Origin of the sequence: Terrabacter lapilli, assembly GCF_039531305.1 — a bacterium.
Lineage (GTDB): Bacteria > Actinomycetota > Actinomycetes > Actinomycetales > Dermatophilaceae > Terrabacter > Terrabacter lapilli.
This window is the reverse complement of sequence record NZ_BAAAPU010000001.1, coordinates 1-57,671: the sequence shown is the minus strand read 5'-3', so window position 1 is coordinate 57,671 and position 57,671 is coordinate 1. Positions and strand designations below refer to the sequence as shown.

At 71.5% G+C, this 57,671-nt stretch carries 47 protein-coding genes and 2 tRNA genes (1 of these 49 running past the window's edge); 18 read left to right on the top strand and 31 right to left on the bottom strand.

Translation table 11 applies throughout. From position 1 onward, the window contains the following. Positions 1–124, top strand: the 3' portion of a protein-coding gene (locus tag ABD241_RS00245; RefSeq protein ID WP_344057260.1) for an NHL repeat-containing protein. Its footprint begins 899 nt before the window's first position; the window shows 124 of its 1,023 coding nt (coding positions 900–1,023); its start codon lies beyond the left edge, outside the window; the stop codon is at positions 122–124. Positions 125–214: 90 nt separating this feature from the next. On the opposite strand, the gene ABD241_RS00240 is transcribed toward ABD241_RS00245, so the two are convergent. From ABD241_RS00240 to ABD241_RS00225, 4 genes are all read right to left on the bottom strand, one after another. Next, entirely contained in the window at positions 215–628 is a 414-nt protein-coding gene (locus tag ABD241_RS00240; RefSeq protein ID WP_344057259.1) for an Ig-like domain-containing protein, read from the bottom strand. 162 nt (positions 629–790) lie between these two features. Continuing rightward, positions 791–2,044, bottom strand: a complete 1,254-nt coding sequence (locus tag ABD241_RS00235) for a phytase (RefSeq protein WP_344057258.1) — start codon at positions 2,042–2,044, stop codon at positions 791–793. A 280-nt stretch (positions 2,045–2,324) separates the two neighbouring features. Then, positions 2,325–3,851, bottom strand: coding sequence for an O-antigen ligase family protein (locus ABD241_RS00230; RefSeq protein ID WP_344057256.1), 1,527 nt, complete (start codon positions 3,849–3,851; stop codon positions 2,325–2,327). A gap of 301 nt (positions 3,852–4,152) precedes the next feature. After that, entirely contained in the window at positions 4,153–4,908 is a 756-nt protein-coding gene (locus ABD241_RS00225) for a hypothetical protein (protein WP_344057255.1), read from the bottom strand. 236 nt (positions 4,909–5,144) lie between these two features. Here ABD241_RS00225 and ABD241_RS00220 point away from each other — a divergent pair, with 236 nt between their 5' ends. The 3 genes from ABD241_RS00220 (at position 5,145) to ABD241_RS00210 (ending at position 7,970) form a co-directional block, all read left to right on the top strand. Continuing rightward, positions 5,145–5,972 carry a sulfotransferase family protein gene (locus ABD241_RS00220; RefSeq protein ID WP_344057254.1) on the top strand — a complete coding sequence of 276 codons (828 nt, stop codon included), beginning with the start codon at positions 5,145–5,147 and terminating at the stop codon, positions 5,970–5,972. Between the two features lie 71 nt (positions 5,973–6,043). After that, on the top strand, positions 6,044–7,207 hold the full coding sequence (locus tag ABD241_RS00215; RefSeq protein ID WP_344057253.1) for a Wzz/FepE/Etk N-terminal domain-containing protein: 1,164 nt from the start codon (positions 6,044–6,046) through the stop codon (positions 7,205–7,207). Further along, complete coding sequence (locus ABD241_RS00210; RefSeq protein WP_344057252.1) at positions 7,200–7,970, top strand: sulfotransferase family protein; 771 nt, start codon at positions 7,200–7,202, stop codon at positions 7,968–7,970. Before ABD241_RS00215 ends, ABD241_RS00210 begins: the two co-directional genes overlap by 8 nt. 121 nt (positions 7,971–8,091) lie before the next feature. On the opposite strand, the gene ABD241_RS00205 is transcribed toward ABD241_RS00210, so the two are convergent. From ABD241_RS00205 to ABD241_RS00160, 10 genes are all read right to left on the bottom strand, one after another. Further along, on the bottom strand, positions 8,092–9,615 hold the full coding sequence (locus ABD241_RS00205; protein WP_344057251.1) for a flippase: 1,524 nt from the start codon (positions 9,613–9,615) through the stop codon (positions 8,092–8,094). A 20-nt stretch (positions 9,616–9,635) separates the two neighbouring features. Then, a complete protein-coding gene (locus ABD241_RS00200) occupies positions 9,636–10,604 on the bottom strand; it encodes a sulfite exporter TauE/SafE family protein (RefSeq protein WP_344057250.1) in 969 nt (322 codons plus the stop codon). Next, positions 10,601–11,998, bottom strand: a complete 1,398-nt coding sequence (cysC, locus tag ABD241_RS00195) for an adenylyl-sulfate kinase (RefSeq protein WP_344057249.1) — start codon at positions 11,996–11,998, stop codon at positions 10,601–10,603. The genes ABD241_RS00200 and cysC overlap by 4 nt, the downstream gene beginning before the upstream one ends. Then, entirely contained in the window at positions 11,995–13,221 is a 1,227-nt protein-coding gene (locus ABD241_RS00190) for a glycosyltransferase family 4 protein (RefSeq protein WP_344057248.1), read from the bottom strand. The genes cysC and ABD241_RS00190 overlap by 4 nt, the downstream gene beginning before the upstream one ends. Then, the gene (locus tag ABD241_RS00185) at positions 13,218–14,474 is read right to left on the bottom strand and encodes a sulfate adenylyltransferase subunit 1 (protein ID WP_344057247.1); all 1,257 of its coding nucleotides are present in this window, start codon (positions 14,472–14,474) and stop codon (positions 13,218–13,220) included. The genes ABD241_RS00190 and ABD241_RS00185 overlap by 4 nt, the downstream gene beginning before the upstream one ends. Continuing rightward, positions 14,474–15,319 carry a sulfate adenylyltransferase subunit CysD gene (gene cysD / locus ABD241_RS00180; RefSeq protein ID WP_344057646.1) on the bottom strand — a complete coding sequence of 282 codons (846 nt, stop codon included), beginning with the start codon at positions 15,317–15,319 and terminating at the stop codon, positions 14,474–14,476. The genes ABD241_RS00185 and cysD overlap by 1 nt, the downstream gene beginning before the upstream one ends. A gap of 65 nt (positions 15,320–15,384) precedes the next feature. After that, positions 15,385–16,212: a 3'(2'),5'-bisphosphate nucleotidase CysQ gene (locus ABD241_RS00175; RefSeq protein ID WP_425580632.1), complete on the bottom strand. Its 828-nt coding sequence runs from the start codon at positions 16,210–16,212 to the stop codon at positions 15,385–15,387. 341 nt (positions 16,213–16,553) lie between these two features. Continuing rightward, positions 16,554–17,147, bottom strand: a complete 594-nt coding sequence (gene pth / locus ABD241_RS00170; protein WP_344057246.1) for an aminoacyl-tRNA hydrolase — start codon at positions 17,145–17,147, stop codon at positions 16,554–16,556. A gap of 125 nt (positions 17,148–17,272) precedes the next feature. Beyond that, entirely contained in the window at positions 17,273–17,953 is a 681-nt protein-coding gene (locus ABD241_RS00165; RefSeq protein WP_344057245.1) for a 50S ribosomal protein L25/general stress protein Ctc, read from the bottom strand. Between the two features lie 319 nt (positions 17,954–18,272). Beyond that, on the bottom strand, positions 18,273–19,253 hold the full coding sequence (locus tag ABD241_RS00160; RefSeq protein ID WP_344057244.1) for an EamA family transporter: 981 nt from the start codon (positions 19,251–19,253) through the stop codon (positions 18,273–18,275). 89 nt (positions 19,254–19,342) lie between these two features. Here ABD241_RS00160 and ABD241_RS00155 point away from each other — a divergent pair, with 89 nt between their 5' ends. Both ABD241_RS00155 and ABD241_RS00150 read left to right on the top strand, forming a co-directional pair. Further along, entirely contained in the window at positions 19,343–19,915 is a 573-nt protein-coding gene (locus tag ABD241_RS00155; protein ID WP_344057243.1) for a CGNR zinc finger domain-containing protein, read from the top strand. A 46-nt stretch (positions 19,916–19,961) separates the two neighbouring features. Further along, positions 19,962–21,443: a cryptochrome/photolyase family protein gene (locus ABD241_RS00150; protein WP_344057242.1), complete on the top strand. Its 1,482-nt coding sequence runs from the start codon at positions 19,962–19,964 to the stop codon at positions 21,441–21,443. A 39-nt stretch (positions 21,444–21,482) separates the two neighbouring features. Here the strand turns inward: ABD241_RS00150 and ABD241_RS00145 are convergent, their stop codons facing one another. The 4 genes from ABD241_RS00145 to ABD241_RS00130 form a co-directional block, all read right to left on the bottom strand. Next, on the bottom strand, positions 21,483–22,463 hold the full coding sequence (locus tag ABD241_RS00145) for a ribose-phosphate diphosphokinase (protein ID WP_142220449.1): 981 nt from the start codon (positions 22,461–22,463) through the stop codon (positions 21,483–21,485). Continuing rightward, the gene (glmU, locus tag ABD241_RS00140) at positions 22,460–23,938 is read right to left on the bottom strand and encodes a bifunctional UDP-N-acetylglucosamine diphosphorylase/glucosamine-1-phosphate N-acetyltransferase GlmU (protein WP_344057241.1); all 1,479 of its coding nucleotides are present in this window, start codon (positions 23,936–23,938) and stop codon (positions 22,460–22,462) included. The genes ABD241_RS00145 and glmU overlap by 4 nt, the downstream gene beginning before the upstream one ends. Before the next feature lie 209 nt (positions 23,939–24,147). Further along, positions 24,148–24,226, bottom strand: a tRNA-Gln gene (locus ABD241_RS00135). Between the two features lie 155 nt (positions 24,227–24,381). After that, positions 24,382–26,616 (bottom strand): sigma-70 family RNA polymerase sigma factor, encoded by a 2,235-nt coding sequence (locus ABD241_RS00130; RefSeq protein ID WP_344057240.1) that lies wholly within the window; start codon positions 26,614–26,616, stop codon positions 24,382–24,384. Between the two features lie 387 nt (positions 26,617–27,003). Here ABD241_RS00130 and ABD241_RS00125 point away from each other — a divergent pair, with 387 nt between their 5' ends. After that, a complete protein-coding gene (locus tag ABD241_RS00125) occupies positions 27,004–27,609 on the top strand; it encodes a TetR/AcrR family transcriptional regulator (protein WP_344057642.1) in 606 nt (201 codons plus the stop codon). A 264-nt stretch (positions 27,610–27,873) separates the two neighbouring features. Here ABD241_RS00125 and ABD241_RS00120 read toward each other — a convergent pair whose 3' ends face one another. After that, positions 27,874–28,704: a methyltransferase domain-containing protein gene (locus ABD241_RS00120; protein WP_344057238.1), complete on the bottom strand. Its 831-nt coding sequence runs from the start codon at positions 28,702–28,704 to the stop codon at positions 27,874–27,876. A 56-nt stretch (positions 28,705–28,760) separates the two neighbouring features. Between ABD241_RS00120 and ABD241_RS00115 the strand changes: the two genes are divergently transcribed. Beyond that, a complete protein-coding gene (locus ABD241_RS00115) occupies positions 28,761–29,315 on the top strand; it encodes a MarR family winged helix-turn-helix transcriptional regulator (protein WP_344057237.1) in 555 nt (184 codons plus the stop codon). A 5-nt stretch (positions 29,316–29,320) separates the two neighbouring features. Here the strand turns inward: ABD241_RS00115 and ABD241_RS00110 are convergent, their stop codons facing one another. From ABD241_RS00110 to metG, 7 genes are all read right to left on the bottom strand, one after another. Continuing rightward, the gene (locus ABD241_RS00110; protein ID WP_344057236.1) at positions 29,321–29,689 is read right to left on the bottom strand and encodes a VOC family protein; all 369 of its coding nucleotides are present in this window, start codon (positions 29,687–29,689) and stop codon (positions 29,321–29,323) included. 48 nt (positions 29,690–29,737) lie between these two features. Beyond that, a complete protein-coding gene (locus ABD241_RS00105; RefSeq protein ID WP_344057235.1) occupies positions 29,738–31,609 on the bottom strand; it encodes an ABC-F family ATP-binding cassette domain-containing protein in 1,872 nt (623 codons plus the stop codon). A gap of 56 nt (positions 31,610–31,665) precedes the next feature. Beyond that, on the bottom strand, positions 31,666–32,610 hold the full coding sequence (locus tag ABD241_RS00100; RefSeq protein WP_344057234.1) for a 4-(cytidine 5'-diphospho)-2-C-methyl-D-erythritol kinase: 945 nt from the start codon (positions 32,608–32,610) through the stop codon (positions 31,666–31,668). Positions 32,611–32,638: 28 nt separating this feature from the next. Next, positions 32,639–33,601, bottom strand: coding sequence for a 16S rRNA (adenine(1518)-N(6)/adenine(1519)-N(6))-dimethyltransferase RsmA (gene rsmA, locus ABD241_RS00095; RefSeq protein ID WP_344057233.1), 963 nt, complete (start codon positions 33,599–33,601; stop codon positions 32,639–32,641). Between the two features lie 126 nt (positions 33,602–33,727). Then, positions 33,728–34,870: a resuscitation-promoting factor gene (locus tag ABD241_RS00090; RefSeq protein ID WP_344057232.1), complete on the bottom strand. Its 1,143-nt coding sequence runs from the start codon at positions 34,868–34,870 to the stop codon at positions 33,728–33,730. A 194-nt stretch (positions 34,871–35,064) separates the two neighbouring features. Next, positions 35,065–35,946: a TatD family hydrolase gene (locus ABD241_RS00085; RefSeq protein WP_344057231.1), complete on the bottom strand. Its 882-nt coding sequence runs from the start codon at positions 35,944–35,946 to the stop codon at positions 35,065–35,067. Then, complete coding sequence (gene metG, locus ABD241_RS00080; protein WP_344057230.1) at positions 35,943–37,853, bottom strand: methionine--tRNA ligase; 1,911 nt, start codon at positions 37,851–37,853, stop codon at positions 35,943–35,945. The genes ABD241_RS00085 and metG overlap by 4 nt, the downstream gene beginning before the upstream one ends. 64 nt (positions 37,854–37,917) lie before the next feature. On the opposite strand from metG, the gene ABD241_RS00075 reads away from it, so the two are divergent. After that, positions 37,918–38,352 (top strand): SRPBCC domain-containing protein, encoded by a 435-nt coding sequence (locus tag ABD241_RS00075; RefSeq protein WP_344057229.1) that lies wholly within the window; start codon positions 37,918–37,920, stop codon positions 38,350–38,352. Positions 38,353–38,435: 83 nt separating this feature from the next. Here ABD241_RS00075 and ABD241_RS00070 read toward each other — a convergent pair whose 3' ends face one another. Continuing rightward, complete coding sequence (locus tag ABD241_RS00070; protein ID WP_344057228.1) at positions 38,436–38,861, bottom strand: OsmC family protein; 426 nt, start codon at positions 38,859–38,861, stop codon at positions 38,436–38,438. Between the two features lie 142 nt (positions 38,862–39,003). Then, positions 39,004–39,834, bottom strand: coding sequence for a 16S rRNA (cytidine(1402)-2'-O)-methyltransferase (rsmI, locus tag ABD241_RS00065; protein WP_344057227.1), 831 nt, complete (start codon positions 39,832–39,834; stop codon positions 39,004–39,006). Positions 39,835–40,002: 168 nt separating this feature from the next. On the opposite strand from rsmI, the gene ppc reads away from it, so the two are divergent. Next, on the top strand, positions 40,003–42,840 hold the full coding sequence (gene ppc, locus ABD241_RS00060) for a phosphoenolpyruvate carboxylase (protein ID WP_344057226.1): 2,838 nt from the start codon (positions 40,003–40,005) through the stop codon (positions 42,838–42,840). A 155-nt stretch (positions 42,841–42,995) separates the two neighbouring features. On the opposite strand, the gene ABD241_RS00055 is transcribed toward ppc, so the two are convergent. Beyond that, entirely contained in the window at positions 42,996–43,973 is a 978-nt protein-coding gene (locus ABD241_RS00055) for a helix-turn-helix transcriptional regulator (protein WP_344057225.1), read from the bottom strand. A 61-nt stretch (positions 43,974–44,034) separates the two neighbouring features. On the opposite strand from ABD241_RS00055, the gene ABD241_RS00050 reads away from it, so the two are divergent. Together ABD241_RS00050 and ABD241_RS00045 are read left to right on the top strand one after the other, a co-directional pair. Continuing rightward, positions 44,035–44,610, top strand: a complete 576-nt coding sequence (locus tag ABD241_RS00050) for a DinB family protein (RefSeq protein WP_344057224.1) — start codon at positions 44,035–44,037, stop codon at positions 44,608–44,610. 14 nt (positions 44,611–44,624) lie between these two features. Next, positions 44,625–45,233 carry a DinB family protein gene (locus ABD241_RS00045; protein ID WP_344057223.1) on the top strand — a complete coding sequence of 203 codons (609 nt, stop codon included), beginning with the start codon at positions 44,625–44,627 and terminating at the stop codon, positions 45,231–45,233. A gap of 418 nt (positions 45,234–45,651) precedes the next feature. Here ABD241_RS00045 and ABD241_RS00040 read toward each other — a convergent pair whose 3' ends face one another. Next, the gene (locus ABD241_RS00040) at positions 45,652–46,389 is read right to left on the bottom strand and encodes a dienelactone hydrolase family protein (RefSeq protein WP_344057222.1); all 738 of its coding nucleotides are present in this window, start codon (positions 46,387–46,389) and stop codon (positions 45,652–45,654) included. Between the two features lie 81 nt (positions 46,390–46,470). Between ABD241_RS00040 and ABD241_RS00035 the strand changes: the two genes are divergently transcribed. From ABD241_RS00035 to ABD241_RS00010, 6 genes are all read left to right on the top strand, one after another. Further along, entirely contained in the window at positions 46,471–47,319 is an 849-nt protein-coding gene (locus ABD241_RS00035) for a CPBP family intramembrane glutamic endopeptidase (RefSeq protein WP_344057221.1), read from the top strand. Positions 47,320–47,398: 79 nt separating this feature from the next. Further along, positions 47,399–48,994 carry a dolichyl-phosphate-mannose--protein mannosyltransferase gene (locus ABD241_RS00030; protein ID WP_344057220.1) on the top strand — a complete coding sequence of 532 codons (1,596 nt, stop codon included), beginning with the start codon at positions 47,399–47,401 and terminating at the stop codon, positions 48,992–48,994. Between the two features lie 79 nt (positions 48,995–49,073). After that, entirely contained in the window at positions 49,074–54,428 is a 5,355-nt protein-coding gene (locus ABD241_RS00025; protein ID WP_344057219.1) for a PKD domain-containing protein, read from the top strand. Positions 54,429–54,549: 121 nt separating this feature from the next. Beyond that, positions 54,550–54,625 (top strand) — tRNA-Ala (locus ABD241_RS00020). Between the two features lie 906 nt (positions 54,626–55,531). Continuing rightward, complete coding sequence (locus ABD241_RS00015) at positions 55,532–56,500, top strand: alpha/beta hydrolase (protein ID WP_344057218.1); 969 nt, start codon at positions 55,532–55,534, stop codon at positions 56,498–56,500. A 43-nt stretch (positions 56,501–56,543) separates the two neighbouring features. Further along, entirely contained in the window at positions 56,544–56,738 is a 195-nt protein-coding gene (locus ABD241_RS00010) for a hypothetical protein (RefSeq protein ID WP_344057217.1), read from the top strand. A gap of 371 nt (positions 56,739–57,109) precedes the next feature. Here the strand turns inward: ABD241_RS00010 and ABD241_RS00005 are convergent, their stop codons facing one another. Continuing rightward, entirely contained in the window at positions 57,110–57,298 is a 189-nt protein-coding gene (locus ABD241_RS00005; protein WP_344057216.1) for a hypothetical protein, read from the bottom strand. Positions 57,299–57,671 lie beyond the last annotated feature (373 nt).

Sequence of the window (57,671 nt, the reverse complement as noted above, 5' to 3'; positions counted from 1 at the left end):
CAGCCCGTTCGGCGTCCTTGCGGCCGTGGTCGACCCGAGCACCCACGACCTCTGGGTCGGCGGCGACTTCACGCACGTCTCCGGACAGGCGGTTGCCCACCTGGCGAAGTTCCCGGCGAAGTGACGCCCACGCCCTGAGCGACCGCCGGTCGCCGAGCGCGACACGAGAGAGCCCCCCGCCCACGGGCGGGGGGCTCTCTCGTGTCGCCGACGCTCAGCGCTTGAACGTCAGGTAGCCGGTGCCGGAGGCCCCCTTCACGGAGGCGGTCACGGTGATCTTCTCGGCCGCCTTGGGGTGTCGGTCGACCAGCTCGGCCGAGCACGATCCGGCAGAGTTCGTGACGCAGGGGTTCTGGTTGAGCCGGAACAGCGCGTCCTGTGAGTCCGAGTCGGTCCACGTCACGACGATGCCGCGGACCGGTGACCCGCTGCTGTCGCGTACCTTCGCGGTGTACGTCTGCGTGCCGTCCGGCAGGTAGTTCAGGCACGAGTTCGGTGCCAGCTGTCGCTCCGGCTGCGAGCTGGGGACCGTGCAGGTCACCGTGACCCGGTAGCTCACGGCCGCCTGCGCCGGCGGCGCCAGGCCCGTGACAGCGGCCGCTGCCGCGACGACGCCCATGATTGCCATACCTCTTCGCATGTCGCCTCCTGTGGCGATCTGGGTGGCGCCACGGGGGCTCCACCATCGTTGACTGCCGTCTGCTCCCCGACCTCCCGCTGCGCGCAGCGGGAGGTCGAAGTTGTGGTGCCCTGGCGTCGAGCGACCAGGGTGCCGCCGCCGGCCCGTTCGTCAGCGGCGTGGGCTGCCCGAGGTGTCGACCACGAGACGCATGGCGTTCGCCACGCTCTGCCACGGGGTGAACTTGAAGTTGGTCCCGCCCTCCGGCGCGTCCTTCCCGTCCTGGGTGACGAGCATCCCCTGCGGGTACTTCGGGCCCATGTTCACGTTGATGACGTCGAGGCCGTCGGTGGCCTCGACCGCGTCGAAGGCACCCCCGCCGATGGCCAGCGTTCCCAGGTAGCTCGAGCCGTTGCGACTGAAGACGGTGAAGATCGACTTCTGCTGGTTCGAGATGAGGAGGTAGCCGTTGGAGGTCGTGCCGGCCCGGTAGAGGCCGATGCCCTCGAGGTCACCCGGCAGGTACGGCTCGCCATAGCTGGGAGAGCTCGAGTCGATCTTGCACCGGTCGTTGACCACGGTGTACTTCTGGCCGAAGCGAGTCAGCTTGTGCACGAGCACCGGGTTGGTGAGGTCGGTGCTCATCTTCCACAGGCCGACGATCTCCTGGTCTGCCCAGAGCGTCCCCGTGTCCGGGTCGACGACCATGCCCTCCGCGTGCGCCACCCAGTCGGGATGCCTCGGGTTGAAGCAGGGCTTCCAGGTGGTCCCGTTCGGCAGGGTGAAGTGGTCGGGCAGGCTGAGCGAGGCCACCTTCTGGTAGCTCACCTTGCCGCCACCGGCGTCGGTGAGGACGAGCTTGGCCAGGTTGGTGGTGTTCTCCTGGGTGACGAACACCTCCGCCTTCCCGGTGGCGCGGTTGCGCCATCCGGCGAGTCCGTAGGCGGTCTTCGAGTTGATCTTCCTGCTTCCGCCGAAGACGAGCGGAGCGGAGCTCGCGGTGACCTCGCTGAGCGGCGCAGTCGCGCTGCTGCCGTTGATGGCGAAGACGTGCAGCTTGTCGGTGCCGCGGTCGCTCAGCACGGCGAGGTCACGCGTGACCCCGCCGAGGTCGATGTCGTAGATGACCTCGATGTTGTTGTAGCGGCTGCCGGACGGGATCGGCACCGACTGCACCAGTGAGCCGTCCGGGCGGTAGACGTCCACCCCGGCTTCCTTCACCGTCCCGATCACCAGGCTCTTGGCCGGGTCGCTCGGATGGACCCAGAACGCCGGGTCGTCCGCGTCGTTCGTGCCGGCCGGCTTCCGGTCGATCGTCTCGGACGTCGCGCTGACCGTCGTGGTGGCCGCATATGCCGCCGGAGCCAGCGCAACGAGTGCCGCCCCCGCGGTCGCGACCAGCCTGAAACGAGTCCTCTTCCCCATGTTTCCCCCCTTGTCGAGCCCCCGGGCAACCTGCCGCCCGCCCCCTGGCCGGAGTGCGTCGACCCCCTCGACGGACGCTCCCGGGCAACGCTGGCAACGCTTCGGACTGCTTGACCATATGACGGCCAGAAGGCGGTGGGGGCGCTCGCTGGGAATTCCCTGAAAAGTCGTCCTCTTCGCCCCATATGCGTTTGCGTGGCCTTGGAGACATCGGCCGGAAAAGCGCTCTCGGCGTCGTGCGCCGACGCTCGGCGAGGAGGTGTGCCGCGGCAGTACTGGGTCAGTGCGGGCGGGAGGACACCACGCCGGCGTCGGGCCTGCTCTGCAGCTGGTCGCTCGCGCCCGGTCCGGGGGCATACGTCCGTGAGACGTACGCCGCGGCCCCCGCGAAGGCGATCAGGTACCACAGGCTCACCACGTTCGACATGACGTTGGCCGCCATGCTGCTCAGCACGAAACAGACAGCCACTGCGAGCGCGCCGGCGGCCACCCCGCTCTCGAGGGTGTTCTTCGGCGCTCGTTGCACGGCCCGGCGCGCATTGCCCACCAGGGCAGCGAGCATGCACACGTAGCAGGCCAGTCCCACGAGGCCGGTCTCCACGTACGCGCGGATGAAGTCGTTGTGCGGCTGCTTGGCTGCGTCCGTCTCGTACTGCGTGGAGGCCAGGCCGATGCCGGTGACGGGGTTGGCGTTGGCGAGCGGGATGACCTCGGTCCAGTAGTGCAGGCGCCACACCAACGTGTTGCCGGTCGGTGTCCCCTCCGGCGTGCTCTGGGCATCGAGGGTCCCGAAGCGGGCCGCCACGCCGGGCAGGAGGATGAGCGCCGCGAGGGCCATCGCGACCAGGCCCGCGATCAGGCCCTTGCGCTTCTGCACCACGGCCAGCACGACGAGTCCGGCGACCGAGCCGAGGATGGCCGTACGCGTCAGCGTCAGCAGCATGAACACCGATGCGAGACCGAGCATCCCGACGAACAGGAGCTTGAGCTTCGGCCTCACGTACGGGTAGATCGCGATCCCGAAGACCAGCAGGAACGCCAGGTAGCGCGCGAAGGTGTTCGACTGGTTGAACGGACCGGTGAGCCGCGTGAAGCTGCCCCGGACCTCGGAGCTGGGCGAGCCGGTGACGATCCCGAAGAGCGTGTAGGCCAGCGGGATGAGCATCGCCACGTAGCAGGTGACCACGACGCGGATCATCATGGTCCGCGACGTGATGAGCTGCTCGAGGACGACGAACATCATCACCACGGTGGCGATTCGCAGCACCTCCAGCACGCTGGCCTGCGGTTGGACGGACCCGACGACGCTCAGCGCGCACGAGGCCAGGAAGGCGAGCATCGCCGTCCGCAGCCGCGAGCCGGGGACGAGGTGTCCACTGCGTGCGCGACCTGCCAACCAGAGGAGCGCGGCCAGGAGGAACAGCACCCCGAGGATGCTGGAGGGATCGAGCCCTCGTTGGGAGGCGGTGTTGCCGGCCGCCGTCCCGGTCGCGTTGGAGCTCAGCTTCAACAGGTCCAGGGTCGGACGCACGGCCAGGAGCAGCAGCACGAACGCCGAGAACGGGGTCAGGGCCAGCAGGCCCAGCCCGATGGCGACCATGGCGATGATGGGAAGCACGGCGAGGGTCTTGTTGCCGTCGACGAAGCTGAGGCCGCTCACGATCGCGGCGGCCGCGACGACGACCACCAGGAGGATCTGGAGCGCGATGGTGAGCCCCGACCTCCGCGGTTTCGGCTTCTCGTGACGACCGTTGGCCGAGCGCGGTGAGGACGCTGACGTCCAATGCCCTGTGATGTTCGCTGACATGCTGGTCCGAGTGCTTTCCCTGTGACTGCATGGCGAGGTTTGTCACGACCTCCTGGCGAGTCCACTATGCCCGCCGCCCACGGCTGCCCGTGGCGCAACAGCAGAAGATGCCCACCCTTGCGCCCCAGTGGTTTTCGCGTCTGGCCTGCACGCAGGGGTCATCTGGGCACAAAGCGGGCAAAGGGCATCCGTGCTGGGACGGGCCGTGCCGACCTTCGCCCGACGAAGGTCCCGCCACGACTCCCGCCACGACGAGTGGGGCGCGCCGTGCGGCCCGCCCCACCAGTCTGCCGGTGTGCCGTCAGCAGGTCTTCGCCATGATCTGCGATCCGCTCGCGCTGACCTGAGTTGCGTTGCTGCGCAAGGACATTGCTGCCTCGTTGATCTTGGTGGTGGCACTGCCCTCCGTCACGACCGTGGACCGGGCTGCCTCCACCGCCGCCTTGACGTTGGGGAGGGACGCGAGCGTCGAGTGCTGGGCCGCCACCTGTCGTTCCACGGTCGTGGCGGTCTGAGCCAGCACCGCGAGCTGGGCCCGCCGGGAGCCGACGACGGTCATGACGGCGTTCGCGCTGCCGTTCGCCACACCGGCCTTGGTGCGGATGATGCCGTTCTGGACCCAGGCCGCACTGCAGTTGCGCGTGGTGCCGTAGACGTCGCTGCGCATGGCGGTCACGGCGATCCGAGCCTGCCGCAGTGCCTCGTTGCCCGTGACCAGCTGCTTCCGTGCGGCATCGAGCCGGACGAGGTTGCGCTTCTTGGCCGAGAGGTCGTCGATGGCGGCGGCAAGTGCCTTGCCGACCTCGGGGGCCGGAGCGGGCGTCGCCGGCGAGGACGTCGGAGCGCTCGGGGTGGTGGTCGATGGGCTAGGAGCCTCGGCCGACGTGGTCGTCGGGGTCCTGGCGCTCGTCGTCGGCAACGTCGCAGTGGCCCCCACGCCCTGCGTGCAGCCGGCCAGGACGCCGACCGCGGCCGCTGACACCACCAGATCTCGCACGATGTGGCGGGCGGTGTGGACTCTCGTCGTGGTCACGGTGAGCTCGTTCGTTCTCGTCATGGTGCAACTCACTGGTCGGTCCTGTGGTTGGCGGGGCGCCAAACCCGCGCCGGCTCCCCCGCGAGGACTGTAACTCCGGCGTTCTCGAGGGCGTGCCCTTTCTGGAGGTTTTCGTGGAGTTGCCGAATCGTCGGTGCGAAGACGAACTGCGCGTTAATCTCGAAAAAGTTCGAGGGACGCCGGGGTCACAAGGGCCGTGGGGGGAACGCGCTCGAGCTGCTGGGGGGAAGACCTTGATGTCACGCCGTGCCATGGGGAGCACCATCGGTGTGCTGCAATCGCGACTGGCGCGCGGTGAGCGACTGCTGCCGGGCTACCTCGTCGTGGGCACCAAGCGCGGAGGCTCGACCTCGCTGGCCGAGTGGATCACCCTGCACCCACAGGTGGGCGAGAGCCGGTCGGGCAAGGGCACTCACTACTTCGACGTGAACTTCGGACGCGGATTCCGTTGGTACGCAGCCCAGTTCCCGAAGGTGGACGAGGGCCACGCCATCGTCGGGGAGTCCAGCCCGTACTACATGTTCCACCCGCTCTCTCCGCAGCGAATTCGGGCCGCGCTGCCCGACGTGAAGATCGTCATGTGCCTGCGCGACCCTGTCGCGCGCGCCTGGTCACACCACGCGTACGAGGTGGCGCGCGGTCACGAGGACGAGCCGTTCGAGCGAGCCCTCGACCTCGAGGAGTCACGTCTCGCGGGCGAAGAGGCTCGGATCGTGGCCGATCCCGACTACCCCGCTGACCACTGGCGGTACCACGCCTACCTCCGTCGCGGACACTACGCCGAGCAGCTGCAGACCTTCCACGACCTCTTCGGCCAGGACCAGGTCCTCGTCGTGCAGAGTGAGGCGCTGTTCGCCGATCCGCACGGCCAGATGGATCGGGTCTTCGCCTTCCTCGGGCTGGAGCCGCACCGCAGCGAGCAGCTCGAGGCGCGCAACGCCAACCGACCCTACGGCGAGATGACGCGCGAGACCTTCGCCCGCCTCGCCGACTACTACACACCACTGAACGAGCAGCTCCGAGCCATGCCGGGGGTCGAATTCACCTGGCACTACGACCGCTGAGCCACGGAGGCTGCACCGCAGCGATTGCCCGAACCGTATTTCGACGTCATTCCGAAGAGAGTAGGAACAACATGGAGATCATCGATTACCTGCGCATCGCCCGCCGGCGGTGGTGGATCCTCGTTGCCGTGCCAGTGTTGGCCGGGTTGGCGGCCGCCGCACTCATCCTCTCGGCGCCGACGTCGTACACCTCGACCGCCACCGTCTCGTCCGGTTCCTTGGTCAACAGCGAGGGAAGCCCCTTCGCCGGAACCCAGGCCACGGGCCAGTTCGTCGCTGCCTTCACGGCCGCGGCGCAGAGCCCGCAGACCCGTCAGGCGGTGCAGGCGCAGACCGGGGTCTCCCCCAGCGACCAGACCGACGGCGTCCAGGTGGACCCGGTCGGCGCGAGCAGCGACGTCCAGGTCATCTTCACCAGCCGCGACCGCAACCTCTCCGGCAGGGTGGCCCAGGCCACCGCCAAGGAGGCCCTGAGGCAGATGTTCACGGTTCGCGCGGACCAGGCGGTCGCCACGCGTGACCGTGCCCAGGAAGCGGCGACGGAGGCCAACGCGGCCATCAACGACCTCGCGAAGAAGTACCAGATGGCCGACCCGCCGCGGGTCTACCAGAACCAGCTGAGCCAGGTCGCGAGCCTGGAGCAGCAGCAGGCCACGTTGCGCGCGACCGGCAACGCCATCGGCGCCGCCGCGATGGACGCGCCGATCGCCTCTGCCAAGAAGGCGCTCACGTCGTTCCTGCCCATCCTGGCCGAGTACAACGACCTGAACTCCCGCCAGGTTGCGGCGAGCAGTGACCTGGCCCAGGCCCAGGCGGAGTGGCGTCATGCGCTGGCCCTCAAGGCTGCAGCCACGTCCGACAGCACGATCTACCTCGGACCGGCGACCCCCGAGGACAAGCAGGCCACGCTCGTTGCCGCCCTTCCCGTCATCGTCGGAGTCGGCCTTTTCCTGGCCGTCCTGCTCATCCTGCTGATCGAGGTGACGAAGCGCCTGCACAGCACCCGGGTGACGAGCGCCTCCACCGAGGCCCCCGCCGACGAGCAGACAGCGGGCCCGGACGAGACGCAGACCGAGCCCGAGAGCGAGCTCGTGCCCGTCAACGGGCACGTGCCGTCGACGGGTGAGCCGTCCCCCGTCGTGGCATCGTCGATGCCCGCCGTCGACGAGGACTCGGACCCCCTCGGACACGCCGGACGGGAGTCGGGGTCCGAGGCAGCGAGCAGCCGTGTCTGAGAGCAACCACCGGCCGATCTTCATCGTCGGGTGCCAACGCTCCGGCACCACGATGCTCCGGCTGATGCTCGACTCCCACTCGCAGATCAGCTGCGGCCCGGAGACACGCTTCCTCGAGGACCTCGAGCGGATCGTGGGGGCGGACTGGAAGCGGCTCTCCCAGTTCGGCTACTCGCAGGAGGAGTGGCTCCGCCGGATCCGGTCGTTCTTCGAGGGGATCCAGAGCGACTACGCGCGGTCGAGGGGGAAGACCCGCTGGGCGGACAAGAGCCCGCGGTACGCGTTGCACATCCCCTTCCTGATGCAGGTCTTCCCGGACGCGCAGATCGTGCACGTGATCCGGGACGGTCGTGACGTGGCCGTCTCGCACCGCAAGCGGTTCGGCTACTGGTCGAGCGTGAAGTCGTCGGTGAAGTGGCCCCGCTACATCAGCGCCGCACGAGGCGCAGGGTCGGCCCTGGGTGAGGACTCGTACCACGAGCTGCGCTACGACCGGCTCGTGGCCGACACCGAGGCGACCTTGCGACAGCTGCTCGAGTGGCTGGGTGAGGAGTGGGAGCCCGAGATCCTCGACTTCGCGACCAAGAAGCACGACGTCCCGGAGCGCTACCACCGACAGCTCGCCGCCCGGAACCACAAGGCGGGGACCGACGGGAGCGTGTACGCCTCGAGGGTGGGGACCTACCGTTCGGAGCTCGATCCGCTGGTCCGGACGCTGTTCTGGTTCACGTCTCGACGGACACTGCGCGACCTGGGGTACTGACGGGGGCGGCAGGCACGCTGCGGGTCGACGCACCCGGGCTGAGCCGGCACCCGGCGAAGGAATCCGGCGCGGGCGATTTGCCCGCGCCGGATTCGCCTGCCGCAGTGCGGGATTCAGTCGCTCAAGCGGCACGCCGGCTCAGGCGGCCCAGGCGGGTCGTCAGCCGGCGCCACACCCGCACGTCCTCGGGGTGCGGGCCGAGAAGCACGATGCCGGCGAGGTACACGAGTCCGCAGGCGGCCGCCCCCACGACGAGCGACGCGACCCAGCCGTCGACGAGGTGGTTGACCAGCACGCCGGCCCCGGCCGCGGGAAGGGCCGCGAGCAGGATCTTGCCGGTCGAGGCCCCTTCGGCACGGATGCCGACGATCCTCCGGGCCTGGACCACCTTGACGGCATTCACGGCGATGATCGAGGCGCTCCACGCGACTGCTGCTCCGACGATCCCCCAGCGCGGTATGAGCAGCAGGTTGAGCCCGATGTTGGCGACCAGGACGAGGGCGTTGTCGAGCAGGCTCAGGGCCACACGTCCCGACATGTTGAGCACGACGCCACAGGGCCCGGCGGCAGCGCCCACGAGCTGTCCGCAGGCGAGGACCATCGTGACGACCGCGCCCTCGGTGAACCCGCCGCCGAAGACCTTCAGCATCTGCTGGGGGAAGACCAGCAGCACGACGAAGGCCGGCATGGACAGCAACAGGGTCCAGCGGGTCGCGCTGCCGTAGGCCCGGGCAGCCCCGACCTGGTCCCCGGAGTGGTGCAGGTGGGCCATGTGCGGTCCGAAGGCAGCGGTGATCGGCGGCAGCACGAAGACCGCGAGCGTGACGAGTCTGGTGGCGATGTTGTAGACGCCGACCTGGCCCGCGTCGGTCATGGCACCGAGGATCAGGGTGTCCGCCCAGATCAACCCGGTGGCGGCGAGGGCCGAGGCCCAGCTGACCATCGAGAACGACATGACGTCGCCGATCCGGTAGACGACGTGCTGGTGCGGGACGTCCTTGAGGCGCAACCAGAGCGCAGCCAGCGCCAGCACGGCCGTCACCCAGGACGCGATCGCCAGCGACCACATGGCCCCGAGGTAGCCGTAGCCCAGCCACAGGGCCGCGGCCGTGAGCGCCAGGCGCAGGACCGGGTCGAAGATGCGGCCGACGACGGTGTACGCCTTCTGGGTGCGCCAGCCCTGGGTGGCCGCCAGGGCGGCCTCCGACAACGCGTGTGCCGGCAGCGTCAGCGCGACCAGGCGGACCCCCGCGACCAGCTGTTCGTCGCCCATCACATGGGCAACCGTGGGCGCGAGCAGAGCCAGCGCTGCTGCGAGCGCACAGGAGCCGCCGGCGGTGATGCCCATCCCCAGCCGGATCGTCCCGCGCAGGCGGGGGACGTCCGCGTCGGCCAGGTGGATCGCGACGAACCGGGTCAGCCCGGACCGGAACCCGGCCAGTGCCATCAGGCCGAGCAGGGAGAGCAGCGCGAAGCACTCGGCGTAGCGGCCGACGTCGTCCTTGCCGAGGACGTGGGCCAGCATCGTCACGATGGCCAGCAGGGCCGACTGCTGGATGATGGCCCCGACCAGGTTGAGCCCACCCCCACGCGCCATGCGGTCGCTGTCGACGCGACGGCCGGACGTCGAGGTCGCCGTCCCCACGGACGAGTCCGGACCCATCGTCAGGCGGCCTGGCGTTTCTGGGCGAGATCGAGGGCCGCGCGTGCGTTGGCCCGGCGCTGGCTGCGGGCCAGGGCGGGGAAGCCGTTGGCCCGGCGTACCACCATCCAGGCGACGGGGGCCACGAGCAGCGCGGCGAGCAGGACGATGCCGGTCGCCGCGGTCCCCAGGCCGAGGAGCTTGAGCGCCGAGGCGAGGAGCACGAAGGCCAGGACCCGTCGGATGAAGCCGCCGGGGGCGCGCGAGGAGAGCCTCGCTCCCAGCCAGGCTCCCGGCACGCAACCGATGAGCAGTGAGGCGGTCAGGGACAGCTGGAAGTCGCCGAAGAAGATGTGCGCCAGGGCCGCAGCCGCGACGAGTGGCACGGCCTGCACGAGGTCGGTTCCGACGAGCTGGCTGGCCTTGAGGATCGGGTAGAGCGCCATCAGCGCGATGATGATGAGCGAGCCGGAGCCCACCGACGTCATGCCGACGACGAGACCTCCGACCGCCCCCACCAGGACCGTCGGGAGTATGCGGACCGCCACCTGGGGGCGCTCCTGCGGCAGTGGTTCGGCGCCACCGTCGCGGCGCCGGGCGCGCTCGAGGAGCCTCGTGTAGGCACGGACGGCCAGCCCGAGGGCCGCGATGAGCAGCGCCACCCCGAGCGCCACCTGGATGGTGTGCTGGATCGCGGCCTCGGTCCCGAGGGACTTGACGGCGATCACACCGAGGAACGCCATGGGCACCGACCCGACACAGAGCCACTTGACGAGCGAGAGGTTCACGGTCCCTCGTCGCAGGTGGACGATCGATCCCACCGGTTTCATGACGGCAGCAGCCACGAGGTCGGAGGACACGGCAGTCAGGGGCGGCACGCCGAACAGCAGCACGAGCACGGGCGTCATCAGCGCACCGCCGCCCATGCCGGTGAGGCCGACGACGATGCCGATCCCCAGTGCGGCCGCCACCATCAGCCAGTCGATGGTCATGAGGTCCCCCCTTGCAGCCAGCCTCCGCCGGCCAGGTAGTCGAACAGCTGCTCGACGGCATCCGATGTGCTCATTGTCGTCGTGTCGATCGTGACGTCGGCGTTCATGGGGACCTCGTACGGGTCCGAGATGCCGGTGAAGTTGGGAATGAGTCCCTGCCTGGCCTTGGCGTAGAGACCCTTGAGGTCCCGGCGCTCGCACTCGGACAGGGGCGTGCTGACGTGGACGAGGACGAAGTCCCCGACCTGGCCGACCATGTCGCGGACGTCGTCCCGAGCCTGCGCGTAGGGGGCCACCGGAGCGCAGATCGCCACTCCCCCGTGGCGTGCGACCTCGGTCGCGACGAAGCCGATCCGGCGGACGTTGAGCAGCCGCGACTCGCGGTCGAAACCGAGTCCGTGCGAGAGCAGCTGCCTGACGACGTCTCCGTCCAGGAGCGAGACGGTGCGGCTGGTCCGCTGCGTGATCCGCGCGGCCAGTGACCGGGCGATGGTGGACTTGCCGGAGCCGGACAGGCCCGTGAGCATGACGACGAGACCGCGGCGCGCGCGCGGCGGGCGCCAGCGGCTCAGGGCGGAGAGGTCGGCCGGGTGCAGGGCCGCCGGACCGACGGTCTGGTCGTCCAGGCGCTCGGACACCTCTCGCCAGGTCGGCGCCGCCTCGTCGAGGTGCACGCGGTCGCTGAGGACCAGCACCTCTCGTGCGCCGACATGGCTCGCCAGGGCCGCCACGAGCGCCCGGTCACTGACCGGGTCGCGCCACGGCAGCGGCGTCGTGGCGACGTCCAGGCGCAGCCCGGTGGCCGCGCCGGCAAGCCGGCGCATCCTCTGGGAGGCGAGCTCGACCGTGAGCAGGGTGGGGACGCCGGCGCTGTCGACGGCCTGGTCGGGGACTGCCACCAGGACCCTGGCGGCCCGCCGGCCCCGGCACACGTCCCGAAGGAAGCCCTCGACGCGTTGATCGTCGGACAGCAGGGCCGGTCGGCCGAACACGACCAGGCCGTCGTACGCGTCGGCCGAGGCCGAGAGCCGGAGGCCGAGCTCGCGAGCAGCTCCGCTCTCGCGCAGCCGTTCACGTCCGAGCGTCCCGGTCAGCAGCACCGGACCGCCGTCGGCCTCACCGGGGTTCGCGCGCAGCTCGGTCAGGGACGCCAGGGGCGTCTGTTCCTGGTCGACCAGCGTCAGGCCGCCGGCCGCGGTCGCCACGCGTGCGAGGTCGGCGTCCACGAGCAGTCCTGCACGGACCGAGGCCCGCCGCTCCGCCCGCGGCGGGGCGAGCTCCACGGGTCCGCCGAGCCGGTGCCCGCTGGGCAGCACCCCGTCCAGGACGAGCTCGAGGTCGCGAGTCTCCGTCGCCGACATCGTCAGCACGGGCGCCGCGGTCGTGATGGTCACGGCGCCCTCCGCGGCCGGTCGCCCGCAGCACGGACGTAGAGCTCCTCCAGCTTGTCGACGGCCGCGTCCCAGGAGTAGTCCTCGAGTACGCGGTCGCGCAGGTCGTCGCCGGACCCGGCAGGCACGCCGGCGAGCATCTGCTCCAGCTGCGTCCGCAGGGAGCCCACGTCACCTCGGGCGAAGGTCCGGTGCGCCGGGGAGCCCGCGCCCAGGATCTCGAGGTGGGGGGCGATGTCGCTCGCGAGCACCGGCGTCCGGTTGGCGATGGCCTCGAGCAGGGTCAGGGGCAGTCCCTCGAGATCCGAGGGCTGCACGAAGACGCCGGCTCGTTGGAACACCTCTTCGAGCTCTCGACCCCCGACGAAGCCCGGGAAGACGATTCGCGGGTCGCCTGCGGCCAGCTCGCGCAGGCCGAGGGTGTACCCCTCCGTGAAGGACGAGTCCCCCACGATGGCGACCTGGCGGATCCGGTCGCTGGACAGCGCGGCCCGGATGAGCAGGTCCGGGCGCTTCTCGGGCACGAGGCGACCGACGAACAGCGCGTACTCGCCGGGGACGAGACCGAGGGACCTCGCGAAGCCGCTGCCCTGGGTGAGCACGGGAGTCGGGACCCCGTTGGGGATCACGGTCACCGGCCTGTGGAAGTGCTCGCCGTAGTGCGTGCCGAGGTCGCGGGACACCACCACCGTGTGGTTCGGCACCCGGCCGCTCATCCAGTGCGCGGCACCGAGGACGGCACGGGCGGGCGCCTGCCACTTGTCACGCTGGTGGTCCAGACCGTGCACCGTCAACACCACGGCGGCACGCGAGAGGTATCGCGGCATCGGGGCCATCAGCCCCGGGCCGAGCGCGTGGTAGTGCACGACGTCGGCTCTCCGGGCCAGCGCCTGCCACGTCGACGTGGCGCTGTGCACGATGGCGTCCAGGTGCTTCGTGCCGATGGTCGGGGCGCCGAGCAGCGTCATGCCCCGGTACGACTGGTGAGCGCTCGAACCGTAGGACGAGCGACAGAAGACGATCACCTCGTGGCCACGGGCCGCCAGCCGGCTGCCGACCTCCTCGACGTGCTTCTCGACACCGCCCATCGTCGCGGGCAGGCCCTTCTGGCCGACCATCGCGATGGTGAGCGGCCGCCACCCGCGGCCCTGCCCGGCGACGACCCGGGCGGCTGCCGCCCTCTCCGGCTGCGGCGGGACCTGGACGTCTCCGGGCTTGATGGTCACCGGACGTTGTCCGCGATCATGCCGGCAGCCACCGTGCGGTTGGTCCCCTCGTCGATCAGGACGAAGCCACCGGTGTTCCGGTTGCGTGAGTAGTCGTCCGCCATCAGCGGGACGGTGGTGCGCAGCCGGACTCGGCCGATCTCGTTGAGTCCCAGCTCTGCCGCCTCCTCGTCCCGGTGCAGGGTGTTGATGTCGAGGCGGTAGTGCAGGTCCTTGACGATGGTCCGGGCGGTGCGGGTGGTGTGCTTGATCGAGTACTTGCCACCCAGCCGCAGCGGGGACGACTCGTCCATCCAGCAGATCATCGCGTCGAGGTCCTGGGTGACGGTCGGCTGGTTGTTCGGGCGGCAGATCATGTCCCCGCGGGAGACGTCGATCTCGTCCTCGAGCCGAACCGTCACCGACATGGGCGGATAGGCCTCGTCGACCTCCCCGTCAGCGGTCTCGACCGAGAGGATCCTGCTGGTGAAGCCCGAGGGCAGCACCATCACCTCGTCGCCCTTCTTGAGGATGCCGCCCAGCACCTGGCCGGCGTACCCCCGGTAGTCGTGCCAGGCGTCGGACTGCGGGCGGATCACGTACTGCACCGGGAAGCGGACGTCGATGAGGTTGCGGTCGCTGGCGACGTGGACGTTCTCGAGGTGGTGCAACAGGCTGGGGCCGTCGTACCAGGGCATGTTCTCCGAGCGGGTGACGACGTTGTCGCCGTTGAGGGCCGAGACCGGCATCACCGTGAGGTCGGGCACCCGCAGCTTGGCCGCGAACTGGGTGAACTCGTCCCGGATCTGCTCGTACACCTCCTCGGAGAAGCCGACGAGGTCCATCTTGTTGACGACCAGGACGAGGTGCGGCACCTGCAGGAGCGTGGCGAGGAAGGCGTGCCGCCTGCTCTGCTCCACCAGTCCCTTCCGCGCATCGACCAGGACCAGCGCCAGGTCGGCCGTGGAGGCGCCGGTCACCATGTTGCGGGTGTACTGGATGTGCCCCGGCGTGTCCGCGATGATGAACTTGCGGTTGGGCGTGGCGAAGTAGCGGTAGGCCACGTCGATGGTGATGCCCTGCTCGCGCTCGGCCCGCAACCCGTCGGTGAGCAGCGCCAGGTTGACGTGCTCGTCGCCCCGGTCGCGGCTTGCCCTCTCGACGGCGTCGATCTGGTCGGTGAAGGCGGTCTTGGTGTCGTAGAGCAGCCGCCCGATGAGGGTGGACTTGCCGTCGTCGACGGAGCCGGCGGTGGCGAAACGCAGGATGTCCATCAGAAGTACCCCTCACGCTTGCGGTCTTCCATTGCGGCTTCACTGAACTTGTCGTCGCCACGGGTGGCGCCACGCTCGGTGACCCTCGTCGTGGCGACCTCGTCGATGACCTTGTCCACGGTGTCGGCGTCCGAGCGGACGGCCGCTGTCAGGCTCGCGTCGCCGACGGTGCGGTAGCGCACCCGGACCGTCGACACGGGCTGACCTGCTCGGGGCTGCTTGTGCTCGTGCAGTGCATAGAGCATCCCGTCGCTCTCGAAGCACTCACGGTCGTGCGCGTAGTAGATCGAGGGCAGCTCGATGCCCTCCTCGCGGATGTAGTGCCAGATGTCGAGCTCGGTCCAGTTCGAGAGGGGGAAGACGCGGATGCTCTCGCCCGAGTTGATCCGCCCGTTGAAGAGGTTCCACAGCTCCGGCCGCTGGTTCTTCGGGTCCCACTGGCCGAACTCGTCGCGGAAGGAGAAGATCCGCTCCTTGGCGCGGGCCTTGTCCTCATCGCGTCGGGCACCTCCGAAGATGGCCGTGAAGGCGTGCTTCTCGAGGGCCTCGAGCAGGACGGGCGTCTGGATGCGGTTGCGTGTGCCGTCCTTCGGCTGGGTGACACGCCCGCTCGCGATCGCCTCCTCCACGCTGGCGACGATCAGCTGCACCCCGAGCTCGGCGACCCGGCGGTCCCGGAACTCCAGGACCTCCTCGAAGTTGTGGCCCGTGTCGACGTGCATCACCGGGAAGGGGATCCGCGCCGGGTAGAACGCCTTCTGGGCGAGGCGGAGCATGACGATCGAGTCCTTGCCCCCCGAGAAGAGCAGCACGGGCCGCTCGAACTCGGCGACGACCTCGCGCATGATGTGGATGGCCTCGGCCTCGAGGATCTTGAGCTGGCTGAGCTGGTAGTCGGGCGCTTCCCGCTTCACGGTGTCTCCCCCTTGGTGAGCTCGTCGATGACTGACAGCAGGTGGTCTGCGTACTCGGGACGGCAGATGAGCAGGTCGGGCAGCCGGGGGTCCGCCCGGTTGTAGCGAAGCGGCGACCCGTCGATCCGGCTGGTGTGGAGCCCGGCGCTGCGGGCCACGGCGACGGGGGCGGCCGAGTCCCACTCGAACTGCCCACCGGCGTGGACGTAGGCGTCGACCGTGCCGTCGACCACGGCCGTCGCCTTGACCCCGGCGGATCCCATCGGCACCAGCTCGGCGCCGAGGCGATCAGCCAGTCGGGTCACGAAAGCCGGTGGCCGGGTGCGGCTGACGGCCAGTCGCAGGGGGCCTCCGACCCGGTCCGGCACCGCCGGCGGTCGGTCGGTCGCCAGGGTGTCGCCCATGGCGGGACGCGCCACCGCGCCGGCGACGAGGTCCCCGGACTCCCAGAGCGCGACGTGCACCGCCCAGTCCTCGCGGGAAATCTCGGAGAACTCCCGCGTGCCGTCCAACGGGTCGATGATCCAGACGCGCTCGGCGCCGAGCCGGGTGGCGTCGTCGGCCGCCTCCTCGCTGAGCACCGCGTCCGCCGGGCGATGGCGCTCGAGCTCCGCCGCCAGGTGCGCCTGTGACCTCAGGTCGCCGGCTGTCTTGAGCGCGGCCGGCTCCAGGTCCGCGTGTTCGTGCCGGAGCTCGAGCAGCACCTGCCCTGCCGAGTCGGCCAGCTGGCGCGCCAGTCGAGCATCACCGAGACGATGCTCGCTGCCCCCCGACCAGATCGTGTCTGCATGTCGAGCACTGTTGTGCCCCAATGGAAAACCCATGTGTCCCCCCGGCACGTCCATTTCTGGACACGTCGCATCTACGCCACGCTGGGACACCTGTGACGGTGTCTTCGTGGCTCGCGGCCCCCCCGCGACTCCCCCTGGCGGCGCTCCGTGTCGGTACCCCGCCCTGAATTGACTTCATGCTAGGACGGCTCCGGGACGGTGTCCGGGGAATGGTAAAGGTGCCTTTTGGGCTCGGGCCGCCCGTTGGTGCCTTTCGGTCACAGCGAGGGGCTGGGCGCACGTCCCACCACGCGGCCTACGCCGGGCCACGCCGGTCAGGGCCGGTCAGGGCCAGACCGTGCCTCCGCCGCCGGGGGGACGGGAATCGGCGCGCGTCAGCGAGGGGCGTGGAAGCGCTGCTGGGCGTCGAGAAGCCCCACCTCGATGAGCGCCTCGACGGCGTCGGCGCCCTCGTCGAGCAGGAAGGGGAGGACCTCGGTCCGCTCGGCCTTGGAGAAGTCCTTGAGGACGAAGTCGGCGGGGTCCTGCCGCCCGGGGGGCCGGCCGATGCCGAGGCGCACGCGCAGGTAGTCGCGGGTGCCGAGGGAACGGGAGACGGAGCGCAGGCCGTTGTGGCCGCCCTCACCGCCGCCCTTCTTGAGCCGCACCAAGCCTGCGTCGATGTCGAGCTCGTCGTGGAGCACGACGACCCGGTCGGTGGGCACGTCGTAGTACTTCGCCAGCCCGGCGACGGCCGAGCCGGACTCGTTCATGAACAGCGAGGGCACCGTGAGGACGACCTTCGGGCCCCCGACGCGCAGGCGGACCTCTGCGGCGCGCGCGCGAGCAGCCTTGTGCGCCTTGAGGGTGGCGCGCCCCCCGACGGCGCGGCCGGCGACCTCGTCGACGGTCATCGCGCCGACGTTGTGCCGGTTGCCGGCATACGCGGGCCCGGGGTTGCCGAGCCCGACGACGAGCCAGGTGTCCATGCGGTCCTCGATCGGTGGTCGGTTCGGGAAGGTGCGGGTGCGGGCGCGGGCCCCGTCGAGTCAGTGCTCGGACGGGGCCCGCGTACGCGTGGTGTGGCGCGGGGCGCCACGGGAGCTCGGGTGGCTCAGGCCTGCTCGCCCTCGGCGGCAGCCTCGCCCTCGGCGGCACCCTCGCCGGCCTCGGCCGCGGCGGCCTCGTCGGACTCCTCGCGCTCGATGCCGGCCTCGGCCTCGGCCTCGGAGAGCTCGGCCTCGAGGGCCTCGGCGGAGATGGCCGCGGTGACGTTGACGACGAGTGCCTCGGCGTCGGTGACGAGCGTGGCACCCTCTGGCAGCTGCACGGCGCCGGCGAGGATCTGCGTGCCGGCCTCGAGGCCCTCGACGGAGACGACGACGTTCTCGGGGATGTCGGTGGCGGGCACCTCGACCTGCAGGGCGTTGTGGTCGAGCGTGACGACCGTCTCGGCGGCAGCCTCACCCTCGAGGTGCACGGCGATCTCGACCGTGACCTTCTCGCCCTTGCGGACGACGACCAGGTCGACGTGGTCGATGACCGGCTTGATCGGGTCGCGCTGGACGTCCTTGGCGAGCGCGAGCTGCTCGCTGCCGTCGATGACGATGGTGAGCAGGGCGTTGGCCTGCTTGAGCGCCATCATCGTGTCGTGGCCCGGGAGCGAGATGTGCACGGGCTCGGTCCCGTGGCCGTACATCACGGCGGGGATGTTGCCGGCGCGGCGGATCTTGCGGGCGGCGCCCTTGCCGAAGTCGGTGCGCTTCTCGGCGACGAGCTTGGTGTTGTCAGACACGGGGGTCTCCTGGGTATCTCGGGTGAGGCAGTCTCTGGTGGTCGGCCTCGACGCGGGACGACGCGCGGTGGTTCAACGGTGACGGAGCGGGAAGGCCGAGCGGTCCGCACGCAGAGGCGAACCCGACCGTGGAGTGCTCCACGTCAGGCCACCGCGTCGATCACGGACCCCGTCACGCCCTGCCGAAGCAGCCGTGCACCGTCCCTCGCCGAGGCAACTGCTCGATCTTAGGGGACGGCGCGCCCCAGAGGAAATCTCCCCTGGCCTCGCGGACCCGACGACCGGGGCGGCGGACCGGGGTGGCGGACAGGGGCCGGGCTCACGGCGTGGGAACGGGTCGGGCCAGGATCTGCTCGCTACCCTGGGGCTCCGGTTGCCGCGCCTCGTCGGCACGCACGGCCACGAGGCCCGCCACGATGAGCACCCCGCCGAAGAGCTGGACGAGGGTCGGCAGCTCGGCGAGCACGAGCCAGGCGAAGAGCACCGCGAAGAGCACCTCCGTCAGCGCGACGAAGGAGGCCACCTTGGCACCGAGCAGCCGCACGGCTGCGATCCCCGCGACGTAGGCGAAGGCGGCCGCGACCAGTGCGATGACCAGGACCGGCACCCACCACGGCACCACGACTCCCCCGAGCGGCACCTGCTGGGCGCCGCGGGTCATCCGCAGGACGCCGACCCAGCCGGCGAGTCCGAGGGACAGCGCGCCGACGAGCAGGCCGCCCCCTGCGAGCGCCAGCGGCGGCAGGTCGTCGCCCACGTGGTCGGCCAGCAGGAAGTAGAGGACGAGGCAGACGGCCGCACCGAGGCCCCACATGACCCCGACGGCGCTGACGCTGCCCCCGTCGAGCACGTCGAGCACGAGGAGCAGGCCGGCGACCGCGAGGGCCACGCCGATCGTGGTCAGGCGCCGTGGCCGCTGGCGGTGCCGGGCCCAGAGCCAGCCGACGATGAGGACCGGCGCGAGGTACTCGAGCAGCAACGCGACACCGACCGACAGGTGCGTCACGGCGTTGAAGTACGCGAGCTGGCAGCCGGCCACACCGGTGAGGCCGTAGCCCACGACGAGCCACCCGTTGCGCCGCAGCGCACCCCAGCGGCCGCGCAGCGACCAGAGGGCCGGACCCAGCAGGACTCCGGCAGCGAGTGCGATGCGCATCGTGACGACCGCCCCGGGTGACCAGCCGCCCACGAGGAGCGACTTGCCGAACGCGCCCGAGGTGGCGAAGGCCGCGGCCGACGCGAGGGCGGTCGCCACGCCGGTGAGGGGGTGGCGCACCGCGCCGGATACCTGCTCTGACATGAGGTTCCCCATCCACTCGCGCCGAGACGTGTCAGCACCGAAAGCCATTACGATCATGACGTTACCGACCGTCCGCGTCAGGAGTCAACATGCTTTTCACTCATGACACCGAGGTGGCGCTCGCCGCCGCGGCCGCGCTGGTCAACACCATGCCGGGATCCGTCCCCGGCGACAGCGACCCCGACCGGCTCACCACCCTGGACGAGCTCGAGTCGCTCTACCGGGACCAGGGCTGGACCGGCCGCCTGGACCGTGACGCCGCCGAGCTCGCGGCCGTGCGCGCCCTCCGCCCCCGGCTGCGCGCCTTCTGGGAGCTCGACGAGCCCGGGGTCGTGGCCCTCGTCAACGAGCTGCTCGGTGAGGCCCGCGCGGTGCCCCAGCTCGTCGACCACGACGGCCTGGGCTGGCACGTCCACGCGACGCCCGCCGATGCCCCGCTCGCCCAGCGGATGGCGGTCGAGGCCGCGATCGCGGTCATCGACGTCGTGCGCGCCGGCGAGCTGGCCCGGCTTCGGGTGTGCGAGGCCGCCGACTGCGACGACGTCGTCGTCGACCTCTCTCGCAACCGCTCCCGCCGTTTCTGCGAGGGCGGTTGCGCCGCACGCGCTCACACCGCCGCGTACCGCGCCCGCAGGGCCGGCCGGCTCACCGCGGACGCGTGAGGCCCGTGGCTCGAGCCAGCACCGTCGGGCCGGGTATGACGCCGGCGTGACACGACGGTGGCTCTTCGCCGACCAGCTCGGACCGCACTTCGCCACGGGCCGCGACGGGGTGCTCCTCGTCGAGAGCCGGGCCGCGCTGGGCCGGCGCCGCTACCACCGGCAGAAGCTGCACCTGGTCCTCTCCGCCCTGCGTCACCGGGCCGCCGAGCTCGGCGGCTCCGCCCTCCTCCTGCGCACGGACACCTACCGCGAGGCGCTCGCGCAGCTGGGCGAACCGGTACGCGTGTACGAGCCGACGTCGTACGCCGCCGATGCCTTCGTGCGACGCCGCCTACGGACGGGCGAGGTCGAGGGCGTCGACCCCACCCCCGGCTACAGCCTGCCCCGCGAGGAGTTCGCCCGCTGGGCCGGCGGCCGCCGACAGCTGCGGATGGAGGACTTCTACCGGTTCCAGCGCCAGCGGCTCGACCTCCTCGTCGAGGGCGACCGGCCCACGGGCGGGCGCTGGTCGTTCGACGACGAGAACCGCGAGCCACCGCCCAAGGGGGCGCGGACGCTCGGCGTACCCGCGGCATACCGGCCTCGCGAGAGCGACATCGACGCCGAGGTGCGTGACGACCTCGACCGCTGGGAACGCGACGAGGGTCTCGAGACCGTCGGGCACGACGGCCCGCGGCTCTTCGCCGTCACCCGGCGCGAGGCCCTGGCCGCGCTCGAGCGCTTCGTCGCGCACCGGCTCGGCGCGTTCGGCCCACACGAGGACGCGATGCTGCGGGGCGACTGGACGATGGCCCACAGCCTGCTCTCCGTGCCGCTCAACCTCGGGCTGCTCAGCCCCGTCGAGGTGGCCGAGCGTGCCGTGCAGGCGTTCCACGACGGGGACGCACCGCTGGCCTCGGTCGAGGGGTTCGTGCGGCAGGTGGTCGGGTGGCGCGAGTACGTCTGGCACACCTACTGGCACTTCGGGCCGTCCTACCGGCACCGCAACGGGCTCGGCGCGACGGCCACCATCCCGGCCTGGTTCGACGACCTCGAGTCCGACGGGGTGACGGCGGCCTGCCTGTCGGACGTGCTGGAGGGGGTGCGCGACCGCGGCTGGGTGCACCACATCCCGCGGCTCATGGTGCTCGGCAACTGGGCTGCCCAGCGAGGCTACGACCCGGACGCGCTCACCGAGTGGTTCCAGACCCGCTTCGTCGACGGCTACGACTGGGTCATGCCGCCGAACGTGGTCGGCATGAGCCAGCACGCCGACGGCGGAGCCATGGCGACCAAGCCCTACGTGTCCGGCGGCGCCTACATCGACCGGATGAGCGACTACTGCGGCGGCTGCCGCTACGACCCGAGGAAACGGGTGGGCGACGACGCGTGCCCGTTCACCGCGGGCTACTGGGCCTACCTCGACCGCAACGCCGAGCGCCTCGAGGGCAACCACCGCATGGCGCGGCCGCTGCAGGGCCGCCACCGCCTGTCGGACCTCGAGGCGCTCGTGGAGCAGGAGCGGGCCCGGGGCGACGACCCGCCCTGAGCGGCCGCGTCAGGGGCGAGTCGGCCCGGGCACGGCCGCTCAGGCCTTGCCGTCGAAGAGGCTCGTCACGGAGCCGTCCTCGAAGACCTCGCGGATCGCCATCGACACGAGCGGGGCGATCGAGAGCACCTCAAGCTTGTCGAAGCGGCGGTCGTCGGGGATCGGCAGCGTGTTGGTGACGATGACCTCCTCGACCCGGCAGGCCTTGAGACGGTCGACGGCCGGACCGGAGAGGATCGCGTGGGTCGCTGCGATGATGACCGATGCCGCACCCTGCTCCATCAGCGCGTCCGCTGCCTTGGTGATGGTGCCGGCGGTGTCGATCATGTCGTCGACGAGCACGCAGGTGCGGCCCTTGATCTCGCCGACGACGCGGTTGGCGACGACCTCGTTGGGCCGGTTGATGTCGCGGGTCTTGTGGATGAAGGCCAGGGGCGCTCCGCCGAGGCGAGAGCTCCAGTCCTCGGCGACCTTGATGCGGCCGGCGTCGGGCGAGACGACCGCGAGGTCGAGGTGGCCGTACTTCCTCCCGACGTAGTCGGCCAGGATCGGCATCGCCATGAGGTGGTCGACCGGGCCGTCGAAGAAGCCCTGGATCTGCGCGGTGTGCAGGTCGATGGCCATGAGCCGGTTGGCGCCGGCCGTCTTGAACAGGTCGGCCATGAGGCGGGCGGAGATCGGCTCGCGGCCGCGGTGCTTCTTGTCCTGCCGCGCGTAGCCGTAGAAGGGGAGCACGACCGTGATGCGCTTGGCCGAGGCCCGCTTGAGCGCATCGATCATGATGAGCTGCTCCATGATCCACTCGTTGATCGGAGCGGTGTGGCTCTGGATGACGAAGGCGTCGGAGCCGCGTACGGACTCCTCGTAGCGCACGTAGATCTCGCCGTTGGCGAAGTCGTACGCGGAGGTCGGGACGAGGTCGGTGCCGAGCTCCTTGGCGACCTCCTGGGCCAGCTGGGGGTGGGCCCGGCCGGAGAAGACCATGAGGTGCTTCTCGGTGGTCTTGTTGATGCCGCTCATCCTTGCGCGTCCTTCGTGTCGGTGTTCGGCGGAGCGTCGGCGCCCGTGCCCTGCTGGGCCGCCCTCGCGGCCTCGTCGGTCTTCGTGCCGGCGCGGCGGCGGGCGACCCACCCGTCGACGTTTCGCTGCTGCGCGCGGGTGACGGCCAGCTGACCCGGCCCGACGTCGCTGACCACGGCTGACCCCGCCGCGACGTAGGCGCCGTCGGCGATGGTGCGCGGCGCGACGATGACCGAGTTGCTGCCGACGAAGCTGTGGGCCCCGACGTTGGTGCGGCCCTTGGTGACGCCGTCGTAGTTGGCGAAGATGGTGCCCGCGCCGATGTTGGCGCCGGCCCCGATGGTGGCGTCGCCGCAGTAGGTCAGGTGCGGCACCTTGGCGCCCTCGCAGATGTCGGCGTTCTTCGTCTCGACGAAACCGCCGATCTTCCCGCGAGCGCCGAGCCGGGTGCCGGGCCGCAGGTACGAGAAGGGGCCCACGGTGGCTCCCGGCCCGATCTCGGCCAGCTCGGCCTGCGTGCGAACGACGCTGGCGCCGTCGCCGACCTCGACGTCGGTGAGGGTGGTGTCGGGACCGATGGTGCAGTCGCGCCCGATCGTGCTGGCGCCGTGCACCTGGGTGCCCGGGTGCACGACCGTGTCGGGCCCGATGGTCACGTCTGCGTCGAGCCACGTCGTGGCCGGGTCGATGACAATGGCGCCCTCGCGCATGGCCTTCTCGACGATGCGGCGGTTGAGCTCGGCACCCAGGCGCGCCAGCTGCACCTTGTCGTTGACGCCCTCGGTCTGCCACAGGTCGGCGACGAGGTGGGCGCGGACGGCCAGCCCCCGACCACGCGCGATCGCCACGACGTCGGTGAGGTACTTCTCGCCCTGGGCGTTGTCGGTGCCGACCTCGGCGAGCGCCTCGCGCAGCACCGTCGCGTCGAACGCGTACAGCCCGCTGTTCACCTCGCGGATCGTGCGCTGCTGCTCGTCGGCGTCCTTCTGCTCGACGATCGCCGCGACGGCGTCGTCGGCGTCGCGGATGACCCGGCCGTAGCCGGTGGGGTCCTCGAGCGTCGCGGTGATGAGCGTGACCGCGTTGCCCGACGCGTGGTGCTCGGCGACGAGCCCCTGGAGTGTCTCGCTCGTCAGCAGGGGGACGTCGCCGTAGGTGACGACGACGGTGCCGGCGAGGTCCGGCGGCAGCACCTCGAGCGCGCACTCGACGGCACGGCCGGTGCCCTTGACGTCGTCCTGGTCGGCCACGAGGACGTCGGGGTCGATCTGCGTCACGTGCTCGGCGACACGGTCGCGTTCGTGGCGCACCACGACGGCCAGGTGCTGCGGGCTCGTGCCGCGGGCGGCTCGGATCGCATGGGCCACGAGTGTGTGCCCGCCGATCGTGTGGAGGACCTTCGGTGTTGCGGACTTCATGCGTGTGCCCTCACCGGCGGCGAGGACGATCACGGCGGCGGGCCGTAGATCGCTCACAGGGCGCAGCTCCTTCTCGGACGGGGTGCACTCGGGTGCGTACGACCCCGACCCGGACGGGCGCCGGGGTGCGCCGCAGCCATGCTACTCATGGGCGCGACGAGGTCGGTCGCAGCCGTGGTGGGCTGGTGACCCCAGTCACACCTCACCTCGGGCCGGTGACGCCCCGCCACACCGGGCACGCCGCGCCGGTCACCTCTGGTCACCGGCTCCCCGGGCAGGAGTCGAACCTGCGTCGCTTGTCCTGATTCAAAGTCAGGCGGGCCCTGCCGGCAGACCAACCGGGGATCGTCGTTGGACGGGTCACAGGGTAGTGCAGCGTGACGACGCCGCCGAACACGTCCTTGCGCGGTCCTTCGCCGGCCCTTCGCTGGTCCATCGCACGCGCGGCCCGGGGCGCCCGGGACACCTGCTCGCCGGGGGCGGGACGGCTGCGTCCGCTCCTACCCGCCGGACTGGGCGGTGACCGGCTCGGTCACCGCCGGCTGCGAGGTCGCCGACACGCTCGGATCGGGTGTCGGCGTCCCCGTCGTGCTGGGCTCGGGCGTCGGTGACACCGTGCCGCTCGGCTCCGGCGTCGGCACCGTCTCGGTCGGGTCCGGCGTCGGCGTCGGCGTCGGCGCCACCGTGGCGCTCGGCTCGGGCGTCGCCGGCGCTGTCACGCTCGGTGCCGGGGCCGGGGTGGTGGGGCTGGTGGTTCCAGCGGCGGTCGCCGAGGAGACGTCGGACGGAGCAGTCGTCGAGCTCCCGGTGGGGGCGGTTGCGCCGAGGACCGGATCGGACCCCGTCGAGCCAGAGGTCGCAGGCGGGACCGAGGATGCAGTGGGGTCCGTGGTCCCGGTGGTCGACGCCAGGCTGTCGATCGAGGAGGGGCCGGTACCGGTGCTCGCCGTGAATCCCACGCGGACGGTCGCGAGCGCACCGCTGGACGTCGGGACCTGTGCGCTCGTCGCGGCACCAGGCACCGGAAGGACCAGGCTCTCGGCGAGTGAGCCCGCGGACCCGGTGGAGGAGCTCTCCCCCGGTGACGACGCCAGGCTCACGGGCGCGCTCACCGTGTGCGAGACGGGCTGCGCGACCTGCTGCTGGCTCGCGTCTGCCGGCGCAGCCGAGACCCCCAGGCCGATGACGAGTCCAGCGACCGCCGACGCGATCGGCGGACCCAGGGCGGTCCCGGACAGCAGCACCGTCCCTCCGACGGCGGCTGCCGCGGGCAGGGCCGCAGCCGCGACGGGCACGGCGACCGCAGCCGCAGCAGCGGTCGAGGCCGTCGCCGCCGCAGTCGTGACCGAGGCCGTCGCCGCCGCGGTCGTGACCGAGGCCGTCGCCGCCGCCGTCGTGACCGAGGCCGTCGCCGCCGTCGTGACCGTGGAGGCCGTCGCCGCCGCCGTCGTCGCCGTCGCCGTCGTGGCAGTCACCGCGGCCGTCGAGGCGGTCACCGCGGCCGTCGAGGCGGTCACCGCGGCCGTCGTGGCCGTGGAGGCGGTCACCGCTGCGGTCGTGACCGTGGAGGCGGTCGCCGCCGTCGTGACCGAGGCGGTCGCGGCTGCCGTCGTGACCGAAGAGGCCGTCGCCGCCGTCGTGACCGAGGCCGTCGCCGCCGTCGTGACCGTGGAGGCCGTCGCCGTCGTGGTCGTCGCCGCGGCGGTCGTGACGGTGGTCGCGGTGGTCGCGGTGGTCGCCGCGGTCGACGTCGCCGCCGAGGCCGCGGTCGCCGTCGCCGACGACGCCGTCGCCCCGGTCGCCGTGACCGTGCCGGCAGCGCCGGACGCGCCGATCCCGGCGGAGGCCGCATGCGCTCCGACGAGCTGGGCCATCGTGCCGTGGCCGAGCGCCGGCGAGGCCGCGCCGGCGATGAGCACGAGGGGGCCGACGAACCCGCGGAAGCCGTCGTGCACGCGCCGCAGGTCGGCCTCGAGGCGCGCGTCCGTGGGGCACGAGGCGAGGTGGGTGCCGGCCCGTGCCTGCTGCCGTGGCGTGAGCCGTCCGCGGACGTAGCCGCTCAGGTGGTCGAGGACCCACCGGCACTCGGGGCTGCCGCAGTGCGGAGCCCGCCGCCGCACCCACGCGTCGAGGTAGCTGGTGCGCAGTGCGTCGCGGGCGCGCTTCGCCCTCGCGCTGACGACGTTCGCCGAGACCCCTAGCAGGGGTGCGACGGCGCGCGGGGCCTCCCCCTCGACCATGGTGCGCCAGAGCAGCTCCTGGTCGGTGTCAGGAAGCCCGTGGAACGCCTCGCGCACCAGCTCGGTGTCGACCTCGACGTCGCCCACGGTGGCGGCCTCGGGGCCCGGCAGCAGGCCGGGCAGCAGGTCGAGGTCCTCGGACGGCGTGGGCACCACCGTGATCGAGCCGCGCACGGCGTCGAGCCCGACCGAGCGCACGGTCTGGACGAAGTAGCCCCGGAAGTTGTGGGCCGGGCCCTGCCCCTGTCGCAGCAGGCGCAGCACTCGCGCCGAGGCCTCGGCCACCAGGTCCTCGGCGGCCACGCGGCCACGGAACCGCGTGGCAGCGGCATACGCGGCCGGCAGGTGACGGTGCCACAGCACGGCGAAGGCCACGTCGTCGCCGTCCCGCACGCTCTCGAGCAGTTCCGCGTCCGAGGCTGCCCTCAGGTCGACCGAGTCGACAGACGTGGACGCCACCGAGCTGCCGGGTGCTGCGACCCTGATGACTGTCACGCTGGCCTCCCGAGAGAGATGGGACTCCAGTGTGCTTCAGCGGGCGGACCGACGGGAGGGTTTCACGCGCCATTGGGGCAGCCGAGAGGTGAGGGGTCGGCCGCGGCAACCTCCCCAATCACTTGCCGCGACCGACCCCTTCTGCGTCCCACACCACCCGTGTCCCCCCAGACCCGTGGCCCCCAAGCCATGGTGCGAGCCGTTTCCCCCCTTACCGACTAAGACGAGTGACCGGCCGTTTCATGACCGGATTCTGCGAGGAAGTTCTCAGAGGAAGTTCTGGCCGCCAAGCCAGTCGGGTGGGCACGTGCGTCGCGGGACCGGACGAAACGGCAGAATGGGCGCGTGAGCTCCGACCGCACCGACCGCTCGCGACCGCGGCCCCGCATGACGGGACCCGAGCGCCGCGAGCAGCTCATCGCGGTCGGCCGCAAACTGTTCGCCCACAAGGGTTTCGAGGCCACGACGGTCGAGGAGGTCGCCGCCAGGGCGAGCGTCTCCAAACCGGTGGTCTACGAGCACTTCGGCGGCAAGGAGGGCCTCTACGCCGTCGTGGTGGACCGCGAGATCCAGAGCCTCATGGGGTCCATCAGCACGGCTCTCGAGGAGCCGGAGGGGGCGCGCGTGCTCCTGGAGCGGGCGACCCTCGCGCTGCTCGACTACATCGAGAACGACCCGGACGGCTTCCGCATCCTCGTGCGCGACTCGCCGCCCGGCCAGTCGACCGGCTCCTTCGCGAGCGTCCTGGACGACGTCGTGGTGCACGTCGAGCACCTGCTGGCGGCGGAGTTCAAGCAGCGCGGTCTCGATGCCAAGTCGGCGCCGATCCACGCCCACATGCTCGTCGGCATGGTGGCGCTGACCGGTCCCTGGTGGCTCGACCGGCGCAAGTTCAAGAAGGAGGAGGTCGCGGCGCACCTGGTCAACCTCGCCTGGAACGGGCTCTCGGGCCTCGACCGCAGCCCGCGCCTCGTGACGCGGCCTGAACGCTGAGCGTCGGGCGTCCTGCGCGGCGGCGTCAGGAGATGGTGCAGGTTTCGTCCTTCCGAACGGTCCCCTCCACGAAACCACGCGGAAGGACGAAACCTGGCGGCACCACCGAGAACGGCCCGTGGGAACCACTCCCTCCCCTGACCAAGCGGGAGATCCCCCTGGACCGGCCTCCGTGAGACCCGCCAGGACCTATTCCATGACAGGTTTCGGCGAAATGGGCGAAAACGCCGGAAACTCGTGGACATTTCTTCCGAAAGGCCGCCCTCAGCCGTCAACCACACCCGACCGCCGGCCACCGGTGCGGGCGACCGCGAAGGTACGCGTGAACGGGAAGAGCACCCCGAACGACCGGCGGGGGTATGCCGTCTCCAGCTCACGCGCGTAGTCGGCCACGAACGCGTCCCGCTCGTCCGCGTCGAGCACGCCGAGCACGGGCCGCAGGCCGGTGCCGCGCACCCACTCGAGCACCGGGTGCGGCCCGTCTGGCGTCGTGGCCAGGACGTGCTCGTAGGTCGTCTGCCACACGTCGACGTCCGGGGTGAGCTCGAGGAGGAGGGCGGCATACGTCTGCGGGTCGGCGACGGCGCGGGCGCGCTCGAGTCCGGGGCGCAGCTCCTCGGCGCGCGCGTGGCGCGCGGCGACCTCGCGCATGAGCCGGTGCGAGGGGGCCTCGAAGTTGGACGGCACCTGCATCGCGAAGGTGCCGCCGGGCGCCAGTGCCTGCACCCAGGTGGGGACGAGGCGCAGGTGGGTCGGCACCCACTGGAGCGTCGCGTTGGTGACGAGCACGTCGACGGGGTCCCCGGTCGCGGCGGGGTCCCACTCCTCGGCGCGCCGCTCGACCCACTCGACACGACCCTCGGCATCGAGCTCGCGGGCGCGCTGGAGCATCTCGGGCGAGCTGTCGACGCCGACGACGCGCGCCTGCGGCCAGCGCCGGGCCAGCCCGAGCGTCAGGTCCCCGGGCCCGCAGCCGAGGTCGACCACCAGGCGCGGGGCCGGCGCGTCGACGCGGGCCAGCAGGTCGGTGAAGGGACGGCCCCGATGACCGGAGAAGACGGCATACTGCCGCGGGTCCCAGGCGGAGTCGGTCATGTCACGCTCTCTTTCCTTCGATGTCAAGACTCTTGACGGCCACTAGGATCGGAGCCATGAGCGCCGACCGCAGGCCCGCCGACGACGTCGACGAGATCGTCGCGGCCTGGCGCCGGGAGCGCCCCGACCTCGACGTGTCGCCGCTCGAGGTGCTCTCTCGGGTCTCGCGCCTCGCGCGCCGCCTCGACCTGGCTCGCGGGTCGGCGTTCTCCGAGCACCTGCTCGACGGCTGGGCCTTCGATGTCCTGTCGGCCCTGCGTCGCGCAGGCGAGCCCTACGAGCTCTCCCCCGGCCAGCTCGTGCAGCAGACGCTCGTCACGTCGGGCACGATGACCAACCGCGTCGACCGGCTCGAGCGCAGCGGCTTCGTCGACCGCCGCCCCGACCCGGGTGACCGGCGCGGCGTGCTCGTCCGCCTCACGCCGGCCGGCCGCGACGTCGTCGACTCGGCCATGGCCGACCTCATCGAGCAGGAGAAGTCGCTCCTCTCCGAGCTGTCGGAGGCCGACCGCGCCCAGCTGGCCGCACTGCTGCGGCGCATGCTCGTCCCCCTCGAGAAGCGCGAGACGCGCGAGGCGCCCGAGGTGCGCCGCGCCGGCCCTCCGGCCTGAGCGCCTCACGCCTGCCGCGCCGCCTGCTGGAACTCCAGGCGATTGCCCACCGGGTCTGTGGTGTGGAAACGGCGCAGGCCCGGGATGTTGTCGTCCCACGTGACCGGCGCCCCCGCTGACCCCACCCGCTCGGCGAGGGCCTCGACGTCGCCGACGGCGATGCCCGGGTGGGCCTTGCGGGCCGGGGCGAAGCCGTCCTCGATGCCGACGTGGACCTCGGCCGAGCCCGCGCGGAACCAGGCGCCCCCACGGGCGGCGAGGCGTGCCGGCTTGGGCACCTCGGTCATGCCGAGGACGCCGACGTAGAACGCGCGCATGTCGTCCTCGCACCCGGCTGGGCCGGACACCTGGACGTGGTGAAGGAACATCTCCATGCACCGAAAGTATCTTGACATCAAGATACTTTCAAGGGGTCTCGGCTGTCAGCCGACGACCTCGGCAGCCTCCAGCCACTCGAGCTCGAGCTCCTCCCGCTCCGCGACGACCGCCTGCAGCTTCGTGTTGAGGTCGGCGAGGGCGGCCGGGTCGGTCGCCTGCTCCGCCATGTCGCCGTGCAGCCGCTCCTCCCGCTCCTGCAGGCGCGAGAGCTGCTTCTCGATGCGGGCCATCGACTTCCGCGCTTCGCGCACCTGCGCGGGGTTCGCAGTCGGGGTCGAGCCCCGAGGTATGCCGCCCGCCCCGGTCGCACCGTCGGGCGCGCCCCCGCCGGGGCCCGGCCGGGCCGACGCACCTGCCACCTGGTCGGCGATGGTGGCCGCCCTCAGGCGGAGGTACTCCTCGACCCCGCCGGGCAGGTCGCGGACCTTGCCGTCACCGAGCAGCGCGAGCTGCTTGTCGGCCACGCGCTCGAGCAGGTAGCGGTCGTGCGAGACGACGACGAGCGTCCCGGCCCAGCCGTCGAGGACGTCCTCGAGCGAGGTCAGGGTCTCGATGTCGAGGTCGTTGGTCGGCTCGTCGAGGATCAGCACGTTCGGCTCGGTGAGCAGCAGCCGGGTGAGCTGCAGTCGCCGACGCTCGCCACCGCTCAGGTCACCGACCCGAGACTGCTGGCGACCGCCCGGGAAGCCGAGGCGGGTCGCGAGCTGGCCGGCGCTGATCTCCTTGCCTCCGAGCGTCGTCCACTGCCTGACGTCCTCGATGGCCTCGATGACGCGCCACTGCTCGAACCGCTCGAGCTCGCGCACCTCCTGCGTCAGGTGAGCGATGGCGACGGTCTTGCCGATCTTGCGCCGCCCTCCGTCGAGCGGGATCTCACCGGTGAGGGCGCGCAGCAGGGTCGACTTGCCGGCGCCGTTGACGCCGATGATGCCGATGCGCTCCCCGGGCGCCAGCCGCCACGTCACGTGGTCGAGCACCCGGCGCTGGTGCGGCGGATCGCCGACCGAGACCGTCGCGTCCTCGAGGTCGAGGACGTCCTTGCCGAGGCGCCGGCTCGCGAACGACGCGAGCTCGACGCTGTTGCGCGGCGCCGGCTCGTCCGCGATGAGGGCGTTGGCCGCGTCGATGCGGAACTTCGGCTTGCTCGTGCGCGCGGGTGCCCCGCGACGCAGCCACGCGAGCTCCTTGCGCATGAGGTTCGAGCGCCGGTCGGCGACGACGCCCGCGAGGCGGTCGCGCTCGGCCTTGGCGAGGACGTATGCGGCATACCCTCCCTCGAAGGCGCTCACCGTCCCGCCCTCGACCTCCCACGTCAGGGTGGCGTACGCGTCGAGGAACCACCGGTCGTGCGTGATCGCGACGGTGGCGTTGCCGGGTCGGGGCCGCTTCGAGGCGAGGTGGTCGGCGAGCCACGCGACGCCCTCGACGTCGAGGTGGTTGGTCGGCTCGTCGAGCAGGAGCAGCTCGGGGTCGGCGACGAGCAGGCGCGCGAGCGCGAGGCGACGGCGCTCGCCACCGGACTTCGGGCCGACGCGGCTGTCGAGGCCGCCGACGTTCTGCGCCTCGATGCCGCCGAGCAGGCCCGTCAGGACGTCACGGATGCGGGGGTCGCCGGCCCAGACGTGCTCGGGAAGGTCGCCGAGCACGGCCTCGCGGATGGTCCACTCGGGGTCGAGCGCGTCCTCCTGGCTCAGCATGCCGATGCGGATGCCGTCGGCGCCGCCCTGCTTGGTGATGCGCCCGGAGTCCGGCTCCTGCAGGCCGGCCATGACGCGCAGCAGGGTCGACTTGCCGCCGCCGTTGACGCCGACGACGCCGATGCGGTCGCCCGTGAGGACGCCGAGGCTGACGTCGTCGAGGACGTGGCTGGTGCCGAAGACGAGGGAGACGCGTTCGAGCGAGATCAGGTTGGCCATCGACCACTGACCCTACGACCTCGGCGGGCACCCACCGAATCGCGCAGGGACGACCGTCAGTCGGCGGTGCGGGCGGCGGGCACGACCTGGGCGCCGTGGACCGGGCCCTTCGCGCGGCGCAGGTTGCGACAGAGGTCGGAGGCGGCGAGCGAGACGGACAGGTCGAGCGAGGCCTCGTGGCTCTCGGTCAGGAAGGCGACGGTGGGGCCGGACCCCGACACGACGCCACCGAGCGCCCCGAACTCGACGCCGGCGTCGCGCAGCTCGCGCAGCTGGGGCCGCAGCGAGAAGGCAGCCGGCTCCAGGTCGTTGTGCAGGGCGGCACCGAGGGCTGCGGGGTCACCGGAGCGCAGGGCCGCCATGAGCTCGGCGCTGATCTGCGGCTCGCCCACGTGCTCCCCGTCACGCTCGCGCAGGCGGTCGCACTCGGCATACACCTCGGGGGTCGACAGGCCGACGTCACTGATGGCGAAGACCCAGTGGAAGGTGCCGCGCGCCAGCACGGGCGCCAGCTGCTCGCCGCGGCCCGAGCCCATCGCGTTGCCGCCGGTGAGGATGAAGGGCACGTCGCTGCCCAGCGCCGCGGCGAGCTCGGCGAGCTCCTCACGGTCGAGCCCGAGGCCCCACAGCTGGTCGCAGGCCACGAGGGCACCGGCCGCGTCGGCGGAGCCGCCCGCCATGCCCCCGGCGACGGGGATGTCCTTGTCGATGCGGATCGAGAGCCGCTCGTCGACGTCCCAGCGCTCCGCGACGAGCCGGGCGGCGCGGACGGCCAGGTTGTCGCCGTCGGTCGGGATGCGGTCGGCATACGGCCCGGCCGCGACGACCTGCCAGTCCTCCCAGCGGGCGACCGAGACGTCGTCGTGCAGCGACACCGCCTGGTAGACCGTCGCGAGCGAGTGGTAGCCGTCCGGCCGTCGCGGTCCGACGCGCAGCTCGAGGTTGACCTTGGCGGGGACCCGAACGGTCACCGCACCGGGCAGCGTCGGAGCGACAGTCATGCGCCCACCCTATGGGCCTCTAGGCGACTCAGGAGGAATGTCCTCGGCGGCGAGGCCGGGGCTCGGCGGGACCGACACCGGCCGGCCGGGCCTCCGCGATGCGGGCGAAAGCCGTGATGTCGAGCTGCTCGCCGCGGGTGCGCGGGTCGATGCCGGCCGTCACGAGCGCCTGCTCCGCGGCGTCGGCGGATCCGGCCCAGGAGGCCAGCGCGGCCCGGAGGGACTTGCGGCGCTGCAGGAAGGCGGCGTCGATGCAACGGAAGACGTCCTCGCGGCTGGCGGTCGTCTTCGGGGGCTTGCGCCGGCGCAGCGACACCAGGCCGGAGTCGACGTTGGGCGCCGGCCAGAACACGTTGCGACCGACGCGCCCGGCCAGCTCGACGTCGGAGTACCACGCGGCCTTGAGGCTGGGAACGCCGTAGACCTTGCTGCCCGGCCTGGCCGCGAGCCGCTCGGCGACCTCCAGCTGCACCATGACGAGGACGCGCTCGATGCTCGGGAAGTGCTGCAGGAACGACAGCACGACCGGCACCGAGATGTTGTAGGGCAGGTTGGCCACGAGCGCCGTGGGGTCCGGGCCGGGCAGCTTCGTGACCGTCAGGGCATCGGCCGCCACGAGCCGCAGCTTGTCGGCGTTGCCCGGCTGCAGCGTGCGGACGGTCTCCTCGAGCGCGCCCGCGAGCCGCGGGTCGACCTCCACGGCCGTGACGTGCTTGACGACGGGGAGCAGCGCCAGGGTGAGCGAGCCCAGCCCGGGGCCCACCTCGACGACGACGTCCTTGGGGCCCACCCCTGCGACACGGACGATCTTGCGCACGGTGTTGGCGTCGACGACGAAGTTCTGGCCCCACTGCTTGGTGGGTCGCACCTCGAGACGCTCGGCGAGCTCGCGCACCTGCGCCGCGCCGAGGAGCGCGGCGTCGTCGACCTGCGCGGCGTCGTCGACCTGGGCGACGTGCCTGCCGGCGCCCCCGGCGTCCTTCTTCGTCATGCGCTCACCCTATGGCGTGCGCCCGGGGGCGTATGCCGCCCGGCGCGCCCCGCGGAGCACGGCGAGGCCCCCGACCGTTGGGTCGGGGGCCTCGCTGCTGCAGGGGAACCGGCGGGAGCCGTCAGCTCACGCCTTGCACTGCCACTGCGAGATGCCGTTGTCGGCGTACACGCGGTTGGCCACGGTGATCTGCTGCTCGCGGCTGGCCAGGTCCGCACGGCTGGCGAAGTCGCCGCCGCCGTAGGCGAGCCAGGTGGAGGTGAGGAACTGCAGGCCGCCGTAGTAGCCGTTGCCGGTGTTGATGTGCCAGTTACCGGTCGACTCGCACTGGGCGATGCTGTCCCACATCGCTGCACGGGACAGGTCGAGGCCGGCGCCCGAGCTGGAGCCGCCGCTCGGGGCCGGCGCGGCCGCGGGCGTCGGGGCGGGGGCCGGGCGCGTCTTGGTGCCGACGAGCACGATGCGCTCGACGGGGGCCTTGGTGACCTTCGAGGCGATCTCCGTGGTGGAGACGACCTTGCCGTCGACGACGTTGGTCCGGACCGTCACGGTGCGCACCCCGGCGACGCCGGCCTGGGCCACCTTGGTCTGGTCGGTGTAGAGGTCGCCGGTCGGCTTCTTCGTCGTGCCGAAGGCGATGGGCCGCGTGACCTGCTGGTCCTTGGTCTGCACGCGCTGCACGGCGATCTTCGTGCCGGTGGTCAGCGGCGTCGTGACGGGCGGGTTCACCTTGTCGGCCTTGCCGAGGCGGACGTCGAGCTGGGTCAGGGCCTCACCGACGGTTGCCGCGGCGATGGTCTTGGTGACGGTCTTGCCGTCGACGGTGAGGGTGACGGCCTTGGGCGTCACGACCGTGACGGCGAGCCCCTGGCGGCCGATCGTCTGCGAACGCGACACGGACAGGCGCGCCCCCTCGCCGCGGACGCCGAGCGCCAGGAGCGCCCCGTCGACCGTGGTCTCGGTGGTGCGCAGCTCACGCGTCTTGCCGTCGACCGTCAGCTTGAGCATGCGGGCGTACTTCACGGTGATGGTGTCACCGTCGTGGACGGGCGCGTCCGCGGCCGGGACGACGACGTCGCCGGGCTTGACCGAGATCCCCTGCTTGTCGAGGACGTCACCCACGGTGCTGGCGAAGACGTGCGCTGAGCTTGCGGCGCCGTCGACCGAGAGGTTGACGGACTTGTCGAGCTGGGTTGCGCCGACCGCACCGGAGGTGAGGACGACGGCCGCGCCTGTGGCGGCCAGGATCTTGGCGTTGCGAGAAATCAAGTCACTCCGAACGTCGAACTATCCGGATGCGACGCGCTCTCGAACCATCCACCTCACACCCTCGGGAGGTGGGTCGATGCGGGGCAGCAACCGGCCAACAGTCGCCCACCCTGACCGACAGACCATGGAAAGGTCAAATTTCGGTAACGGACCGCGCGTCCGTTGGGCAGCCCACCGGCGCGTGCGGTATGCGGTCAGGCGCCCTGGGTCGGCGGCGTGGATCCCCATGCACCGTAGACCCGCTCGCTGTTCTCGGACACCGCGCGGCAGAGGGTCGGGACGTCGAGGTTGAGCACGCCGGCCATCGCCCGGATGGTGACCGGGACGAGGTAGGAGGCGTTGGTCGCGCCGCGATGCGGGGTCGGGGCGAGGTAGGGCGCGTCGGTCTCGACGAGGATGCGCTCGAGCGGGACCGCGGTCAGCGCGTCACGCAGGTCGCGGGCGTTCTTGAAGGTGACCGTGCCTGCGAAGCTGAGGTAGTAGCCGCGCTCGACGCACTCGCGGGCCATCGCGAGGTCGCCGGAGAAGCAGTGCAGCACCGTGTGCTCGGGCGCCCCCTCCTCCGACAGGATGCGCAGCACGTCGTCGTGGGCGTCGCGGTCGTGGATCTGCAGGGCCTTGCCGAGCCGCTTGGCCAGGTCGATGTGCCACCGGAAGCCGTCCTGCTGCACGGCGATCCCCTCGGGGCCGGTGCGGAAGTAGTCGAGGCCCGTCTCGCCGATGACGCGGACGCGGTCGTGGGCGGCGGATGCCTCGACCTCGGCGTAGGCGTCGTCGAGCGTGCCGGCAGCTGCCAGACGCGGAACCTCGTTCGGGTGCAAGGCGATTCCGCCGAGGATCTCGTCGTGTGCCTCGATGGCCTTCAGGGTGAAGCGGATGCCGTCGAGGTCGCAGCCGACCTGGACGAGCCGCGTGACGCCGACCTGGCGGGCGCGCCGGATCGCCTCGTCGACGTCGAAGGGCTCGTCCCCCTCGCGCGTGATGTCGAGGTGGACGTGGTTGTCGACGACGTCGATCGGCAACGGGTCCGGCAGGGTCTCGGGGAGGCCCCGCTGCCCGGAGGAGCCGGGGCTCATGCGGACCCGGGCGCGCTGCTGCCGACGCCCTCGCCGGCGGCGTGCCTCGGCTTGCCCATCTTCGGGGCGGCGAGCGGGTCGGTGTGGTGACGGGTGCCACCGCGTGCCGCGTCGCCGAGGCGCGACCGCTCGTCCTCGATCACCTGCTCGGCATCGAGCTTGGCGAAGACACCGGACGGCTTGGCGATCGGCGTGCCGACGACGACCGGACGTGACTCCCAGCGCGGGGTCGAGGAGTACTCCCCGGTGATGACGGGGTAGCTGCGGGTGTCGTCGTCGAGGTCGCGCACCACCTCGAGCCGCGGCATCGGCATGAACTCGCCCTCCCCGCCGAGCACCGCGTGGACGCGGTTGGCCGCGTGCGGCAGGAACGGCGAGATGAGCGTGTTGATGTCCGAGACGGCCTGGGCCAGCGTGTGCAGGACGGTCGAGAGCCGCTCGCGCTCGTCGTCCCCCTTGAGCTTGAACGGCTCGGTCCTGCTGACGTACGCGTTCGCCTCCCCGACGACTCGCATCACCTCCGCGAGCGCGGCCTTCTGGCGGTGCCGCTCGAGGGACGCGCCGACGGTGGCGAAGGCACCCCGCACGGTGGCGAGCAGCTCCTCGTCGACGGGCAGGGCGGCATACGCCCTCGGGATCTCGCCGAAGTTCTTCGCGATCATGGCCGCCGTCCGGTTGACGAGGTTGCCCCAGCCGGCGACGAGCTCGCTGTTGTTGCGTTGGACGAACTCGGCCCAGGAGAAGTCGGCGTCCTGGTTCTCGGGGCCGGCGGCGCAGATGAAGTAGCGGATCGGGTCGGGGCCGTAGCGGGCCACGATGTCCTGGACGTAGATGACGTGCTTGCGGCTCGTCGAGAACTGCTTGCCCTCGAGGGTCATGAACTCGGAGGCGACCACCTCGGTGGGGAGGTTGAGTTCGCCGTACGGTCCGGGCTCGCCGCCCTTGTCGCCCTTGCCGGCGTAGCCGAGCAGCTCGGCCGGCCAGATCTGGCTGTGGAAGGTGATGTTGTCCTTGCCCTGGAAGTAGTAGGACACGGCCGACGGGTCGTTCCACCACTCGCGCCAGCGCTCCGGGTCACCGACCCGGCGGGCCCACTCGATGCTCGCCGAGAGGTAGCCGATGACCGCGTCGAACCAGACGTAGAGGCGCTTGGCCGGGTTGTCCTCCCAGCCCTCGAGCGGGATCGGGATGCCCCAGTCGATGTCGCGCGTCATGGCGCGGGGGCGGACGTCCTTGAGGAGGTTCTTGGAGAACTTGATGACGTTGGGGCGCCATGTGCCCGAGGCCTCGCGCCCGTCGAGCCACTCGCCGAGGGCACCGGCGAGCGCCGGGAGGTCGAGGAAGAAGTGCTGGGTCTCGATGAACTCCGGTGTCTCGCCGTTGATCCTGCTGCGCGGGTCGATCAGCTCGTCGGCGTCGAGCTGGTTGCCGCAGTTGTCGCACTGGTCGCCGCGGGCCTCGGGGAAGCCGCAGATGGGGCAGGTGCCCTCGATGTAGCGGTCGGGCAGGGTGCGGCCCGTCGAGGGGCTGATCGCGCCCTTCGTCGTCTGCTCGATCATGTAGCCGTTGGCGTGGACCTGCCGGAACATCTCCTGCACCACGGCGTAGTGGTTGCGCGTCGTGGTGCGGGTGAAGAGGTCGTAGGACAGGCCCAGGTCGGTCAGGTCCTGGGCGATGACGGCGTTGTACTTGTCGACGAGCTCCTGCGGCGTGAGGCCCTCCTCCTCGGCGAGGACGAGGATCGGCGTGCCGTGCTCGTCGGTGCCGGACACCATGAGGACGTCGTGCCCCGCCATCCGCATGTACCTGCTGAAGACGTCGGAGGGCACGCCGAAACCGGCCACGTGGCCGATGTGGCGCGGGCCGTTGGTGTACGGCCAGGCGACGGCAGACAGGACATTGCTCATGGGAGGGATCCTAGGCGGGCGCGAAGTCGGGACGGCAGACGGCCTGTGGCGGTATGACAGACGGATGACTGGTCATGTTGCACACGCGTCGGTCACGGTCGACGCCACGCCGGAGCGGGCGTGGCACGCGCTCACCGACCCGGACGCGATCCGGCAGTGGATGGTCGGCACCGAGGTCAGCACCGACTGGCAGGTCGGCAGCCCGATCACGTGGCAGGGGGAGATGAACGGCACGCCCTACCGGGACAAGGGCGAGGTGCTCGAGGTCGACGCGCCCCGTCGCCTGTCCGTCACGCACTACAGCCCGCTGATGGGGCAGGAGGACCGGCCGGAGAACTACCACACGGTCACCTACACGCTCGAGCCCCACGGCGACTCCGGAGCGACGACGGTGACCCTCGAGCAGGACGGGAACGTGTCGCAGGAGCAGGCGGAGCAGTTCTCGCAGAACTGGCAGGCGATGCTCGAGGCGTTGAAGTCGGCCGTCGAGAACGGCTGAGACGTTGGGGCCGTACAGCATCGGCGGACACGGCGATCGGCGCCGACCCGAGTGGGCCGACGCCGATCGCCGTGGCGCGGGGCTCAGCCCAGGCGCGCCTCGAGCGAGATCGGGACGGCCTTGAGGGCCTGGCTCACCGGGCAGTTGGCCTTGGCGTCCTCGGCCGCGGCCTGGAAGTCCTCGGCCGACATGCCGGGCACGTCACCGACGACGCTGAGGGCGATCTCGGTGATGCCGGTACCGGGAACGAACGTCACGTTGGCCGTGGTGTCGAGCGTGGTCGGCGGCGTGCCGGCCTTGGCGAGCCCGTTGGACAGGGCCATCGAGAAGCAGGACGAGTGGGCGGCCGCGATGAGCTCCTCGGGGCTCGTCCTGCCATTGGCCGACTCCGCCCGCGAGGGCCAGTTGACGTCGTAGGTGCCGATGCCCGAGCTCTCCAGGCTGACCTGGCCGGAACCCTCGAAGAGCGAGCCCTCCCAGTGCGTGCTGGCGGTGCGGGTGGTAGCCATGCCGTGCTCCTTCGCTGTGCTGTGGTCACGGGCGGGCGTCGTGCCCACCTCAGTTCGGGGAACCACAGGAGCCTTACCCGCGATTCCCGCTGCGGCAAGCGGTTCGCGGGTCGAGACGCCGCTGCGCGTGGCGCGGCGCCGGTCAGCGCGCGGCGAGCGAGGCGTCGTAGAGCGCCTTCTTCGACAGCCCGGTGGCGGACGCGACGTCGGCCGCCACGTCCTTGAGCCGCTCGCCGGCGTCCACCCGAGCCCGTATGCCGGCGACGGCCTCCTCGAGGGAGGGCACCTTCCGCTCGGCTCCGGCCACGACGACGGTGATCTCGCCCTTGACGCCCGCCTCGGCCCAGGCGACGAGCTCCTCGAGGGTGCCGCGGCGCACCTCCTCGTAGGTCTTCGTCAGCTCCCGGCACACGGCGGCGCGGCGGTCGGCCCCGAAGGCGTCGCGCATGGCGGCGAGCGTCTCGGCGAGGCGGTGGGGTGCCTCGAAGAAGACGATGGTGCGCCGCTCCTCGGCGACCTCCGCGAGCACCCGTGCCCGCTCCCCCGGCTTGCGCGGGAGGAAGCCGTCGAAGCAGAACCGGTCGACGGGCAGGCCCGAGACGGCGAGGGCCATGAGGACCGCGCTCGGTCCCGGGACGCAGGTCACGGGGACGTCGGCCTCGATGGCGGCGGCGACGAGGCGGTAGCCGGGGTCGGACACCGACGGCATACCGGCGTCGGTGACGACCACCACCCGCTCCCCCGCGACGAGGCGGGCGACGAGGTCCGGGGTGCGGGAGGCCTCGTTGTGCTCGTGGTAGCTGACGACGGACCCGCTCGGCGTGACGGCGAGCTCGGTCAGCAGCCGTCTGAGCCGGCGGGTGTCCTCCGCCGCGACGACGTCGGCGGTGGCGAGCTCCTGGGCCAGTCGGGGGGCCGCGTCCCGCGGGTCGCCGATCGGGGTGGCCGCGAGGACGAGGGTGCCGGTGCTCATGGCGCCATCCTCGCAGGCCCGGCCCGTCCCGCCGTCGTGCCGCGATCCCGTGGCCCGGCTCCATCGGCAGTCACCGCCCGGGTCTGCGGAGTGCGTGCGGTGTCCAGATCGCGTCCCCCATCGTGGACGGGTAACCAATCCGAAACCTCTTCGCGGTACCACTGAGGCATGAGCACCCAGGGCCGCACCACGACCGAGCAGCTCCTCGAGGCCGACCGCCGCCAGCCCGACGTCGCCACGTTCGCCTCAGGCGTCTCGTCCGCGTCGCAGCACGCGGCGCTCCGGGCGTCGGTGCGCCAGCTCGGCACGCTCCTCGGCGAGGCGCTGACCCGGCACGAGGGCCCCGAGCTGCTCGCGCTGGTGGAAAAGGTGCGCGGCCTGGCGCGCGAGCCGGAGGACGACGAGCTTCGCGCGCTGCTCGAAGGCGTCGACGCGCCCACCGCGGTCGTGCTGGCACGCGCCTTCACCGCGTACTTCCAGCTCGTCAACGTCACCGAGCAGCTGCACCGGTGGCAGGAGCTCAGCGCCGTCGACGAGGCGCCGCTCGCGGCGACGGTCCGGCGCATCGGCGAGGCGCTCGACGCCGGCAGCCTCGACCGGGAGGAGCTCGGCGACGTGCTCGGCCGGCTCGAGTACCGCCCCGTCTTCACCGCCCACCCGACGGAGGCCACCCGCCGCACCGTCCTCAACCTGCTCCGCCGCATCGCCGTGACGGTCAGCGAGCTCGAGGACCCTCGCCGTCCTGCGTCCGAGGGCCCGCGCGCGGAGCGCCGCCTCGCCGAGCTCGTCGACATGCTGTGGCAGACCGACGAGCTGCGGATCGTGCGCCCCGAGCCGACCGACGAGGCCCGCACCGCGATGCACACGCTGCGCTTCCTCGCCGACCAGGTGGTGCCCGACCTGCTCGCCGAGCTGGACCGCACCCTCGCGGGCATCGGGGTCGAGCTGCCGCCCTCGGCGCGCCCGCTCCGCTTCGGCGCCTGGGCCGGCGGCGACCGCGACGGCAACCCCAACGTGACCCCCGCGGTGACCCTCGAGGTCATCGGCATGCAGCACGACGCGGGGCTCGCCGAGCTCGTCGAGAAGCTCGACCACATGCTCCACGAGCTGTCGTCGTCGACGCGCTTCGTCGAGGTGACCGACGCGCTGCGCGAGAGCCTCGAGCGCGACGCGGTGGCCCTGCCGGTGACGTATGACGCCGTGCGCCGGCTCAACGCCGAGGAGCCCTACCGGCTCAAGCTCAGCTTCATCCGGGTGCGCCTGCTGCGCACCCGGGACCGCCTCGACCACGGCACGCCCCACGAGCCGGGCCGTGACTACGCGACCTTCGACGAGCTGCTGCAGGACCTCGTCCTCATCCGTGAGTCGATGCTCGCCGGGGGCGACGAGCTCACCGCCGACGGCGCGATCCTGCGGCTCATCCGGGCGGTGGTCGCCACGGGCATGGGCCTGGCCACGCTCGACGTCCGGGAGCACAGCGCCAAGCACCACGCGGCCCTCGCGGAGCTCTACGACCGCATCGGCGAGCTGGACACGCCGTATGCCGACCTGGACCGTCCCGCACGCATCGCCCTGCTCTCGCGGGAGATGGGCTCGCGCCGCCCGCTGACGGGCCTCGGCGTCCACGCTGTCGGTGAGGCCGCGCAGGCGTCGCTGTCGCTCATGACCGCCATCGGGCGCGCGCTCGACACCTACGGCCCAGAGACCATCGAGACCTACATCGTGTCGATGACCCACGACGTCGACGACCTCTTCGCCGTCGTCGTCCTCGCCCGCGAGGCCGGCCTGCTCGACATCGGCACCGACACGACGCCGGCCACGGCCCGGATCGGGTTCGCCCCGCTCTTCGAGACCGTCGCCGAGCTCGAGTCGGCCGGTCCCCTGCTCGACGCCCTCCTGTCGGACCCGTCGTACCGCCGCGTCGTCGCGGCCCGCGGCGACGTGCAGGAGATCATGCTCGGCTACTCCGACTCCTCCAAGGACGCGGGAATCGCCGCCTCGCAGTGGCAGATCCACCGGGCCCAGCGCGCGCTGCGCGACGTCGCCCGCCAGCACGGCGTGGTCCTGCGCCTCTTCCACGGCCGCGGCGGCTCGGTCGGACGCGGCGGCGGCCCGACCGGCGAGGCGATCCTGTCCCAGCCCTACGGCAGCCTCGACGGCCCGATCAAGATCACCGAGCAGGGCGAGGTGATCAGCGACAAGTACACGCTGCCGGGGCTGGCCCGCTTCAACCTCGAGACCGCCCTTGCCGCAGTGCTCGAGGCGTCGGTCCTGCACCGCCACTCGCTGCTGCCGCGCGACGTCCTCGACGGCTGGAACGGCACGATGGACCTCGTCGCCGGCCGCGGCCAGGATGCGTACCGCGGGCTCGTGCGCGACTCCCGGCTCGTCCCGTTCTTCGTGTCGGCCACCCCCGTCGACGAGCTCGGCAAGATGAACATCGGCTCGCGCCCGTCCAAGCGCCCCGGCGGGACCGGCGGCCTGGAGGACCTGCGCGCCATCCCGTGGGTCTTCGGCTGGACGCAGTCGCGGATCATCCTGCCCGGCTGGTTCGGCGTCGGCTCGGGCCTGGCCGCCGCCCGCGAGGACGGACGGGACAAGACGCTGCGCGAGATGTACGGCTCGTGGGCCTTCTTCCGCACCTTCCTGTCGAACGTGCAGATGACGCTCGCCAAGACCGACCTCGACATCGCGGCCGGCTACGTCCGCACGCTCGTGCCGGACGAGGTGGCCGGCGTCTTCGACACGATCCGCGAGGAGCACGCCCGCACCGTCGAGGAGGTGCTGCGCCTGACCGGCCAGAAGGAGCTGCTCGAGGCCTCACCGGTCCTGCGCCGCACCCTCGAGCTGCGCGACAGCTACCTCGCCCCGCTGCACGCCCTCCAGACTTCGCTGCTGGCGCGGTCGCGGGCCGTGCCGGAGGAGGCGGAGCCCGACGCCGACGTCCAACGGGCGCTGCTCCTGACGATCAACGGCATCGCCGCCGGGCTGCGCAACACCGGCTGACCGCGTATGCCGCCCGGCTCGAGACTGCGCCCCGGCGCAGTTTCCGGCCTGCATCCCGCCCCGACCCGCACCCAACTGCGCCATGGCGCAGTCTCCGGTCACGGTCTGGGCCTGATGACGAACCGAGGTGCGCCATGGCGCACTTCCCGACGCGATCAGCTGGTGGCCGAGCCGCCCGTGGCGCGGAGCATCCGGGCGGCCTGCTCTCGCATGACCTCGCGCAGCTCGGGCGGCTCCAGGACGGTCAGCTCCCACGGCAACGCACCCAGGTGCATCGCAATCGCAGCGAGGTGGTTGCCGCCCGCCTCGAAGATGCAGCGGTCGGGGCCGTCCGCTGTCACCGTGCCCACCGAAGCCGGAATGTGGTTGTCCACCAGCGCTTTCGGCGCCTCGATGCGCACCCGCGCCATGTGGTCGTAGGCACCTCCGGAGATCGACCGCCGCACGTGCTCGGCGGCGTCCGGGGCCTCCCGCGGGGTGAAGCGCCAGCCGTTGCTCCGCGCCTCCGCCATCCGGTCCAGCCGGAAGATGCGCCAGTCGTCGCGGTCGAGGTCGAAGGCGAGGAGGTACCACCGCCGGCCCGTCGCGACGAGGCGGTACGGCTCGACCCGCCTCTCCCCCGAACCGCGCGGTCCGGCATACGCGAACGTCACGCGCTCGGTCTGCCGGCAGGCGCGGGCGAGCAGCAGCAGCGTCGTCGCGTCGACGGGGACGGCGCCGCTGTCGAGGGTCACGGTCGCCTCGTGGATCGCCTCGACCTGCGCGCGCAGCCGGCCGGGGAGCACCTGGTCCAGCTTGGCGAGCGTGCGCACCGCCGCCTCGCCCAGGCCCTCGACGGTGCCGCCGGCGGCGAGCCGCAGGCACACGGCGACGGCGACCGCCTCGGTGTCGTCGAGGAGCAGCGGCGGGAGGCGGCGCCCGGCGCCCAGCTGGTAGCCGCCGCCGGCACCGTGGGCGGCGTTGACCGGGTAGCCGAGGTCTCGGAGCCGGTCGACGTCGCGGCGCACGCTGCGGGTGGTGACGCCGAGCCGCTCCGCCAGCTCCGTCCCGCTCCAGACGGGCCGGCTCTGCAGGAGGTCGAGCAGGCGCAGCACCCGGGCGGTGGTTCCCGTGCCGTCGGACGACGAGGACATGCCCCCAGTGTGGCAGGCTCTGCGGACAGGACCTGTCCTATATGCCGAGGATGCTGGAGGCATGACACCGACACAGACCTCCATCGACTGGACCGCCCTCCTCCTCGACCAGGCCGCCTGGCACTGGACCAACCAGCTGCGCCCGCGCCTCGACGGGCTCACCGACGAGGAGTACCTCTGGGAGCCGACGCCCGGCGCCTGGAACCTCCACCCTCGCGGCCAGGGCACCACCGAGCTCCAGGGCGGCAGCGGCGAGCTCACGATCGACTGGGCCTACCCCGAGCCGGTCCCCGCCCCGGTCACGACGATCGCCTGGCGGCTCGCGCACGTCGTCGTCGGCGTGCTCGGCGCCCGGGTGCACAGCCACTTCGACGGACCCGCGGTCGACTACCTGACGTTCCCGTATGCCGCGACCGCGCGGGGAGCGCTCGAGCAGGTCGACGAGGCCTTCGCCGCCTGGACCGCCGGCGTGCGGGGCTGGGACGTCGACGCGCTCGCCCAGCTGTGCGGGCCCAGCGAGGGTCCGTGGGCCGAGCACTCCCGGGCCGAGCTCGTGCTCCACATCAACCGCGAGGTCATCCACCACGGCGCCGAGATCGCCCTGCTCCGTGACCTCTACGCCCACCGCAACGACTGAGAGCGGAGACCGCCATGGCAGCCCACGTCCCACCCGTCGCCGACGAGCGCGAGAGCCTCATCGCCTACCTCGACCAGCAGCGCGACGCGTTCTTCTCCGTCTCCTTCGGGCTCACCGAGGAGCAGATCCGCCTGGCCCCGACGGCCGGCACGCTGAGCATCGGCGGGCTCGTCAAGCACGTCACCACCTGCGAGCGCGGCTGGACCGAGCGGATGGCCGCCGCGCCACAGGCCCCCGCCCCGCCCGACACATCCGTCGCGGACCAGGCCCGCGCGTGGGGCGAGGACTTCAAGGTCACCGACGACGACACGCTCGAGTCCCTGCTCGCCGCCCTGGCCGCTCAGGGCGAGGTCACCCGCAGCGTCCTGCGCGCGGCCGATCTCGGTGCGCCGGTGCCGGTCCCGCGCGACGCCCCGTGGTTCCCCCGCGACGTCGAGGCCTGGTCGGTCCGGTGGGTGGCCATGCACCTCGTCGAGGAGCTGGCCCGGCACGCCGGTCACGCCGACATCGTGCGCGAGTCCATCGACGGCGCCACGATGTACGAGCTCGTGGCGGCGCGGGAAGGCTGGCCCGAGACGCCGTGGCTGCGGCCGTGGCGCCCGGCGGCCGGCGCGGAGATCTGAGGAGGATCCCACCCCCCCGCGGCCGGGGCATCCTCCGACGTCGATCGCACCGGACAGGCGAAGGGCCCTCGGGAGTATGAGTCCCAAGGGCCCTTCTGGTTGATCGGTCGTTGGTGACTCTCCCGATCGACGTCTCCTCGACTCCGGTCCCGGCAGCCTCGTCACCGGCTGCCGCGGTGAGTCGCCCCACCGGTCGGACCCTCGTCTCCGAGCCGTCCCGCTCTCCCCGGGGGGAGGGCGTACCCCAAGTTCTACCGCCGGAGGAAAGGCCCCACAAGCGGTTTCGGGAAAGTCGTCCGTCCACCTCGTCCAGGATGCCGCGGAGCAGCTCGGCCTCCGTGGCGCCCGCACCGAGCACGGCGAGCGCGACGTCCGGCGCCCGGGACCGTATGCGGCGCGCTCCACCGGGTGCCAACGGTCAGGCGTGCCCGAGGAGACGACGTCGGAGGAAGTCCGTGACGCGGTCGACCGCCTCGGGGTGCCGGTGGTCGGTCAGGGTCGCATGCCCGTGCCCCTCGAGCTCGACCGCGATGAACCCGTCGCCGAGCTCACGTCGCAGCGTCTCGAAGCGGGTGCCGGTCACCCAGTCGGCGCGATAGCGGACGCCCAGCACCGGGCATCCCTCCGCGACCCGGCGTCGGACCGCAGCCAGGTCCTCGCGGCTGAGGTTGACGTCGGCGGCGCGGCCCGGGCCGATCGGCAGCGGGGTCGCGGGCTGCGCGACGACCGGCGCGGTGACCACGGGGTCGACCATGGCCGCGAGCGCGAAGCCGCCCGTCACGCACATCCCGAGCACGCCCACGCCGGGGCCGCCCGCGGAGGCATGCAGCTCGCGTGCCAGGCTGCGGAGCCAGCGCGCGAGGGGCGCCGTCTTCCCCGTCGCGAACAGGGTGAACTCGCGGGTCAGGCACAGGCGCGGGACGACGCGGGCCGCCTCCCACGTCCGCGGCGGCGCGTGGGAGGAGCCGAACAGGTGCGGCATGACGACGGTGAAGCCGCTGTCGACGAGGTGCTGACCGATCTCGATGACCTCGGGCGTGAGCCCCGGGCTCTCGTGGATGACGACGACGCCCGGGCCGCCTCCCTGCGTGTACGTCGGGTACGCGAAGCCCTCCGCGGCGTGCTCGCCGCGACGCCAGTCGGAGAGCAGCGACATGACCGAGACGCTACGCCGCCATCGCGCCCGGAAGGGCGTCAGGCGAGGTGTGCGCTTCGGCAGCGAGGCTACGCTGGCGCCATGTCGACCCCTGCGACGGCGGAGCGTGGCCGGTTCGCCGGGCTGCTGGCGGCCTCCGACCGCGACCCGGTGCCCGCGCTCGAGCCGGCCGTCCGCCGAGGGCTGCGCTGGGAGACGGTGCTCGTCCTCGGCGTGAGCCTCGGCTCCTCGGCCGTCTACGCCGTGCTGAGCATCATCGAGAAGCTGACCAGGCCGGTCCCGCTGTCGCAGCAGACCACCGCGATGAACCAGTCGGCGACGCCCGGGCGTCCCTGGCTCGACCTCGCGTACCAGCTCGCCGGCATCGTGCTCCCGCTCGCGGCGGTCGCGCTGGCGCTCTACCTGCTGAACCACGTGCGGCGCCCGTCCCCCGACGTCCGGGCCGGGCGCTTCGTCGGGCTCGACCGGCGCGAGCCGGGCCGCGACCTGCTCCGCGGTGCCGGCCTGGCCGCGCTCATCGGCATCCCGGGGCTCGGCTTCTACTTCCTCGCCAAGGCCATCGGCATCAACACCCAGGTGGCAGCGGCCAACCTCCAGCCGGTGTGGTGGTCCGCGCCCGTGCTCGTCCTCGCCGCCGTCGAGAACGCCCTCCTCGAGGAGGTCGTCATGGTCGGCTACCTCTTCACCCGCTGGCGCCAGACCGGCTGGGCGTGGCCGCTGGTCATCGGCCTCTCGGCCCTGGTCCGCGGCAGCTACCACCTCTACCAGGGCTTCGGCGGGTTCGCCGGCAACATCGTCATGGGGCTCGTGCTCGGGCTCGTCTTCGTGCGCACCCGCCGCGTCATGCCGCTCGTCGTGTGCCACGCGCTGCTCGACACCGTCGCCTTCGTCGGCTACTCGGTCCTCAAGGCCCGCGGCGTCGCCATCTGAGGGCGCCGCCGGAAAGGCCGGCCCCCCACCGTCGGCACGGCGAGCGCCCGACCCAGCGACACTGCATACGATGTCGCCCATGAACTCGGCCCGGCAGGTGCGCGCGCGCCTGCTCGGGGACCCGGCCGACGACTTCCGCCTCCCCCGGCGCACCGCGGGCCGCATCGCCTGGCTCGGCTGGGCGGGGCCGCTCTTCTTCACGCTGGTCGGCGGGTTCATGCGCTTCTGGCACGTGGGCGCGCCGCACCAGCTGGTCTTCGACGAGACGTACTACGTCAAGCAGGGCTGGTCGATGGTCCTGTACTGGTTCGAGATGAAGAACGACCCGACCCTGCAGCAGGCCAACCAGGTCGACCAGCACTTCACCGCCAACGACCCGATGGTCTACGGCACCGAGGGTGACTTCGTCGTCCACCCGCCGGTCGGCAAGTGGCTGATCGGCTGGGGCGAGGTGCCCTTCGGGATCCTCAACTCCTTCGGCTGGCGCTTCGCCGTGGCCCTCGCGGGGACGATCTCGATCTTCATGCTCGGGCGGATCGCGCGCCGCCTCTTCCGCTCGGACCTGCTCGGCACGGTCGCAGCGGCCCTGCTGGCGTTCGAGGGGCACCACTTCGTGCACTCGCGCACCGGGCTGCTCGACATCTTCGTCATGTTCTTCGGGCTCGCCGCCTTCGGCGCGCTGCTCATCGACCGCGACCGGGCCCGCGAGGTGCTCGCCCGGAAGGTGGGCGACCGTGCGCGAGCCGCGACCTCGCGCCTGGGCCCGTGGCTCGGGTGGCGGCCGTGGCGCTGGGTCGCGGGCCTCATGCTCGGCCTGTGCGCCGGCGTGAAGTGGTCCGGGCTCTACTTCCTCGTCGCCTTCGGGCTGCTCACCGTCCTGTGGGACCTCGGCGCCCGGCGTGCCGCGGGTGTGCGCGGCCCGACGGCTGGGTGCTTCGTCAAGGACGCGCCGTACGCGTTCGTGCAGGTCGCGCTCACGGCCGTGGCCACGTACGTGGCCAGCTGGACCGGCTGGATCCTCAGCAAGGGCGGCTCGTTCCGCACCTGGGCGCAGGACAACCCGGACACGCCGTACACGTGGCTGCCCGACTGGTGGCGCTCGCTGTGGGCCTACCACCAGCAGATGTACGCCTCGACGCAGTCGATCACCTCCTCGCACCCCTACCAGACCAACCCGTGGTCGTGGCTCATCCAGGGGCGGCCGACGTCCTTCTTCTACGAGGGCCCGAAGAAGGGCGCCGACGGGTGCCTCGTCGACCAGTGCAGCAAGGCCATCACCTCGATCGGCACCGTCTCGATCTGGTGGGGCGGGACGCTCGCGATCTTCGTGCTGCTCTTCATGTGGGCGCTGCGCCGCGACTGGCGCGCCGGCGGCATCCTGTGCGCGCTCTTCGCCGGCTACCTGCCGTGGTTCTTCCTCGGCAACCGCACGATCTACTCGTTCTACGAGGTGGCGTTCGTCCCCTACGTCGTGCTCGCCTGCGTCTACGTCCTGGGGCTGGTCATCGGTGGTCGTGACGTCTCGGTGACGCGACGACGCATCGGCTACGGCGTCACCGGTGCCTTCGTGCTGCTCTCCATGGGGCTCTTCGCCTTCTTCCACCCGATCTACGTCGCGGACGTCATCCCGCTGTCGGAGTGGCAGGCCCGGATGTGGTTCCCCAGCTGGGTCTGAGGGACTACACCCGTTTACGTAGGAGCTGCTCCTCTTCGCGTAGGTCGACCGCCTTGTCTCGCGACCGTAGCGTCGCCCCATGAACGCGGGGTCGCCGACAACTCGTGCCAGGCGCCAGCACCGACCAAACCGGTGGCTGGCGCTTCTCCTTCCACCCGCGCTGCTCATCGCGCTGGCGCTGCTCCTGGGGTCATCGCCCTCGGCGAGCTGGGCCGACACCGCGGTCGACCAGGTGCACTACACCTTCACAGGGTCGACGTCGGTGGCGATCGACTGGCACGGCACCGCCAACGACGTGCGGTGGGGCGCCACGACCTCCTACGGCCAGAGCGCCACCGGCGTGGCGCCGGCCTGGACCCCGTGGGACTCCCCCGGCCCGTTCTGGCAGCTCGAGCTGAACAACCTGGTGCCGGGCACCACGTACCACTACTCGATCGGCGGTGGGCCAGACCTCACCTTCCACGCGCCACCCAACGACAGCTTCCGCTTCGACGCCATCGGCGACGTCGGCGACACCGTCAACTTCTCCAAGCTCGGGGCGACCCTCGACAACATCAGCGCGGACGACCCGTCGTTCGTGCTCATGGTGGGTGACCTGACCTACGCCAACAGCACGACCATGGGAGCCGTCGCCCAGCACTTCAACGACGTCATGAGATGGAGCACCCGGGCGGCCTACATCCCGGCGTGGGGCAACCACGAGTACGACGTGCCCGGGTCGGACGACCTGCGCAACTACAAGGGACGCATGCTCATGCCGCACGCCGCCGCGTCGCCGGGATCGCCGACCATCTCGGCTGGCGGCAACGACTGGGGCTGGTTCGACGCCGGACCAGTGCGGTTCATCGCCTACCCCGAGCCGTGGACCGGAGCGTTGACCGACTGGCAGTCCAAGGCTGGGCCCCTCATGCGCCAGGCGCAGGACGACCCGTCGATCAAGTACATCGTCACCTACGGCCACCGGCCCGCCTACTCGACCGGCTACCACCCCGGCGAGGCGGGCCTCGCCTCCATCCTCGACCAGCTGGGCCAGACGTACAGCAAGTACGTCCTCAACGTCAACGGCCACTCGCACGACTACGAGCGGTTCCAGCCCATCCAGGGCGTCACCCACGTCACGGTGGGCGCCGCCTCGTCGCTCGAGACACCGTGGACGAGCACCGACACGCGCACCGCCTACCGCACCTTCCACCTGTCGCACCTGCGCGTCGACGTGGGGTCCACGGGGCTCAAGCTGCAGGCGGTCTGCGACGCCTCGGCCTCCAAGGAGGACAGCACCTGCACCGCGGGCAGCGTCATCGACGAGTACGTCATCGGCGCGCCGCCGGTCCTCCCGGTCACGACCGACTTCTACGTCGACAGGACGAGCCCGGTGTGCAGCGACTCGGGCAACGGCACCTCGAGCGCGCCGTTCTGCACCATCACCAAGGGGGTGAGCCGCCTGCAGGCCGGCAACGCCCTCTACATCGGCGACGGCACGTATGCCGAGACGATCAAGCCCTCGGCCTCCGGCACCGCCACGTCGCCCATCACCATCACCGGCTGGCCCGGGCGCAGCCCTGTCATCGGCACCGGCGTCACGAACGGCGCCTACATCTCTGCCAAGAGCTGGATCACGCTGTCGAACCTGACCTTCACCGGCACGACCCTGGACGGCGTCTACGTCACCAAGAGCGACCACATCACGGTTCGGGGCAACACCGTGACCAACGCCGGTCGCAAGGCGCAGGGCGCGACGGCCCCGGGTATCAGCATCCGGGCCACCAACAACTCGCTCGTCGCCGACAACGACACGAACCACAACAGCGACACCGGCATCTACGTCACGAACACCTCGACCGGCAACACCGTGACCAACAACCATTCGGAGTGGAACGCCCAGGGCTGGCAGCGCAACGCCAACGGCATCAACCTCACGAGCCCCGGCAACACTGTCATCGGCAACGTCACCCACGACAACGAGGACAGCGGGATCCAGGTCTTCGCCGGCGGGAACAACAACCTCGTCTCCCTCAACGTCACCTACAACAACGGCGACCACGGGATCGACAACCTCAACGTGACGGGCGGCACCATCGTCGGCAACACGGTGTTCCACAACTGCACGAGCGGGATCAACCTGGAGGGGGCCTCCTCGGGCAGCTACCGCATCGCCAACAACGTCGCCGTCGACAACGCCGTCTACCCCGCCTACAACGGCATCGCGTGTGCCCGGCGCGCCGGCAACATCGGCGTCTGGGACGGCGCCCAGAGCAGCACGCTCGTCGACCACAACCTCGTCTACCTCAGCAAGAGCGGGGTCATGTACGCGTGGGGCACGACGTACACGAGCCTCGCCGCGATGCGTGCGGTGTCGGGGCAGGAAGCGGCGGGCGTCCAGGACGACCCCCGCTTCCGTGACGCCGCGGGGTGGGACCTGGCCTTGCGCGAGGGTTCCCCCGCGATCGACCGGGGTGACAGTGGTGTGCCCGGCGAGCAGTCGACCGACATCCTGGGCTATCCGCGCGTCCGAGACCCCAACGTGGCGAACACCCTCGCCGCCGGACCACGCCTCTACGACGACCTCGGTGCCTACGAGTTCCAGCCCGAGCTGCCCCCGCCGGCGCAGCCGCCCGTTGCGGACCTGTCCGTGACTCCCGCGAACGGCGTGGCACCCGTGTCGGTGACCGCCGACGCCTCCGGCTCGCTCGACCCGAACGGCCAGGCCCTGACGTACGCCTTCGACTTCGGCGACGGCAGCTCGGCGAGCGCCTCCCCGGCCTCGACCTCGACGCACACGTACACGGCGGCGGGCACCTACACCGTCACCGTCACGGCCCGGAACGCGTCCGGCCTGACCGGCACCGCGAGCCGCTCGGTCACCGTCGCCGCGCCACCGCCGCCGGTCCAGCCGCCGTCGGCAGTGCTGCTCATGACGCCGGCCAACGGCGTGGCGCCGCTGTCGGTGACCGCCGACGCGTCCAGCTCGGCCGACCCGCAGGGCCAGGCGCTGACGTACGCCTTCGACTTCGGTGACGGTACGACGCTCCCGGCGCAGGCCTCGCCGACGGCCACGCACGTGTACGCCGCCACCGGGACGTTCACGGCCACCCTCACCGTTCGCAACACGAGCGGACTCACCTCGACGACGACGGCGACGGTCAACGCCACCTCGCCGCCGGCGGTCCAGCCACCGACCGCGGCACTGACCGTGACGCCGTCGAGCGGTGACGCCCCGCTCAGCGTCTTGGCGGACGCGTCGGCCTCGAGCGACCCGCAGGGGCAGCCACTGTCGTACGCGTTCGACTTCGGTGACGGCACCACCGTGCCCTCCTCGACCACCGCGACGGCGAACCACGCGTACACGACCCCGGGAACCTACACCGTGACCGTCACGGTCACCGGCGCCTCGGGGCTGAGCGGCACCGCCGCGCGCACCGTGGCCGTCACTGCACCTCCACCCGCCACCCAGCCACCGGTCGCCTCCCTCGGGGTGACCCCCTCGACGGGCCCGGCCCCGCTGCTCGTGACGGCCGACGCCTCGCAGTCGAGCGACCCGCAGGGACAGGCGCTGTCGTACAGCTTCGACTTCGGTGACGGCGCCACCGCACCCGCCTCGACCACCGCGACCACCAGCCACAGCTACACCGCGGCGGGAAGCTACGTCGTCACGGTCACCGTCACCAACACGTCCGGCCTGACCGCCTCCGACCATCGGACTGTCGACGTCGCAGCGCCACCACCGCCGACGCTGCCGCCGACCGCGTCGCTGACGGTGAGCCCGTCGACGGGTACCGCCCCGCTGCTCGTGACGGCCGACGCCTCGCAGTCGAGCGACCCGCAGGGACAGCCCCTCTCGTACGCCTTCGACTTCGGTGACGGCACGACCGTCGCGGCGTCGGGCGTCGCCACGGCCGACCACACGTACGCGACCGCCGGCAGCTACACGGTCAGCGTCACGGTGAGCGACACGTCCGGGCTCACCGACACGACGACACGGCAGGTGAGCGCGACGGCGCCCGTCCGGCCGCCCACGGCGGGACTCTCGGTGACACCGACGACCGGCACCGCGCCCCTCGGCGTCTCGGCGGACGCGTCCGCCTCCGCCGACCCGCAGGGGCAGTCGCTGTCGTATGCCTTCGCGTGGGGTGACGGCGCGACGACCGCCGCCTCCGCGGCGGCCACGGCGACCCACACGTACACCACCGCCGGGACGTACACGGTGACGCTCACGGTGGCCAACACGTCAGGACTCACCGCCACGGCGACGCAGGCCGTCACGGTCTCGGCTCCCGTGCAGCCCCCGACCGCGTCCCTGTCGGTGACACCGTCGAGCGGCACCGCGCCGGTGAGCGTCTCCGCGGACGCGTCCGGTTCGAGCGACCCGCAGGGCCAGTCGCTGACCTACGGGTTCGACTGGGGCGACGGTGCCACCACGGCCACCTCCCCGACGGCCAGAGCGAGCCACACCTACGCGACAGCCGGGACGTACACGGTGGCAGTCGTCGTGACGAACACGTCCGGGCAGACCGCTCGCGCGACCCGGTCGGTGACGGTGACCGCGGCGCAGCCCCCCACCGCGGTGCTGACTGTGACGCCCTCCACCGGACCTGCACCCGTGACCGTCACAGCCGACGCGTCCGGCTCCAGCGACCCGCAGGGGCAGGCGCTGACGTACGCCTTCGCCTGGGGCGACGGCACCACGACTGCGGCCTCCACGACGCCCACGGCGACCCACGCCTACTCCGCAGCCGGCAGCTACACCGTGACCGCCACCGTCACGGACACGTCGGGCCTGACCGGCACCACCCAGAAGACGGTCACGGTCAGCGCGCCGCTACCGGCCTACGTGGGCTCTGTCGGGACGGCGGCCTCGTCCACGTCCGGCACGAGCGCGGCCATCACCCTGGCACCTGGTGCGAGCGTCCAGCAGAGCCACCTCCTCGTCGTGACCGTGCAGCTGCTGACGGGCTCCAACGGCACCGTGGGCGTGACCGACTCGGTCGGCAACGTCTACACGGTCGTGCGCTCCGTGTCGGCGCCGACCGGACGCCTCGTCGTCCTGACGGCGCCGGTGACGAAGCCGCTCACGGCCGGGGCGCGGATCACGGCGACCTTCCCGAAGGCCTCGACCTACCGGATGGTGGCAGACGACCTGCAGGGCGGCTCGCGACTCGACCGCGTGGCGTCGGCGACGGGGTCGACCGCGTCCTTCTCGTCCGGGACCACGCCGACGACGAGCGTCGCCCGTGAGGTGGTTCTCGGAGTGGTCGCCTCGTTCACCTCGTCCGCGAACCCGACGTGGACGTCGGGGTGGACTGCCCTGACCCCCCAGGCGACCGGCAGCACCAACCTCGGACGCGCGTACCGTGTGCCCACCTCGACCGGGACCTTCCGGGCCGACGGCACGACGTCGGGGACGTGGGCAGCACTCGTGCTGACCTTCCAGCCGTAGCGGCACGGCGCCGCGCCGGGTCCACCGGCGCGGTGCCGTGAGGTGCCGGTGGCCCCGACGCGACGCGCCCTGGGCGATTGCACGCCTCGGCTCGGCTGGTGTTATCGTTCCTTCGCACCTTGGGGCTGTGGCGCAGTTGGTAGCGCGTCTCGTTCGCAATGAGAAGGTCAGGGGTTCGAATCCCCTCAGCTCCACCAGACGGCAACCCCGTCCCACCTGCGGTAACACGCAGGAGGGGGCGGGGTTCTCTCGTTGTCATCCGCCCGTCTCCCGTCGAACCTGCGTCTCGGTGGCGGCGCCGAGGTGGCCCAGGTCGAGCGGGTGACCTTCCGCGGCGGGAGGCTCACCGGGGTGCAGGGGCAGGGCGCCCCAGACGCGGTCTCTCGTTGCCCGGCTCATCTCGGCCACCCCCTTCCCTGTTCCGGGGCGGGTGCGACGTGCAGCTAGAGCAACCCGCGCTGCATGACACACCCGGTCCGAAAGGGCGGCAACTGAAAGCTTTGTCCGAGAAGGAGATGCCGGCGCCGCGGGTTGCTCAAACGCCGGCCACGTCAGAGGTCACGAGGAAGACGGCGGACCAAGAATGTGTGTGTGGTGTGTCGCGGCTATTCGTGTGTATGGCCTCTGGCCGGGGTGGGGAGCCGACCCCCAGGGCATCAAGCCACATGTTTGTCAGGTCAGAATTATGTGTTGGTATGTCCGCACTCCCCACCATCCACACCCCAAGCGCTCCGGGACGAAGAAACACGCCGAGTGTCCGCGGGCGAAGTTTCACTCACATGGCCGATGTGAGGACGTGCTACCGATGGAAACACCTGCGAGGAGGGCGCTCGGCGAGGAAACTCAGTAGGGACGGCGACTCCTTACCTACCTGCTGAGTCGGTCGGGCGCGGGTGCCGTCGGAAGGGTTCGCCGACCCGTTTGACGCTGGCCCTTCCAGCAGCCAGCGCCCCAGACAAGCGCACGTCGCGCAAGCGGCGTCCGTCATGGAGCAGCGTGACGCGTCGGGCCCTGTGTCACCGGGCGCACAGGGGGATGCGGGACGGGCGGTCATCGTCGAAGTGGACGACCAGCGGTCGTCACGCCCTCGCAAGGAGGCCTCGATGACAACCACGACCAACCAGCGCAGGCGTCACCCCGTCCCTGGGAGCGCCGTCGCCGCCGCGGGCCTGGCCCTCGGGCTCGGGCTCACCGGCTGCACCACCGGCGCTCACCCGAACGCTGCCGGGACCACACCCACCACCCCGACCCCGGCCTCGATCTCGGCCTCGGCTCCGGCGCGTGGGACGACCCCGGCACTTATCGCGTCCGCCCCGGTCACCCTGTCCGGGGGCGAGATCGACATGGTCGTGGCGGGCCGGCACTTCCGAGCCCGCTGCGACGGCACCGGCCCGGCCATCATCGTCGTCGCGGACTACGGGCGTTCCATGGACGACGCCGGCCCCGCCCTCCACCACGTAGTCCCGCACGCGCAGGCGTGCCTCTACGACCGGCTCGGCGTGGGCCGCAGCGACGCGGCGCCGCACCTGCAGACCTTCGCCTCCCAGGCCGACGACCTCGAGGGCGTCATCACCGGGCTTGGCCTCACCCGCCCCGTCGTCGTGATCGGCGACTCCCTGGGCGCGCCCATCGCGCTCACCTGGGCGAGCCGGCACGTGAAGGACGCCCGCGCGGTGGTCCTCCTCATGCCGCCCCCTCCCGGCTTCATGGGCCCGCACGGCGCGCTGAACAGGCTCATGCCTCCGAAGAACCCGGGCGACCTCGAGCTCAGCCGCCTCTGGACCGAGATAGACCACTACAACAATCCAGCGCTCAATCGCGAGAGCCTTGACCCGCGGTCCTGGGACGAATACCTCCGGCTGCCGCCGACGTCCACGCCCCTCTACGACCTCGTAGCACCGACGCTGTCGTGGCTGGCCTCGATCGACGCGAAGAAGGTCAACGACGCCTGGCAGCAGGGTCAGAGCCGCGTCCTCAGGCTTTCCTCCTCCGCCCAGCTGATTCGCGTCGCGACGGAGACGGACTGGCCGGCGGTCCTCCAGAGGACCCTCGAACGCGCAGTCCAGAGCTGACGCCTCGCCTGAGCGTCATGGTGAGCAAGGAGGGAGAGACCCCATGGACGAGAGCACGCACCGAGAACCGGGCCAGGAGCAGCAGCGCACCGGGCGCCGGTGGTGCCGGCTGCACCTGTGGCACCGTTGGCGCACGCACCGCTACCCGAACAGTGCGGACTACGGGGCCCGGAACCAGGAATGCCTCGACTGCGGCAAGCAGCGTGACGTGCCGGTCGGTGGCGGCATCATGCCTTGACCCAGCCCTCCGGGCGAGGCGTGGAGTTCCCCGTGGAGGCGGTGCGCGGGATCGAGCATCCGAGCAGGGTCGCGGGCGCCTCTAGGGCCTGCGCCCCTGCGACGGCCCAGCCGGCCCTGCAGGGACGTGGAGGGTCAGAAGGTGAACCGGTCCAGGGGGCCGTTGCCGATGCTCGGATGATGGCGCTGGCCCCGATCCACGAGGAATGAACCAACGGACTGGCGGCCTGGATGCGCCTTGGCTTCTCGGAGGACCAGGTGCAGTGAGTCGGCACGGGGCCTCGATTCGCACAGTTCGCACTTCCGCACATGCCGCGGGTGGCGTGCGAGCGCTGCGTTACCGCTAGTACTTGGCCGCCAAAGGCTCGCGGCTCAGATGAAGCCTCCGCCGCTGGGCGAGTAGCCGCCGCCGGTGTTGCCATCGCTACGGGCTGACGTCTCTCGGGCGCTTCGCTCGTCGATGTCTGAAGCGCGACCACGGTGGCGTTGGCGCCGGTCATAGGCCATCGCCAGGGCGAGGAGAACGATGAGGCACAGAACGGCGATCACGAATCCAGTCATGTGACCCTCCCTGGGCCTGCGGCCCGCCATGAGGCCTTCTTACCAACAGCCCATGCTCCCACCGGTTCCGCCGGGCTGTCGACGAGCTGTCTGGAGTGTTGGGCTCAGCCACATTCCACACAGCGGGTCGGCCAGAACCTGCTCGCGAGCAAGGTCAAAAGTGGCCTCCGATGTCGAAAGGGCGGTCGTTGTAGGGCCCGCCATCGTCTTTCCCGCAACGAGTGCACCGGCGGAAGTACCCACCGCTCGGAGAGTGCTCCACTCGCCACCTGTGGTGGAGGTTGAGCTGGCACATCAAGGGCTTGGGCTTCACGGGTTGCGGCAACATCTGGGACCCCTTGGTGACGGCGCCTCGCAGGGCCAACGCGGTCGA

Coding starts and splice junctions, on each gene's coding strand:
- ABD241_RS00010 (WP_344057217.1), top strand. CDS start 56,544: ATGGACGAGAGCACGCACCGAGAACCGGGCCAGGAGCAGCAGCGCACC.
- ABD241_RS00160 (WP_344057244.1), bottom strand. CDS start 19,253: ATGTCAGAGCAGGTATCCGGCGCGGTGCGCCACCCCCTCACCGGCGTG.
- ABD241_RS00035 (WP_344057221.1), top strand. CDS start 46,471: ATGTCGACCCCTGCGACGGCGGAGCGTGGCCGGTTCGCCGGGCTGCTG.
- rsmI (WP_344057227.1), bottom strand. CDS start 39,834: ATGAGCACCGGCACCCTCGTCCTCGCGGCCACCCCGATCGGCGACCCG.
- ABD241_RS00120 (WP_344057238.1), bottom strand. CDS start 28,704: ATGACCGACTCCGCCTGGGACCCGCGGCAGTATGCCGTCTTCTCCGGT.
- ppc (WP_344057226.1), top strand. CDS start 40,003: ATGAGCACCCAGGGCCGCACCACGACCGAGCAGCTCCTCGAGGCCGAC.
- ABD241_RS00030 (WP_344057220.1), top strand. CDS start 47,399: ATGAACTCGGCCCGGCAGGTGCGCGCGCGCCTGCTCGGGGACCCGGCC.
- ABD241_RS00075 (WP_344057229.1), top strand. CDS start 37,918: ATGACTGGTCATGTTGCACACGCGTCGGTCACGGTCGACGCCACGCCG.
- ABD241_RS00105 (WP_344057235.1), bottom strand. CDS start 31,609: ATGGCCAACCTGATCTCGCTCGAACGCGTCTCCCTCGTCTTCGGCACC.
- ABD241_RS00110 (WP_344057236.1), bottom strand. CDS start 29,689: ATGGAGATGTTCCTTCACCACGTCCAGGTGTCCGGCCCAGCCGGGTGC.
- ABD241_RS00115 (WP_344057237.1), top strand. CDS start 28,761: ATGAGCGCCGACCGCAGGCCCGCCGACGACGTCGACGAGATCGTCGCG.
- ABD241_RS00220 (WP_344057254.1), top strand. CDS start 5,145: ATGTCACGCCGTGCCATGGGGAGCACCATCGGTGTGCTGCAATCGCGA.
- pth (WP_344057246.1), bottom strand. CDS start 17,147: ATGGACACCTGGCTCGTCGTCGGGCTCGGCAACCCCGGGCCCGCGTAT.
- ABD241_RS00215 (WP_344057253.1), top strand. CDS start 6,044: ATGGAGATCATCGATTACCTGCGCATCGCCCGCCGGCGGTGGTGGATC.
- ABD241_RS00230 (WP_344057256.1), bottom strand. CDS start 3,851: ATGTCAGCGAACATCACAGGGCATTGGACGTCAGCGTCCTCACCGCGC.
- ABD241_RS00100 (WP_344057234.1), bottom strand. CDS start 32,610: ATGACTGTCGCTCCGACGCTGCCCGGTGCGGTGACCGTTCGGGTCCCC.
- ABD241_RS00155 (WP_344057243.1), top strand. CDS start 19,343: ATGCTTTTCACTCATGACACCGAGGTGGCGCTCGCCGCCGCGGCCGCG.
- cysD (WP_344057646.1), bottom strand. CDS start 15,319: ATGCGCGAGGTCGTCGCCGAGTTCGAGCGGCCCGTGCTGCTCTTCTCG.
- ABD241_RS00040 (WP_344057222.1), bottom strand. CDS start 46,389: ATGTCGCTGCTCTCCGACTGGCGTCGCGGCGAGCACGCCGCGGAGGGC.
- ABD241_RS00045 (WP_344057223.1), top strand. CDS start 44,625: ATGGCAGCCCACGTCCCACCCGTCGCCGACGAGCGCGAGAGCCTCATC.
- ABD241_RS00145 (WP_142220449.1), bottom strand. CDS start 22,463: ATGAGCGGCATCAACAAGACCACCGAGAAGCACCTCATGGTCTTCTCC.
- ABD241_RS00175 (WP_425580632.1), bottom strand. CDS start 16,212: ATGGGTTTTCCATTGGGGCACAACAGTGCTCGACATGCAGACACGATC.
- ABD241_RS00125 (WP_344057642.1), top strand. CDS start 27,004: ATGACGGGACCCGAGCGCCGCGAGCAGCTCATCGCGGTCGGCCGCAAA.
- ABD241_RS00015 (WP_344057218.1), top strand. CDS start 55,532: ATGACAACCACGACCAACCAGCGCAGGCGTCACCCCGTCCCTGGGAGC.
- ABD241_RS00185 (WP_344057247.1), bottom strand. CDS start 14,474: ATGGACATCCTGCGTTTCGCCACCGCCGGCTCCGTCGACGACGGCAAG.
- metG (WP_344057230.1), bottom strand. CDS start 37,853: ATGAGCAATGTCCTGTCTGCCGTCGCCTGGCCGTACACCAACGGCCCG.
- ABD241_RS00005 (WP_344057216.1), bottom strand. CDS start 57,298: ATGACTGGATTCGTGATCGCCGTTCTGTGCCTCATCGTTCTCCTCGCC.
- ABD241_RS00240 (WP_344057259.1), bottom strand. CDS start 628: ATGGCAATCATGGGCGTCGTCGCGGCAGCGGCCGCTGTCACGGGCCTG.
- ABD241_RS00085 (WP_344057231.1), bottom strand. CDS start 35,946: ATGAGCCCCGGCTCCTCCGGGCAGCGGGGCCTCCCCGAGACCCTGCCG.
- ABD241_RS00070 (WP_344057228.1), bottom strand. CDS start 38,861: ATGGCTACCACCCGCACCGCCAGCACGCACTGGGAGGGCTCGCTCTTC.
- ABD241_RS00050 (WP_344057224.1), top strand. CDS start 44,035: ATGACACCGACACAGACCTCCATCGACTGGACCGCCCTCCTCCTCGAC.
- ABD241_RS00235 (WP_344057258.1), bottom strand. CDS start 2,044: ATGGGGAAGAGGACTCGTTTCAGGCTGGTCGCGACCGCGGGGGCGGCA.
- rsmA (WP_344057233.1), bottom strand. CDS start 33,601: ATGACGAAGAAGGACGCCGGGGGCGCCGGCAGGCACGTCGCCCAGGTC.
- ABD241_RS00025 (WP_344057219.1), top strand. CDS start 49,074: ATGAACGCGGGGTCGCCGACAACTCGTGCCAGGCGCCAGCACCGACCA.
- ABD241_RS00200 (WP_344057250.1), bottom strand. CDS start 10,604: ATGACCATCGACTGGCTGATGGTGGCGGCCGCACTGGGGATCGGCATC.
- ABD241_RS00225 (WP_344057255.1), bottom strand. CDS start 4,908: ATGACGAGAACGAACGAGCTCACCGTGACCACGACGAGAGTCCACACC.
- ABD241_RS00055 (WP_344057225.1), bottom strand. CDS start 43,973: ATGTCCTCGTCGTCCGACGGCACGGGAACCACCGCCCGGGTGCTGCGC.